Source organism: Vibrio hyugaensis (genome assembly GCF_002906655.1).
In the GTDB taxonomy this organism is placed as follows: Bacteria; Pseudomonadota; Gammaproteobacteria; order Enterobacterales; family Vibrionaceae; genus Vibrio; species Vibrio hyugaensis.
Genome location: NZ_CP025795.1, coordinates 1,786,344 through 1,844,014, shown reverse-complemented (window position 1 = coordinate 1,844,014; position 57,671 = coordinate 1,786,344). Strand labels below are relative to the sequence as shown.

Annotated in this window: 47 protein-coding genes (1 of these 47 only partly in view); 25 read left to right on the top strand and 22 right to left on the bottom strand. The window is 44.9% G+C overall.

All coding sequences use genetic code 11. From position 1 onward, the window contains the following. Positions 1-108: 108 nt before the first annotated feature. Both C1S74_RS25190 and C1S74_RS25185 read right to left on the bottom strand, forming a co-directional pair. Positions 109-1,740: an ABC transporter ATP-binding protein gene (locus tag C1S74_RS25190; RefSeq protein ID WP_045398711.1), complete on the bottom strand. Its 1,632-nt coding sequence runs from the start codon at positions 1,738-1,740 to the stop codon at positions 109-111. 80 nt (positions 1,741-1,820) lie between these two features. Next, complete coding sequence (locus C1S74_RS25185) at positions 1,821-2,318, bottom strand: hypothetical protein (protein WP_045398709.1); 498 nt, start codon at positions 2,316-2,318, stop codon at positions 1,821-1,823. A gap of 198 nt (positions 2,319-2,516) precedes the next feature. Here C1S74_RS25185 and C1S74_RS25180 point away from each other — a divergent pair, with 198 nt between their 5' ends. The 3 genes from C1S74_RS25180 (at position 2,517) to C1S74_RS25170 (ending at position 8,077) form a co-directional block, all read left to right on the top strand. Next, complete coding sequence (locus C1S74_RS25180) at positions 2,517-4,877, top strand: Lon protease family protein (protein ID WP_045398707.1); 2,361 nt, start codon at positions 2,517-2,519, stop codon at positions 4,875-4,877. A 226-nt stretch (positions 4,878-5,103) separates the two neighbouring features. After that, entirely contained in the window at positions 5,104-6,732 is a 1,629-nt protein-coding gene (locus C1S74_RS25175; protein ID WP_045398705.1) for a methyl-accepting chemotaxis protein, read from the top strand. Between the two features lie 397 nt (positions 6,733-7,129). After that, entirely contained in the window at positions 7,130-8,077 is a 948-nt protein-coding gene (locus C1S74_RS25170; RefSeq protein WP_045398704.1) for a porin, read from the top strand. 110 nt (positions 8,078-8,187) lie between these two features. Here the strand turns inward: C1S74_RS25170 and C1S74_RS25165 are convergent, their stop codons facing one another. Next, positions 8,188-8,925, bottom strand: a complete 738-nt coding sequence (locus C1S74_RS25165; RefSeq protein ID WP_231578799.1) for a flagellar brake protein — start codon at positions 8,923-8,925, stop codon at positions 8,188-8,190. 150 nt (positions 8,926-9,075) lie between these two features. On the opposite strand from C1S74_RS25165, the gene C1S74_RS25160 reads away from it, so the two are divergent. Continuing rightward, on the top strand, positions 9,076-9,351 hold the full coding sequence (locus C1S74_RS25160) for a GNAT family N-acetyltransferase (RefSeq protein ID WP_045398700.1): 276 nt from the start codon (positions 9,076-9,078) through the stop codon (positions 9,349-9,351). Between the two features lie 8 nt (positions 9,352-9,359). Then, on the top strand, positions 9,360-10,325 hold the full coding sequence (locus C1S74_RS25155; protein ID WP_103415393.1) for a phosphotransferase: 966 nt from the start codon (positions 9,360-9,362) through the stop codon (positions 10,323-10,325). Positions 10,326-10,425: 100 nt separating this feature from the next. Here C1S74_RS25155 and C1S74_RS25150 read toward each other — a convergent pair whose 3' ends face one another. Further along, the gene (locus C1S74_RS25150; protein WP_045398695.1) at positions 10,426-10,926 is read right to left on the bottom strand and encodes a GNAT family N-acetyltransferase; all 501 of its coding nucleotides are present in this window, start codon (positions 10,924-10,926) and stop codon (positions 10,426-10,428) included. A 405-nt stretch (positions 10,927-11,331) separates the two neighbouring features. On the opposite strand from C1S74_RS25150, the gene napG reads away from it, so the two are divergent. Then, positions 11,332-12,102 carry a ferredoxin-type protein NapG gene (gene napG / locus C1S74_RS25145; protein WP_045398693.1) on the top strand — a complete coding sequence of 257 codons (771 nt, stop codon included), beginning with the start codon at positions 11,332-11,334 and terminating at the stop codon, positions 12,100-12,102. Beyond that, positions 12,102-12,956: a quinol dehydrogenase ferredoxin subunit NapH gene (gene napH, locus C1S74_RS25140; protein ID WP_045398691.1), complete on the top strand. Its 855-nt coding sequence runs from the start codon at positions 12,102-12,104 to the stop codon at positions 12,954-12,956. Before napG ends, napH begins: the two co-directional genes overlap by 1 nt. Positions 12,957-13,044: 88 nt before the next feature. On the opposite strand, the gene C1S74_RS25135 is transcribed toward napH, so the two are convergent. Both C1S74_RS25135 and C1S74_RS25130 read right to left on the bottom strand, forming a co-directional pair. Further along, entirely contained in the window at positions 13,045-13,302 is a 258-nt protein-coding gene (locus C1S74_RS25135; RefSeq protein WP_045398689.1) for a hypothetical protein, read from the bottom strand. A gap of 832 nt (positions 13,303-14,134) precedes the next feature. After that, on the bottom strand, positions 14,135-14,881 hold the full coding sequence (locus tag C1S74_RS25130; RefSeq protein WP_045398688.1) for a metalloregulator ArsR/SmtB family transcription factor: 747 nt from the start codon (positions 14,879-14,881) through the stop codon (positions 14,135-14,137). A 335-nt stretch (positions 14,882-15,216) separates the two neighbouring features. Between C1S74_RS25130 and C1S74_RS25125 the strand changes: the two genes are divergently transcribed. Then, a complete protein-coding gene (locus C1S74_RS25125) occupies positions 15,217-16,398 on the top strand; it encodes an MFS transporter (RefSeq protein WP_045398686.1) in 1,182 nt (393 codons plus the stop codon). A 104-nt stretch (positions 16,399-16,502) separates the two neighbouring features. On the opposite strand, the gene C1S74_RS25120 is transcribed toward C1S74_RS25125, so the two are convergent. The 5 genes from C1S74_RS25120 to C1S74_RS25100 all read right to left on the bottom strand — a co-directional run bounded on the left by C1S74_RS25120 (position 16,503) and on the right by C1S74_RS25100 (position 21,489). Beyond that, entirely contained in the window at positions 16,503-17,342 is an 840-nt protein-coding gene (locus C1S74_RS25120) for an energy-coupling factor transporter transmembrane component T family protein (RefSeq protein WP_045398684.1), read from the bottom strand. Then, positions 17,339-19,105, bottom strand: coding sequence for an ABC transporter ATP-binding protein (locus tag C1S74_RS25115; protein ID WP_045398682.1), 1,767 nt, complete (start codon positions 19,103-19,105; stop codon positions 17,339-17,341). The genes C1S74_RS25120 and C1S74_RS25115 overlap by 4 nt, the downstream gene beginning before the upstream one ends. Before the next feature lie 6 nt (positions 19,106-19,111). Continuing rightward, positions 19,112-19,660 carry an ECF-type riboflavin transporter substrate-binding protein gene (locus C1S74_RS25110; RefSeq protein WP_045398941.1) on the bottom strand — a complete coding sequence of 183 codons (549 nt, stop codon included), beginning with the start codon at positions 19,658-19,660 and terminating at the stop codon, positions 19,112-19,114. Between the two features lie 312 nt (positions 19,661-19,972). Then, positions 19,973-21,103, bottom strand: coding sequence for an HlyD family secretion protein (locus C1S74_RS25105; RefSeq protein ID WP_045398680.1), 1,131 nt, complete (start codon positions 21,101-21,103; stop codon positions 19,973-19,975). Next, positions 21,103-21,489, bottom strand: a complete 387-nt coding sequence (locus tag C1S74_RS25100) for a DUF3302 domain-containing protein (protein ID WP_045398679.1) — start codon at positions 21,487-21,489, stop codon at positions 21,103-21,105. The genes C1S74_RS25105 and C1S74_RS25100 overlap by 1 nt, the downstream gene beginning before the upstream one ends. 146 nt (positions 21,490-21,635) lie before the next feature. On the opposite strand from C1S74_RS25100, the gene C1S74_RS25095 reads away from it, so the two are divergent. Then, positions 21,636-22,526, top strand: coding sequence for a DMT family transporter (locus C1S74_RS25095; RefSeq protein WP_045398678.1), 891 nt, complete (start codon positions 21,636-21,638; stop codon positions 22,524-22,526). A 63-nt stretch (positions 22,527-22,589) separates the two neighbouring features. On the opposite strand, the gene C1S74_RS25090 is transcribed toward C1S74_RS25095, so the two are convergent. The 4 genes from C1S74_RS25090 to deoD all read right to left on the bottom strand — a co-directional run bounded on the left by C1S74_RS25090 (position 22,590) and on the right by deoD (position 28,062). Beyond that, positions 22,590-24,173, bottom strand: a complete 1,584-nt coding sequence (locus C1S74_RS25090) for a GGDEF domain-containing protein (protein WP_045398676.1) — start codon at positions 24,171-24,173, stop codon at positions 22,590-22,592. Beyond that, positions 24,157-25,641 carry a hypothetical protein gene (locus C1S74_RS25085; protein WP_045398673.1) on the bottom strand — a complete coding sequence of 495 codons (1,485 nt, stop codon included), beginning with the start codon at positions 25,639-25,641 and terminating at the stop codon, positions 24,157-24,159. The genes C1S74_RS25090 and C1S74_RS25085 overlap by 17 nt, the downstream gene beginning before the upstream one ends. A 172-nt stretch (positions 25,642-25,813) precedes the next feature. Then, a complete protein-coding gene (locus C1S74_RS25080; protein ID WP_045398671.1) occupies positions 25,814-27,283 on the bottom strand; it encodes a lactate dehydrogenase in 1,470 nt (489 codons plus the stop codon). A 68-nt stretch (positions 27,284-27,351) separates the two neighbouring features. After that, entirely contained in the window at positions 27,352-28,062 is a 711-nt protein-coding gene (gene deoD, locus C1S74_RS25075; protein ID WP_005441106.1) for a purine-nucleoside phosphorylase, read from the bottom strand. Between the two features lie 397 nt (positions 28,063-28,459). Between deoD and C1S74_RS25065 the strand changes: the two genes are divergently transcribed. The 4 genes from C1S74_RS25065 to C1S74_RS25050 are packed head-to-tail and all read left to right on the top strand — an operon-like array spanning position 28,460 to position 32,575. Beyond that, positions 28,460-29,410: a YbgA family protein gene (locus C1S74_RS25065; RefSeq protein ID WP_045398669.1), complete on the top strand. Its 951-nt coding sequence runs from the start codon at positions 28,460-28,462 to the stop codon at positions 29,408-29,410. Further along, the gene (locus tag C1S74_RS25060; RefSeq protein WP_045398667.1) at positions 29,400-30,203 is read left to right on the top strand and encodes a MerR family transcriptional regulator; all 804 of its coding nucleotides are present in this window, start codon (positions 29,400-29,402) and stop codon (positions 30,201-30,203) included. Before C1S74_RS25065 ends, C1S74_RS25060 begins: the two co-directional genes overlap by 11 nt. Before the next feature lie 23 nt (positions 30,204-30,226). Continuing rightward, entirely contained in the window at positions 30,227-31,642 is a 1,416-nt protein-coding gene (gene phrB / locus C1S74_RS25055) for a deoxyribodipyrimidine photo-lyase (RefSeq protein ID WP_045398665.1), read from the top strand. 6 nt (positions 31,643-31,648) lie between these two features. Beyond that, entirely contained in the window at positions 31,649-32,575 is a 927-nt protein-coding gene (locus tag C1S74_RS25050) for a L,D-transpeptidase family protein (protein WP_082039029.1), read from the top strand. A 26-nt stretch (positions 32,576-32,601) separates the two neighbouring features. Here the strand turns inward: C1S74_RS25050 and C1S74_RS25045 are convergent, their stop codons facing one another. Continuing rightward, positions 32,602-32,850, bottom strand: coding sequence for an Lpp/OprI family alanine-zipper lipoprotein (locus C1S74_RS25045; RefSeq protein WP_038868479.1), 249 nt, complete (start codon positions 32,848-32,850; stop codon positions 32,602-32,604). Between the two features lie 422 nt (positions 32,851-33,272). Between C1S74_RS25045 and C1S74_RS25040 the strand changes: the two genes are divergently transcribed. The 7 genes from C1S74_RS25040 (at position 33,273) to C1S74_RS25015 (ending at position 43,831) form a co-directional block, all read left to right on the top strand. Continuing rightward, entirely contained in the window at positions 33,273-34,616 is a 1,344-nt protein-coding gene (locus C1S74_RS25040) for a DEAD/DEAH box helicase (RefSeq protein ID WP_005441090.1), read from the top strand. Positions 34,617-34,802: 186 nt separating this feature from the next. Beyond that, positions 34,803-34,976 (top strand): hypothetical protein, encoded by a 174-nt coding sequence (locus tag C1S74_RS26580; RefSeq protein ID WP_167391159.1) that lies wholly within the window; start codon positions 34,803-34,805, stop codon positions 34,974-34,976. A 384-nt stretch (positions 34,977-35,360) separates the two neighbouring features. Continuing rightward, the gene (locus C1S74_RS25035; protein WP_045398661.1) at positions 35,361-37,373 is read left to right on the top strand and encodes a prolyl oligopeptidase family serine peptidase; all 2,013 of its coding nucleotides are present in this window, start codon (positions 35,361-35,363) and stop codon (positions 37,371-37,373) included. After that, positions 37,374-39,515, top strand: a complete 2,142-nt coding sequence (locus C1S74_RS25030; RefSeq protein WP_045398660.1) for a TonB-dependent hemoglobin/transferrin/lactoferrin family receptor — start codon at positions 37,374-37,376, stop codon at positions 39,513-39,515. 9 nt (positions 39,516-39,524) lie between these two features. Next, positions 39,525-41,777, top strand: a complete 2,253-nt coding sequence (locus tag C1S74_RS25025; RefSeq protein ID WP_045398658.1) for a proprotein convertase P-domain-containing protein — start codon at positions 39,525-39,527, stop codon at positions 41,775-41,777. Between the two features lie 25 nt (positions 41,778-41,802). Continuing rightward, the gene (locus C1S74_RS25020) at positions 41,803-43,254 is read left to right on the top strand and encodes an Lcl domain-containing protein (RefSeq protein WP_045398656.1); all 1,452 of its coding nucleotides are present in this window, start codon (positions 41,803-41,805) and stop codon (positions 43,252-43,254) included. A gap of 1 nt (position 43,255) precedes the next feature. Next, a complete protein-coding gene (locus tag C1S74_RS25015) occupies positions 43,256-43,831 on the top strand; it encodes an Lcl C-terminal domain-containing protein (RefSeq protein WP_045398655.1) in 576 nt (191 codons plus the stop codon). Positions 43,832-43,940: 109 nt separating this feature from the next. Here C1S74_RS25015 and C1S74_RS25010 read toward each other — a convergent pair whose 3' ends face one another. Beyond that, positions 43,941-45,584, bottom strand: a complete 1,644-nt coding sequence (locus C1S74_RS25010; protein WP_045398653.1) for a methyl-accepting chemotaxis protein — start codon at positions 45,582-45,584, stop codon at positions 43,941-43,943. A gap of 333 nt (positions 45,585-45,917) precedes the next feature. Between C1S74_RS25010 and C1S74_RS25005 the strand changes: the two genes are divergently transcribed. From C1S74_RS25005 to C1S74_RS24985, 5 genes are all read left to right on the top strand, one after another. Then, positions 45,918-46,739 carry a phosphate ABC transporter substrate-binding protein gene (locus tag C1S74_RS25005; protein WP_045398652.1) on the top strand — a complete coding sequence of 274 codons (822 nt, stop codon included), beginning with the start codon at positions 45,918-45,920 and terminating at the stop codon, positions 46,737-46,739. A gap of 98 nt (positions 46,740-46,837) precedes the next feature. Further along, positions 46,838-47,770: a phosphate ABC transporter permease subunit PstC gene (pstC, locus tag C1S74_RS25000; RefSeq protein ID WP_038873310.1), complete on the top strand. Its 933-nt coding sequence runs from the start codon at positions 46,838-46,840 to the stop codon at positions 47,768-47,770. A gap of 22 nt (positions 47,771-47,792) precedes the next feature. Continuing rightward, positions 47,793-48,656 (top strand): phosphate ABC transporter permease PstA, encoded by an 864-nt coding sequence (gene pstA, locus C1S74_RS24995; protein ID WP_038873313.1) that lies wholly within the window; start codon positions 47,793-47,795, stop codon positions 48,654-48,656. A 60-nt stretch (positions 48,657-48,716) separates the two neighbouring features. Next, positions 48,717-49,466, top strand: a complete 750-nt coding sequence (pstB, locus tag C1S74_RS24990; RefSeq protein ID WP_038873314.1) for a phosphate ABC transporter ATP-binding protein PstB — start codon at positions 48,717-48,719, stop codon at positions 49,464-49,466. A 374-nt stretch (positions 49,467-49,840) separates the two neighbouring features. Then, positions 49,841-51,913 carry a sensor domain-containing diguanylate cyclase gene (locus C1S74_RS24985; RefSeq protein ID WP_045398650.1) on the top strand — a complete coding sequence of 691 codons (2,073 nt, stop codon included), beginning with the start codon at positions 49,841-49,843 and terminating at the stop codon, positions 51,911-51,913. A 64-nt stretch (positions 51,914-51,977) separates the two neighbouring features. Here the strand turns inward: C1S74_RS24985 and C1S74_RS24980 are convergent, their stop codons facing one another. The 5 genes in view from C1S74_RS24980 to C1S74_RS24960 are tightly spaced (at most 40 nt apart) and all read right to left on the bottom strand, a layout consistent with a single transcriptional unit that may run on beyond the window. Continuing rightward, complete coding sequence (locus tag C1S74_RS24980; protein WP_045398649.1) at positions 51,978-53,627, bottom strand: BatD family protein; 1,650 nt, start codon at positions 53,625-53,627, stop codon at positions 51,978-51,980. Between the two features lie 4 nt (positions 53,628-53,631). Then, positions 53,632-55,539 (bottom strand): vWA domain-containing protein, encoded by a 1,908-nt coding sequence (locus C1S74_RS24975; RefSeq protein ID WP_103415390.1) that lies wholly within the window; start codon positions 55,537-55,539, stop codon positions 53,632-53,634. Beyond that, complete coding sequence (locus tag C1S74_RS24970; RefSeq protein WP_042605882.1) at positions 55,532-56,536, bottom strand: vWA domain-containing protein; 1,005 nt, start codon at positions 56,534-56,536, stop codon at positions 55,532-55,534. Before C1S74_RS24970 ends, C1S74_RS24975 begins: the two co-directional genes overlap by 8 nt. Then, positions 56,529-57,005: a DUF4381 domain-containing protein gene (locus C1S74_RS24965; protein WP_038881008.1), complete on the bottom strand. Its 477-nt coding sequence runs from the start codon at positions 57,003-57,005 to the stop codon at positions 56,529-56,531. Before C1S74_RS24965 ends, C1S74_RS24970 begins: the two co-directional genes overlap by 8 nt. Positions 57,006-57,045: 40 nt before the next feature. Continuing rightward, positions 57,046-57,671, bottom strand: partial view of a DUF58 domain-containing protein gene (locus C1S74_RS24960; protein ID WP_039975745.1) — the 3' portion only. The gene runs 301 nt beyond the window's last position; the window shows 626 of its 927 coding nt (coding positions 302-927); the start codon falls outside the window, past its right edge; its stop codon occupies positions 57,046-57,048.

Sequence of the window (57,671 nt, the reverse complement as noted above, 5' to 3'; positions counted from 1 at the left end):
AACCAGTCTCGGCGGCCAAACCGAATGGCAGCTATACCATTTTCGTAGTTATGGCGAAAGATTCGCCATACTTTAATCCTAGTTTATGAATATGAAACTGTGATGAATCTAAGCAGCATCATTCTGATTTTCATTGTTTTCAAGATCAAATGAGGCATCAATCAGTTTTCTTGTGTAATCACTTTGTGGGTTGTGGAAAATATCTTCTGCTGTACCTTGCTCCATAACCTCACCCTTTTGCATGACCAAAACACGATCAGACAGTGCTTTAACCACAGAAAGGTCATGGCTGATAAACAGATAACCAATGTTGTGTTTTTTCTGTAGATCTTTCAGTAGGTCAATCACGGTCAATTGAACAGAACGGTCTAAGGCGGATGTTGGCTCATCAAGTAAAATGAAAGACGGCTCAAGAATTAACGCACGTGCAATCGCAATACGTTGACGCTGACCACCAGAGAACTCATGCGGGTAACGGTTGATAGATGCAGGATCTAAACGTACTTCTCGAAGTACATCACGTGCTTTCTGCGTGCGTTCCACTTTACTCATTTGAGGCTGGTGGACCGTCAAACCCTCGGTAATGATGTCACCGACGGTCATACGAGGAGAAAGTGAACCATATGGATCTTGGAACACCATTTGTACATCTTTTTTCAATTCAAAACGTTCTTTATCAGCTAATAGAGAAAGATCCTGACCTTTGAACTGAATCTTGCCAGTCGAAGGAAGCAAGCCAATGAGTGCGCGACCTAAGGTCGATTTACCCGAACCAGACTCACCAACGATACCCAGCGTTTCACCTTGTTTTAGGGACAGCGAAATGCCTTTGACGGCTTCGAAGTATTCGTTTTTGCTGGCGATAAAATGCGACTTAGTTAAGAACTTCACACGAATATCGTCGGCTTTTAGCAGTTCTCTTGCGCTGTCTTCAATTGGGTCTTTACTGCCTTTTGGAATCGAGTTGATCAGCATCTTGGTGTAATCATGTTGTGGATCAGAGAAGAGTGCTTCTGTGATGCCTTCTTCTACCACTTCACCTTTACACATGACTAAGACTCGGTCTGCAAAGTGTTTCACTACGCCTAAGTCGTGAGTGATGAATAAAATGGCCATGCCCATCTTGGATTGGATTTCTTTAATCAGATATAGAACTTCAGCTTGAACGGTAACGTCCAGCGCTGTTGTTGGTTCGTCAGCAATCAAGATATCTGGTTCGTTGATCAGAGCCATCGCAATCATAATGCGTTGTAACTGACCACCGGAAAATTCATGAGGGTATTTCTCATAGGCTTGTTGTGGATTTGGCAAGTGCACCAAATCAAACAACTCGAGAACTCTTTGCTTCGCTTGTTTTTTACTCACAGGGCGATGGCACATGATGGCTTCTGCCACTTGAATACCTACGCGCATGTATGGGTTCAGAGACGTCATTGGCTCTTGGAAAATCATACCAATGCGATCGCCTCGGATGCTTTGCATTTGGCGTTCTGTCTTATCGAGTATGGATTTGCCTTCAAAGACGATAGAAGCGTCATTATGCAAAATGGCATTATCTGGTAGCAATCTCATCAACGCATTGGTTGAGACAGATTTGCCTGAGCCTGATTCGCCAACGATAGACAGTGTTTCTCCTGCTTGTAAGTCGAAGCTCACATTCTTTACTGCATCGACGATACCATCGTTTGTCGTAAAGCTGACAGACAGGTTTTTCACCGAAAGAATGGTTTGTGCGGACATCACGTTTCCTTGTGTATCGAGTTGTTATGTATTGCCTTACTTGCTGTTCATGCAGTGCGGCTTTAATTATGCGGTACGGTTTAGTTATATAGCTGAGACGCTCCCGCTTCTGCTGAGGTCATCGCTTGTAAATATAAGAACTGCTCATGAGCTCGTGTGACATGGTCTAACTCAATCATCCATTGTGCATTGCGCTGTGCAGAGCAGAATGCGGCCATGTGCGCTAACAAGTCTTCGCTTTGTTTACTAAGCAATTGGCTGACACGGCCAATTAGCTCATGGCTTTCGAGCTGTAAGAACTGAAATAGAGCATAGGATTGATTGAGTGCAGCGAACGCTTCTTGATGCAAGCCCAGTTTGTTTAGAATCTCTGATTGCGCGACGCTTGCATCACGCAAACCGCTTATCAAACAAACGAACTGACACGGTTTGGTTTGTTCATTGTCGAGTGCGGATTGAATATGGTTAGGTAGATGATTGAGCACGTCTTCATATAGACGGTGAGCTTCAGGCCAATGTCCTTGCTCCATCAATTGCTCTGCTTTCAAATAACGCATCCAGCATTGCTCAATATTCATGTTCATCTCCGCAAAATTCGATTTGAAGAGATATTAAATGAAAATTATTATCAATTGCAAGTGCGACTTGTTTTCATTTTTATTGCTGCGTGACTGCTCGTAAAGTGTCCAAACGAACTGGTGTGGAAGATAAATCACTTAATTTTAAACAAATAATCTCTACACTGAGGTAACGACAATAAGAAAAAGGAGGCGAGTATGGCAGTACAAAGATTGGAACCTAAACAGCTGTATTCTGTAGCGGATCTAGAGAATATGCCATGTAAGTCGACCAAGGAATTGCCTCCGATTGATGAAATCGTTGGACAAGAGCGCGCTCAAAAGGCGGTCGAGTTCGCGATGTCAATCAAGGAGAAAGGGTACAACATCTACGCTATTGGTCAGAATGGTCTTGGCAAGCGCACCATGATTCTGCGCTATTTAAATCGTCATCAACATGATGAAGCGGCACTGTTTGATTGGTGCTACGTGGCGAACTTTGAAGACACACGTGTTCCCAAAGTCCTCAAGTTACCTTGCGGTATCGGTAACAAACTGAAAGCTGATATTGAAAAGTTGATGGGTAAGTTGCTGAACGCACTGCCTTTAGCATTCGATAACGAGATGTATTACAGCCGTGCTGATCGTCTGAAAAACCAATTAGCAAACAAGCAACAGCTTGAATTGGACAGCATCAGTAAAGAAGCAAAAGAAAAAGGCATTAGCTTAACGATAACGACTCAAGGTGATTACCAGTTCGTCGCAATGGATGGCGAAGAGCTGCATACCGAAGAGACGTTTGATGCGCTGAGTAAGAAAGAGCAAGAATACTTCTCCAGTAGCATTGATGAACTAGAAGTCAGTCTACGTAACATGATTCGTGAGCTGACCGAGTGGGAAGAGTCGTTCAGTGAAAAGATCAAAAAGCTCAATGATGATGTCACGCTGGATGTAATTACACACTTCATCAAACAGTTGAAAGTGGATTATGCTGAATACTCTGAGATCAAAACGTATCTCACTGATCTGCAAAAAGACATCGTTGAAAATGCTGATATTTTCTTGGAGCAGAGTGGAGAGCAAGGTGAGATTGCCACAGCTTCTTTAGATAAGAAGTTACCACGTCGCTACAAAGTGAATGTGTTGGTCAATCGCAGCAAGTGTGAATTTCCAATTGTGGTGGAAGAAAACCCGAACTATCACTCTCTGTTTGGCTCGATTGAAACCGCAACCTTCAAAGGCACAGTATTTACTGATTTCTCGTTAATTCGAGCGGGCAGTCTACATAAAGCCAACGGTGGCGTTCTTTTGATGGATGCACAAAAAGTACTAGAACAGCCTTATGTCTGGGATGGTCTCAAACGAGCGTTGCGTTCGCGTCAGTTAAGTTTTACCTCGTTAGAGAAAGAGGTAACGCTAACTGGTGCGGTGTCTCTCGATCCAGAACCGATCCCTCTTGATATAAAGATAATCCTGTTTGGTGATTACCGCACTTACCAGTTGCTCCAGCATTATGATCCGGAGTTTGGTGAGTTGTTTAGAGTAACAGCAGACTTTGAAGATGAGATGAAGCGTACACCTGACTCAGAGCTGCAGTACGCGCGTTTTATCTCAAGCGTCGTGAACGACAACAACATGTTGCATTGTGATAAGAAAGCCATTGCACGCATTATCGAATACAGTTCTCGCTTATCAGGTGACCAAACGAAACTGTCACTGCACTCTGCGAATATTGCCAACTTGCTGCGTGAATCTAATTACGTGGCTCGCCAAGCGAACTCGAACATGATTCGCATCGGACACGTGGAAGAGGCGCTGAGCAATCAGGAAATGCGTGTGAGTCGCTTACAAGATAGCGTGATGGAAACCTTCGTCAATGGTACTACCTTGATTCGCACCGAAGGCATGGCTGTGGGCCAAGTGAATGCGCTCTCTGTATTAAGTACCAGTGATCACATGTTTGGTGCGCCAAACCGAATTACGGCAACGACGTGTTTCGGTGACGGTGATGTGATTGATATCGAGCGCAGCGTTGATTTGGGTGGCAGTATCCACTCTAAAGGTGTGATGATTCTGTCGGCTTACTTATCTTCTGTATTTGGCAAAACCGCTCGTGTTCCACTAACAACCACCATCACCTTCGAACAATCGTATGGTGGTGTGGACGGAGACAGTGCGAGTATGGCTGAGTTCTGTGCTGTCGTTTCTGCGTTCTCGAAGCAACCAAACCGCCAGGATATTGCGATTACGGGGTCCATGAACCAGTTTGGTGAGTCGCAGCCTATCGGTGGTGTGAACGAAAAGATCGAAGGCTTCTACGATGTATGTGTCATCAAAGGTCGTCACGATGGGCAAGGAGTGATCATTCCGCGTTCTAATGTGCACAACCTTATGCTTCGTCCAGACATTGTAAAAGCAGTAGAGAAGGGGGATTTCCACATTTGGGCTATCGACCATGTAACGGAAGCAATAGAGCTATTCACAGGTAAAGCTGCTGGTGAAGCAACTGACGAAGGAACCTACCCAATCGACACCATCTTTGGTTTGGCTCAAGCTAAGCTGAATGCGCTTAGAAAATAAGCATCTTTTAACACAAAAACTGATAAAAAAGCGTACAAATTGTCATAACTTGTAATAACGACAATATCCCGTCACTCTTGACGGGATATTGTCGTTAACGTTATGAAATTGATGACTTTTTACTCTGGACAAAAGTGTGATCTACCTCTAGTATTTGCCCCCTTGTCTATTCGTCTGGGAATAATCCCATCGCAAGGAAGCCACACGCAAATACCTGAGGTCACTCATGCAGCTATCCCTGAAAAACTTGTCGGTACGAACGCAAGTTTTGGTTCCAGTTCTATTCACCGCGATCACTTTGTTCATTGCATTGTGGATCACGCAAAACAACCTAGAAGCAGAGCAAGAATTGGTTGCTTCTAACTCCGACTCGCTTGTGTTTTATAAAGACACACTTGCTCAAATTGATGACCAAGTTTACCCACTACGCATTAGCGCAGTTTACGCGATTTACGATGCTTCTCGTCGTGATGCGTTCCTTGCAGACCTTAAAGCGGGGGCAAAAGCGATTGATACTGATCTCGATAAGATCGATGCTCGTGGCACATTTGCAGCAGAAGCGGAAAAAGTGCGTCAAAGCATTGATACTTACATTGACTATTCAACACGTGCGGTTGAGTTCTTCGACCGTCATGATCGCGGTCTAGTTTCTGATAGCGAATACACAAACTTTATTTCTGGTTACCGTCGTGTTGGTAACGAGATGGTTGCGACGATCAATGCGCTGTCTCAACGCGTAAATGAGATTGCGACTGAAGCGACAGCGACAAGTGCTCGTGAGCATGTTCGCGTTCAAAACAATGCGATGATGACCGTAATCGCGGTATTTGCGTTTTCATTGCTCGGTGCTTGGTTCCTGTCTGGCATGATTGTTACACCAATTCAAAAACTACAAGAAGTCATGCGTAAGCTTGCTGGTGGTGACCTTTCTGTGCGTGCAGACGTTGAAGGTGACAATGAAATTGCCCGCCTGAGCAAAGACGTAAACCAAACCGCGACGCAACTTCACAATACCGTTGATCAACTAATGCGAATTAGCGAAGAAGTGGCATCAGCTTCAACTGAACTTGCTGCTGTAATGACACAAGCAGAAGCAAACGCTCAGCAAGAACTCGCTGAAATCGAGCAAGTAGCATCGGCAGTTAACGAGCTAGCGAGCACGGCAAACAACGTCAGTGTCAATGCGACATCGGCAGATGCGACCGCGCGTGAAGCAGACGGTCTAGCGCAGTCTGGCTTGGCAATCTTCCAAGAGAGTGCACAAGCGAGTGAGCAAATGTCTCAAGCGCTTAACGATGCTGCGCAAGTCGTGCTTCGTCTAAAAGAGCAGTCGGTTCAAATCAACGATGTAATCGAAGTGATTCGTGGCGTTTCTGAACAAACTAACCTTTTAGCACTTAACGCAGCGATTGAAGCAGCACGTGCAGGTGAATCTGGTCGAGGCTTTGCAGTGGTAGCAGACGAAGTTCGTATGCTGGCAGCGCGCACTCAAGATTCAACGCAAGAAATCTCATCAATCATTGAAGAGCTTCAAGCACAGTCTGGTCTAGCAAACGACAGCATGCAGGTGAGCCTAGAGATGCTTAACCGCAACAACGAACTGACTCAGCAAGCAAACGATGCGCTAATTGGTATTACGGAATCGGTAGCGAACATTAACGATTCAAACACGCAAGTGGCGACAGCAGCAGAAGAGCAGTCTCAGGTTACTCAAGACATCAACCGCAACGTGGTAAACATGTCCGAGCTTGTGAACCAAAACGTAGCAGGTATCAGCCAAAGTGCGAGCGCAAGTACTGAGCTTTCTCACCTTGCAGAGAAGCAGAAAGAGCAGTTGAGCTTCTTCAAACTGTAACGCTGCTTTCAAAGTAAACTCTCCCCCTATCCCTGAGCTTCGGCTTGGGGATTTTTTTATGGAAAAACCGAGTAATAACCAAAATAACGGCATTTAAAACAGCGAATCACCAAAAATAGAGTGTGACTTATGTCTCATTTATAAATGTTGAATCTACCTTTTTTGCGTCAATATTTTTTTGACGCGCACACTTTTTTTAATCCAACCGATAACTTGATGGTTTTGGGTATATTCATATCGTCAGCTTTCCTGGTGTTTTGTTCTATCAAGACTGTCTATTCAACTTGTTGCGCTAAAAGTGACAACTGCTAACATGCCGCTCGTTTTCTCGTTGGCACAGAAATGTCCTGTTTTCTGGTGAGAAAATGACTAAAAAACAAATATATGGAAAATGAAAATGAAATTGAAAACATTAGCTGTAGCAGTGGCGCTGTTAGCATCTGGATCTCAAGTTGTCGCTTCAGAACTTTACAACCAAGATGGTACTTCACTAGAAATGGGCGGTCGTGCTGAAGCTCGTCTTTCTATGATGGATGGCAAAGCAGAAGACCGTTCTCGTATCCGTCTTAACTTCCTAGGCAAACAGGAAATCAGCGATAGCTTATACGGTGTTGGTTTTTGGGAAGGTGAGTTCGAAACATTTGAAAACGGCGGTGTAGATGGTAATAGTGACCTTGAAACTCGTTACGCTTACGCTGGTCTAGGTGGCAAATACGGTGAAATCACTTACGGTAAAAACGACGGTGCGCTAGGCGTTATCACTGACTTTACTGATATCATGGCTTACCACGGCAACACTGCAGCTCTAAAACTACCAGTAGCTGATCGTACTGACAACATGGTTTCTTACTCAGGTCAATTTGAGCAACTAGCGCTACGTGCAAGCTACCGTTTTGCAGATCGTACAACAGACGCGAACGGTTTTGATGACAACGAGCAAGATGGCTTCTCTCTATCTGGTATCTACGCATTTGCTGACACTGGCCTTGAGCTAGGTGCTGGCTTTGCAAACCAAGATGACGTTGATCAGTATATGCTGGCTGCTTCTTACACAGTGGGTAACTTCTACGTTGCTGGTAACTACACAGGTATCGATCAAGATTCTGACGATTACAAAGGCTACGAACTAGCGGCTGCATACACTATGGGTCAAACAGTGTTCACTTCTACTTACAACAAAGGTGAAGCAGAAGACACGGATACTGTAGAAAACCTAGCAGTTGACGTAACGTACTACTTCAAGCCTAACTTCCGTGGCTACGCGTCATACAACTTCGATCTAATGGACAGCGAAGGTTCTGACGAGCAAGACGAGCTAGCACTAGGTCTACGTTACGACTTCTAAGTCGAAAATGGCTGAAAATATACTGCCTTATTCTTAGTCATCTAAAACCCCTTACCATTATGGTAAGGGGTTTTTCCGTTTGTTATTTTTTGAAATTTAAGGATGAAGGGTTAGCCTTTCAGCTTTAGCTTAGTGCCATCAAATTTGAGATGACTCAACAGGTTCTTAGCGTTTGCTTTTCCGAAATCATCAAACTCCACACCGTAACGAGCGTAATGAACGGATTTTTGCAGATTACAGATTTTCCCTTTCAATGGTGCGAGCATACGTCCATTGCCTGGCATGGTGATATCTAATGTAATCTGATCACCGACTTGAAGTGTTCGGCTCATTGGGGAGGTAACGAAGCGGCAACCACTCTTTGATAGGTCGCGTATCTCACATTCTGCACGGTACTGTTCAAACTGAAGACGAGAACGTAAATTCACTTCGTATCGCACCTCTTTTCTAAGCTGATAAACCTGCATGGTGTTAGGCAAGCGCAAGACCAGTAACGGGTATGGGTCACCTAAACGATGTTGTAATTGTGCTCGGAAAGGAATCACAGCACCTTCGCCACGATGTGAGTACGCTTTTACGTTGATCCAAAAACCTTCTTGGAAATAGAACTTCAAATCTTCATCTGAAATATTTGGGATTTCTATCAGCGCGGTATTATTGGAATGACAACCCATGAAGGTGCTGGTGGTTATAAACTTGGTGCCAACAGGTGTCGTCACGTTCAATGTGACTTCACTGCCGTGTTCCACCATTGCCATTGCATCGGTGCTATTGAGTGTGCTTGCCTGACGTTCTGGAGCGTTTTTGTTTTGCAGAGACGTCCGATTATCTCTGGCGATCGCCATCATATTTCTCATTCTTATTGTCGTACCTGATTTGAGAAGGTGTTACGCGCTATGATTATTAGTACGAATTGACTAGATTTTTGCGTTGATATCATTCTATGCAGTCATATAGCCGGATTCAATAAACCAAAGGCCAAAAGTGGGAGATGGATAATGCATAAAGTGATACATGACACAGTAAATCAGATTTTTTGGGTCGATTTAGACCAAAATCATAAAGCGAAAGTGGTTTACAAAATCGAAAATGAAGAGATGCACATTACCTCAACGCTTATTCCAGAAGAGGCCCGTGGAAAAGGTTATGGGAAAGTTATGATGGAAGCGGTGTTACCAGAAATTGAAGCTCTAGGTTACAGCATTGTGCCAGTTTGCCCATACGTGATTAAATACATGGCGACAAACCCTGAATGGACGTATTTACTTGCTTAACGGAACCCATGAATAATCCACTATATCAAAGTATCGGAGACGAACTGAATCTAGGTCGCCTTTATCGCATAGATGTGATCCAATCTTTATGGGGCGGCTATGGGGAGTTGGTCCGACTGACTTTTCCAAGCCGTTCTATCATTGTTAAACACGTCCAATTACCTAAGCCGTTACAACATCCTAGAGGTTGGAATACTGACCGCTCGCATCAACGTAAGCTGCATTCTTATCAAGTTGAGGTGAGTTGGTATAAATACTTCAGTCAAATGGTTGATGAGCGTTGTCGAATTCCTCAAGGGCTTAAATGCTTTCAGAATGAAACGGAATGGTTGATCGTGATGGAAGATCTTGCTCTGGCGGGGTATCCAAATGTAATGAAAAATGCAAGCAAAGCCCAAATGAAAGCGTGTTTAGAATGGCTTGCTAACTTTCATGCGCGATACATTGGAGTTCGTCATGATGCTTTGTGGAAAACGGGAACGTATTGGCACTTAGATACTCGACCTGATGAATTGGCAGCCCTTCAAGATGCTCGGTTGAAAAAGAGGGCAGGGTTAATTGACCAAACTCTGCAACAAGCGCGATTTCAAACCTTGATTCATGGCGATGCCAAGCTTGCTAACTTCTGCTTTAATCAACAAAACTCGTCAGTTGCGGCGGTGGATTTTCAATACGTTGGCCATGGTTGCGCGATGAAAGATGTCGCGTTGTTTATGAGTAGCGCCGTCGATCCAAATGATTGTGCTGAGATGGAATCTTGGGTGCTCGATACCTATTTTGATGCGTTAAATGTGGCACTGAAACATTATCAAACCGAGTTAGAACCATCTGAGGTCGAACAAGAGTGGCGACCTTTATTTGCAGTGGCTTGGGCGGATTTTCAACGCTTTGTAAAAGGATGGAGTCCAGATCATTGGAAGATTAACCCTTATACCGAAGCGCTCACCAAACGTGCCCTGGACTCTTTGGGGTAGAAAACAGCGAAGAAAGAAAAACCTGCCTTTAAGGTAATTATACCCAAGCATCTCGAGGTTACTTGGGTATATATAAAGGCAGTTTTTAGTTCAATAAACGTTAGTTTTTCGGTTTATTGATACGAGCCAGGCTGTAAGTATTAATAAACTCACCGTCTCTAAAAGAGGCATCGACCAATTCACCTTCTATTTCAAAACCGTGTTTCTTGTATAAGCCAATGGCAGCTTCGTTATCGGTGTTCACTTCGATTTGAATACGTCGAACATTAAGCCAGTTGTCGGCGAGCTCTGTTACGGTGCTGATCAACGCGCTGCCGACCCCTAAACCGTGAAACTCATCGTGCACACCGATTCCAAACGAGGCCGTGTGCGATGTTCTTGGACGTTGGGAATGATGAAAGCCAATGTTTCCGACCACCTTACCATCGACTTCTGCGACATAACTGTAAACGCCTGTAGGCATGTTGGATAGTCGGTTGACCCACATCGCGAGTGATGGCTTAGGGAGTTGCAAGGTTTCACGTTGTGCTTTTGGTTGTGAATAAATTTCGACTAGCGCAGTGGCGTCTTCAACAGTGGTTGGACGTACGATGATTTCCATGCTTCTCTCCTTTGGTTTGTTGGAATTAATTTCAATCTAACCAGAGAAACTTAATTTGAATAGTATTTTTTTATCTTTAGTCACCAAATTACTTTTAATTGAGTATGTTACGTATGTTTAAATTGAAGTTTTCATAGTGGATTATTATTGGAAATACCAATGAGAGTCATTTTGTGTTGAATTTTTATACTGAGTAACACTCACTTTATGGAGAATAATGGTGAACTTTGAAATAACGAAATAAAGCCATTTTCACTAAAGTGTGAAGTCGGTATCTGAAACGAGTTGATTTTAATCAAGAGAGGTTTGAGTTACCTCTTATGGGGTATGGGGAACCCACCTTTTTAACGCTATTTATGCTTAACTTATTTAAGAGTAATCTGAGCGTAGTTGAGGAATACAATAATGAAATCCTCTCAGTCAAAAGTCTCGCAAAGTCGACGTCGATTCTTGCGTGATACTGCCCGGACGGCGGCAGGTGTCGGTGCCGCTGCTTGCGTTCTTGGCTTACAGTCATTACAAAGCCAAGCACGGGAAACAAAAGGTGTGCCTATTCGCCCGCCAGGTGCATTACCGGAAGGGGATTTCGAATCAGCATGTATTCGATGTGGGTTGTGTGTTCAGGCGTGCCCTTATGACACCTTAAAATTGGCGAGCTTATTGTCCCCAGTAGCCACCGGCTCACCTTACTTTACAGCCCGAGATATTCCCTGCGAAATGTGCGAAGACATTCCTTGTGTCGTCGCTTGTCCAAGTGGCGCTCTCGATCACGATCTAACGGATATTGACGATGCGCGTATGGGGACTGCCGTGCTCATCGATCATGAGACCTGTCTGAACTGGCAAGGTTTGCGTTGCGATGTTTGTTACCGCGTCTGCCCGCTAATTGATGAAGCGATAACGCTGGAGAACATTCGTAATGATAGAACAGGTTACCATGCAAAGCTGATTCCTACGGTTCATTCCGATGTCTGTACGGGTTGTGGCAAATGCGAGCAAGCTTGTGTGCTTGATGTGGCTGCGATCAAAGTGGTGCCAACGGATCTAGCGAAAGGTAAATTGGGCAGTCACTATAACTTTGGCTGGCAAGAGATCGATAAACCGCTTGAAAACGTGTTACCAGAAGAAAACCCAGTGCCTAGTGGTGCGCTTGAATCGCTTAAAGGAGGTCAATAATGACCAAGAGCTTAGCGAAAGATGCAGGGAAAGAAGCCATTGAAAAATTGGGTTGGTGGCACGCCCATCGTTTTTTGATTCTTCGTCGAATTTGCCAAGTCAGCATCATAGGTTTGTTTATGGCGGGGCCGACCTGGGGTATTCTGCAAGGTAACTTGTCTTCCAGTATGTTACTCAATACCGTGCCATTGAGTGATCCTTTGATCGTATTGCAATCCCTTGCGACAGGTCATATCCCAGAGCTCAATGTTTTCCTTGGTGTTGCCATTGTCGTGGTGTTCTACGCTATTTTAGCGCCGCGCGCCTTTTGTGCTTGGGTGTGCCCATTAAATGTGGTCACCGATTTGGCGGCGTGGCTACGAAGAAAGCTGAACCTCAAAGCCAGCTACCGTTGGTCGCCTAAGATCCGTTATTGGCTTATCCCTGTCTTAATGATTGGCAGTGCGATTTCTGGCTCTGTACTTTGGATTTGGTTAGATCCAGTCGCCGCGCTACATCGAGGCTTAGTGTTTGGCATGGGGGCTGGGTGGGTACTTACCCTGCTTGTGTTTGTGCTTGATTTATTACTTGTGGAACACGGCTGGTGTGGGCACTTGTGCCCTTTGGGTGCGACCTACGGAGTGATTGGTAGCAAAAGTTTGTTCCGAGTTACGGCTGTACATCGAGAGGATTGCACAAAATGTATGGATTGTTTCTATGTCTGCCCAGAGCCTGAGATCTTGCGTCAGCCATTAAAAGAAGGCGACAGAAGAGTCATGGACCAAACTTGTATCAGCTGTGGTCGTTGCATAGACGTTTGCCCGGAGAAGGTGTTCGAGTTCCACAATCGTTTAACCGTCAAAAATATTGATTGAAGGGAGTAAAGGTACTTTCAAAGTCACTATTCCAAACGGCCAGTATTAAGTGACATGGCCGTATTTGGAATATGGAGAGGCGTTAAGATCAGTCGTCTGATTTTTTGTCATCCTTGTCTTGAATAATGCCTTTTTTTTCTAACCGTTTCTTATAGTCCACACGATGATCGACACCCAATGCTTCCTTGGTGGTGTCGGCGATTGTTTCATCAAGCGTGCATCGGTTACCTACCACTTTTGTTACGCCATTTGTCAGTTTCTTTGGGTTGCATTTAGGGTCGATAATGCCAGCATTCGAGGCCATAGGAAGTAGTGATAGTAACACCAAGGAGAGAGTGTATTTCATGTCGTGATCCTAATGTCTAAATTTCGCTGGTAAATGTAGCATTTACATGGCGTTCAATTTAGGCATCAAGCATATTGCTTATCTTGAATATGACTAGCAGACAGAGCGAGGGTGAAAGGCCTCCCTCATACGTGAAGGTAAGGCTTTCTTTGCGGATAGACCTCAGTATTTGAGAGGTTGTAATCATTGTCAGTGGATAAGGTATTCCATGTTAATCAACTGCATCCATAACCAGGAGCTACTGACAGCGACCCACAAAAAGATGACCGCTTTTCTATGTCTTAGCATGACCTTTCCTAAAATCTTCTCTATTCAGCAGAGACACTGAATGCGGTTTGAACCAATGACGACTATTGGGTAGATCATATCCAAATGAGTCAGAAAGTAGTTATCACCCAATAAAATCATTTCGATGGAATGCCTACACATGACGGTATAGAAAAAAGCCCACCCTTGGAGTGGGTGGGAAAGGCTTATGTGGAGTCACAAACTGCTACTAGTTAAAGTCGGGACATGAGTAGCAAATCGACTTCAACAATATCGTCTTGGTTTCGGTTAAAAAAGGCATCTTGAATAAAGGTTATTTTCTCGATGCTCATCATCAAGCGAGTTCGACTGTTCATGGAAAATTGAAGATGGTGGGTTGCACCCAAACTCAATATAGATGAGTAAAATTGAAGCGTACTTTCAGATGCTTACTGATTTACAGTGATTGGGTTAGCACTTAATTGTGACGCTGACTTGTACCTAACAAAGTGATGCCGATCCAAATAATTTTATCCAGCGGTTCCCCAATGAATAAAGAGGCATTTAGCTAAGTAGAGCAATGGGGTTATTGCTCGGTTTGTTGTGCGGTTTTCAAGCGGTTCTTTTCAACGTTAATGATGCCCGGGTTACCGACACGCACAATTTGTAGAAGGTGCTTGATCCACATCGGTAACGAAGGAGAAAGCCGATAGTGAATCCACAAACCATGACGTGTATCCTTCAAGAAAGTAGTGTCGCGCAGCAGTGCTAGGTGACGAGACACTTTTGGTTGGCTTTCATCTAAGGCATTTTTGAGGTCAGTAACCGTAAGATCTTGTTCATCTTTAAGAAGCATCAAAATTTTCAAACGCAGTGGATCGCTCATCAACTTGAAAAAACTGCTAGGATCAACGTGTGTGCCGTTTTCTTCACTGTTTAGAAGTAAAAATAAGCTAATGCGTTCAATCAGATCTTTTGCAGTGTCTTGGAAAGGTTTAATGCCTTCGAGAGGTTTAGGATCGGTTAGATTCCAGTGAAGTTGGTTAACCTGTTGCTCGAAGATCACACATTCATCTTTCGCGTTATCGCACAAGGTAATGACGAAGTCATAAGGTTTGTTAGCAACGTCGGCATAGTCTTTCGAATGCAGCGCTTCCCCTTTTATCGAATGCGCATCTAGTATCTCAAACACTCTTGAATCTACTTCGCTAGGATGAAAGCCCGCGCTGTCGGCATGAAAAAGATCCCCGGCCATTTGGTTAAATATCGCTTCAGCAAGTTGAGAGCGTGCAGAATTACCAGTGCAAAGAAACAGGACTTGTTTTTTCATAATATCGAGACAAAAAAGTGTATTGGCTGACGCCGAAAAGAAAGACTAATGACAACAGTATAACTCTGCTCGCCTTCAACAAGAAGCACGCAAACTTTCGTCTAAGCACATAAGCTTCTTTTATCATCAATTCGCAGAATATTTTTCCATGATATAAATTGTAAAATATTCTTTAAAAATAATAAGCTAGCAATGTTGCGAGCAAGAGTCTCTTGATGTTTTTGAGTCCTAACTTAAGGAAATTACTATAAAAATCACAATATAAATAAATTATAATGACATTGCGATTTTGTTACATTTGGCGGTATCATGGCGACTTCATATCCAAAGGACATATCATGGACTCGTCATCTAAGAGTTGGAGAACTCCGCAAAATTTCCTCCTGCTTATTTCTATTATTGTACCGATAGCTTTCTCTACTTGGATGGCGTTGTTGAACAACTTCGTGATCGAAAAAGCCAATTTTGATGGCGCAGACATCGGTCTGCTGCAAAGTGTACGTGAGATCCCCGGCTTTCTGGCGTTTACTGTTGTGTTTGTTTTACTGTTTATTCGAGAGCAGCGCTTTATGTTGGTTTCTCTCGCTATGCTCACATTGGGTACAGCATTAACAGGTTACTTCCCATCTTTATTTGGTCTTCTTTTTACCACCTTGTTGATGTCGACTGGTTTTCATTACTTTGAAACGTTAAAGCAATCCCTTTCTTTGCAATGGCTAACCAAAGAAGAAGCACCAGAAATGTTAGGCAAATTTATATCGGTTGGTGCACTAGCGTCTTTGATTACTTATGGTGCGATTTGGATTCTGCTTGAGCAGCTCAAATTAGAATTCAAAACGGTTTACTTGCTGGCGGGCGGTATCGGTTTTGTATTGATTCTGGTGATGGCGTTTGCGTTCCCTGAATTCAAAACCGAAGTTCCACAAAACAAAAAGTTGGTGCTGCGTAAGCGTTACTGGCTTTATTATGCATTGACCTTTATGAGCGGTGCTCGCCGTCAGATATTTACGGTGTTTGCTGGCTTCCTGATGGTAGAGAAGTTTGGTTACTCAGCGGCGGATATTACCTTGCTGTTCCTTATCAACTACGTGTTTAACTTCCTATTTGCTAAACGTATTGGTCGTTTCATTGGTGCGGTAGGTGAGCGTAAAGCATTAATGTTTGAATACGTAGGACTCATCTTTGTGTTTGTTGGCTATGGCTTAGTTCAAACGGCGGAGTGGGCGGCAGCGTTGTATGTTGTGGATCATTTGTTCTTTGCGCTGGCACTCGCAATCAAAACTTACTTCCAGAAAATAGCCGATCCGGCGGACATGGCTTCAACGGCTGGTGTGGCGTTTACCATTAACCATATTGCAGCGGTTGTGATTCCGGTAACCTTTGGTGTGATTTGGTTGGTTTCTCCTTCTAGCGTGTTCTATATTGGTGCGGGTATGGCTGCGGTTAGCCTACTATTGTCTTTGAATATTCCTGCGAAACCAGAAGAGGGTAACGAGACACGAGTGCTCAAATGGAGCTAAGTTAGTACTTACTACTCAATGAGTTAGTCTATTGATTAGATATAAAAATGGGATGCAGAGGCATCCCATTTTTATATTCGGTTTTCAACGTGATACTCGCTTGTTTAGAACGGATACCAGAACAGTTGAGTGTCTAGAACGCGTTTGCTAATCGCCGCGGCAACAATCACGGCGATGCCTGCCATACACACCATATCGGCTTTGGTCAGCGGCTTTAGGCTGTACCAAGTACGAGAAGAATGACGACCAAAACCACGCAATGTCATCGCGTTAGAGATTTGGTCGGCGCGATCTAGGCTAGAGAAAATCAGCGGGCCTAAGATCTTAGAAACGTTCTTCATACGGGTAAACAACGGCGCTTTCTTGCTCAGTTCAACACCACGAGCTTGTTGAGCGTGCATGATGTTCACGAAGTCCTTTTTTACTTCCGGCAAGTAACGTAAGGTCAAACTGACGGCATAAGCGATTTTGTAAGGTACCCCCATGCGGTTCAAACTTGCCGCAAATTCAGTAGGATGCGTGGTAAATACAAACACCAAAGCAATTGGGAACATGCTGAAATATTTCAGTGTCACGGTGACCAGATAGAACAAAGTCTCTTGAGTAAGTGAGTAATTACCTGGCAACGACAACAATACTGTTGTTGACCCCATGTATTCACTGCCTTGCTGCGGCGCTAATGCAAACATAAACAGTGCATTAACCAATAATACGCTGCCTGTACCAATCAACAACGGCTTGTAAACATGAAAAGGCACTTTGGTCATTTTTAACAAGCCAAGGCCAGCCATAATAAGTAACGCGATGATGCGTAGATCAAAGGTCGTTAATACAACCGTTACCCACGCAATGAACAATAGAAACTTAGTAATACCGTTGAGTTTGTGTAATGGCGATTGGGTATCGATGTAATTGATACCAAACTTCATCTTATTATCTTTCATGCCACTACACTCTCAAGGCTTTCATTTCCAGAGCTGTCATTTGATGTCAACGTTTGGGCTGCAAGGTTTGAGCGATGTGTTTTTTCCACATCAATAAAATGCTGCATAAAACCGTTGGTATTCTCGATGTTTAATTGAGTCGCCAGTTCATACAAACTGGTTGTGGTTAGGTTCGCTTGATCTAACAAAACAGGGTTACTGAACACTTCTGTCATTGGCGCGTCGGCAATCAGTTTGCTGTCGGCAATCACGATTGAACGAGTGGTGTATTCCAATACCAAGTGCATGTCGTGAGAGATGATCATCACCGTAATGCCAAGTTCACGGTTAAGCTTCTCAATAAAGCTCAACATAGAAGTGTAGTTACGGTAATCCTGACCAGCCGTTGGCTCATCAAGAATCAGTAGTTCAGGTTCTAATGCAAGAATCGAAGCAATGGTTACGCGCTTTTTCTGACCGTAGCTCAGCGCTTCAATAGGCCAGTGGCGGTACTTACTCAAACCACACAGCGCAAGGACTGCTAATACCTTCGCTTCGATTTGTTTCTCTTCAACGCCACGGTTGCGTAGACCAAAAGCCACTTCGTCAAAAATCATGTGATGGGAAATCATATGATTTGGGTTTTGCATCACCACGCCAACCTTTTGGCTGCGCTCAAAAATGCTCAGTTCATTGAGGTCCTGACCATTCAAGATCATCGCGCCGTTATCAGGTTCAATAACACCCATCACCAGTTTTGTGATGGTTGATTTTCCTGAGCCATTCTTACCCAATACCGATAAAAACTCACCGCGTTTGACATCAAAGCTGACCCCTTCAAGCGCGTTCTTTTCGCCGTCGTATGAGTAAGTAAGATCACGAACTTCTAAAAGCGTATCGGTTGGGGTTGCAACCTCTGCTACTTGTGATGTTTCGAACCAAGTATTTACAGCGGATTGGTATTGCAACAGTGGTAATGTGTTTAAGCTTGATGGTTTTGCTTCGCCTTCGATGGCGCAACCCGCTTCTTTCAACGCAGAAAGATACAACGGTTCGCGAATACCATATTCTTCGAGAAGAGGCGATGCTAAGATTTCATCAGGAGTACTATCAGCAATGATTTCGCCACTTTCCATCAAGATTACACGGTCTACCGAGCGATGCAGTACATCCTCAAGGCGATGCTCGATGATGACGATGGTTTTGCCAGTTTTTTGGTGAAGGTCATCAATGATCTCGATGGTCTTTTTACCCGTCTTTGGGTCAAGTGCGGCAAGTGGTTCGTCAAACAATAAGATGTCAACGTCGTCCACCAAAATACCGGCCAAAGAAACACGCTGTTTTTGACCACCGGATAAATCATGAGGGGAGCGATCTAGCATCTGTTCTAAATCGACCATTCTTGCGGTCGCTTTGACCAACGGGTACATGTCGATATTAGAGAGTAGCTGGTTTTCCAACGCAAACGCGATATCTTCGCCAATACTCAAACCAACAAATTGACTATCTGTGTCTTGTAATACGGTGCCAACTTGTTCGGTGAATTGGTGCATGTCAAAAGGGGCGGTGTCTTGACCATTAATGGTCAGCTTGCCACTGGTTTCCCCTTTAATCGCATGTGGGATTAGTCCGTTAAGACATTGGCCAAGGGTTGATTTACCACTACCACTTGGACCGATAATGACGATTTTCTCTCCTTTCTCTATCCTTAGATTGATATTTTTTAGCGTCGGTTTGTCCAGCGACTCATATCTAAAAGAGAAGTTAGAAAATTCGATTGTCATTCGACATTAAGCCTCTGTTAAGTTGCGGCTCTGCTTGTTACGTTTTGCGACAGATTTAAGAATGAAGAAGCCCACAATAGCAATAAGAAGGGTGTTACCCAACGCGATGATCGACAGTTGAGTGAAGACCTTAGTGAACGGTTCTGCGTACAAAATGGTGTCAAGGAAGGCTGAGCAACCGTAACCAAATACGTTGCCCAATAGAGCAAGCACCACGAACAACGCGAAATCTTTCATATTGAAGTCACCTGTCTCTAAGCGATTACGTGTTAGAGAAGGGAAAAGACCGATAATCAAACCGACTATACCTGAACCGAGTACCCAAGTTAGCCATACGCCCCAGCCTGCAAATAAGTCTGTTACCCAGTGGCCGATAAAGCCAACAAGAAAACCAACAAGCGGACCAAATAATACAGAGAACAGTGCCAATACCGCCATTGCTGGTTTTAGCGTCGTGTTTGCAAATACAGGGATGCCAAACATTGGCAAACCACCAATACCGTAAAGTGCAGCACCGATTGCAATAACCACTACGGTTTTAGCAGAAAGATTCATAGATAACCTCAGTTCAATTGTCGATTTTAAAGAACGTTCACTTGCTTTGTTTTTATAGCGCTGATTGTGTAACAAAGTTTGGAAACAACCAAGCTGCTTATTGTTTGCTCTATCTTTCTTCAAGAAATGTGTGATTGGATTCACGCATCCTTTTGACTGGCTTAGTTTTACAGCAAGCATCAAAAATAAGGCGCGCATTATACAGAATATTGATAAAAGTGGGAATGCTATCTGTCTGGATGGCTAGAACGCAATCAGGGGCCAACTGTCAGCCCCTGATTACACTTTTTAGTACGATTTTTGTTCGTTAAATTAATGATCTAGGTATAGGTAGTTTTGCCAGCTCTTCATACGAATAAGAACCTTACGCATGATAGACACATGGGTGAAACTGTCCGAGTAAACCGCCACCTCTACTGCCGTACCCATAGGTAGGTGGTACTCTTCTAGGTCATCGGTGATTTTTAAGGTAACAAATACGCGACCGCTAGTGCGCAGTGCTTCTGTGCCCAGCAGTGAACCACGGGCTTGGAATTGACTCTCACCAATCGCTGGTAGCACTTCAACAACTTCGCCTTTAAACACGTTGCCCGGTAGAGCTCGGAACATAAACTCGGCTTCAAATCCTGGCTCAAGGCGCTGTAATGAGTTTTGACGAAAGGCTGCCGTATAGAGCTTTTCTTCGGTATGCACAAATGTCATTACCGGTGCTAGCGGTAAAGGTACCGCCATAACACCTGGTCGCAGAGCTAACTGTGTAACGTAACCATCGGTTGGTGCGGTAACCACGGTTTGCTCTAGATTGAACTCAGCTTTTCTTAGCTCTGCCAATAGTGAGGCGACTTGCGTATTCTCTCCACCAACTTCTGAGTCCAAGGCGATTTGTGCTTGTTCTTGTTTAGATTGCGCGACTTCTAAAGCGGCTTGTGCGGCTTTAAATGCTTGGCGACGAGTATCCAATTGTTGTTCTGTGAATGCACCACGGTCGAAGCCACGCTGGTAACGGTCGAATTCGCGTTGTGCTTTATCACGTTCTGCAAGCGCTTTTAGCACGGCTGCTTCAGCTTCTTGCACGCTAGATTCTAAACCAAGTGCACCTTGGCTTGCTTCTTTCACTTTTGCACGTAGTCTATCGACTTCGGCTTGGAAAGGTACTGGGTCAATACGGAAAAGTACATCGCCTTTTTGCAGAGGTTGGTTTGGTTGTACAGGTACTTCAATCACTCGGCCACGAACGCCAGATACGACAGGTGTGGTTGAGAACACTTGGTTACCAATTTGCGTGAACGGGTGGTTGTAGTTCATCAATAAGATCAATGTACCGACAAGCACAACACCACCTAATACGGCAGTTGGTACGGTCCATTTATTGAGTGGTATATTAAAAATTTTAAAAATCGCGATACACAGCGCGGCGTAAGTCAGAACCAGTAGTAAATCCATTATTGTTCCTCCTTACCTTGTTCTTTTTGTACTGGAGTGTTTTGTACAGGCTTTTCACCTTTTAACGTTGACACTTCTTTTTTCAGTTCATTGACTTCATCAATTAGCTCTTCAAGACGATGATGGATATCATGCGTTTCTTGTTCGAGTTGTTTGAAGCCCCAGCCTCGCTCTTTGCGCCACAACGTTGCCCAAATCCAAAGGAATGGCCAAAGTGCATGAAGAGTGAAAAGGCTGACCCAGCCTGCGTAATGAATCGCATCTTGGTGAGGGTGCTCGCGCTCTTTTGCTATTTCATAAGGAATATCGTGAATCACAATGATTCCGTAGAAGATAACTAAAGCAACGAAAATGAGTAACCCAAGTGCAAAATAGTCTAAAAACATCTTACTTCCCTGTGCTTGTTGCCAAATGGAAAAACTTACGTAAATTAACTGTTTAAGTATTTGATAGAACAATGATTGAATCAAGCTATTTATAATTTGATTCGTTGTTAATGAGATATACGGCATGCAATACGAAGGAGTAAGCAGTGCAATATTCTGGTGAGATCGCCGCAATCAGTGCCGCGGCTGTTTGGGCTGTGGCTACGTGGATATACAGTCAGTTCAGCCATCGTTTTTCAGCGATGCAGTTGAACATTGTTAAAGGGATCATTGCGTCAATGATGATGTTGGTGGTCATGCCATTTTTGCCACAAAGCTTGCCGACACACATTGAACCGATACACCTTGCCGTATTGGCGGTTTCCGGTGTGATCGGTATTGCCATTGGGGATTCCGCCTACTTTGCCGCATTGAAGCGCATTGGACCGAACAAAACCTTACTGTTGGAATCTTTAGCTCCGCCGTTGTCTGGTGTGCTTGCTTTGGTCTTTCTAGGTTCTGAGTTAACTTTGCAAAGTTGGTTGGGTGTGGTGGTAACAACCGCAGCGGTGACTTTTGTCGTTTTCCAACCATCATCATCGGGCGAAGCGATTAATTGGAGTGGTATTGGTTTCGGTTTACTGGCCAGTGTCTGTCAAGCATCAGGTGTGGTGATCTCTCACTATGCTCTTGTCGCTGGTGACTTGCCCCCTTTGCTAGGTGCTTTGATTCGATTGAGTATTGGTGTATTGGCAGTGTGTATGGTGATTAAGTTTGTGGAACCTACGCCGTTTAAAAGTATTAAACAGCACATGACTTCGATGGGGAATAAAGCCATGGGGTGGCTATTGCTTGCTATTTTTGTTGGGACATTTTTAGCGCTCTGGCTACAACAAATTGCGTTGAAATATGCTAACCCAGCGATAGCACAAACCCTTATTGCGACTAGTCCGCTGTTCATCCTAGTGATTTATGTTTTGCGCGGCGAGAAGGTTGGGGTGAGGAGCGTTATCGGAACCTTGGTGGCGCTAGGCGGTATTTCGCTTTTCTTCCTGTAATATTGTTGATTGAATCCAAAGAAAACGCCCCAGTTGATGCTGGGGCGTTTTTTATTGATTGCTTTAAAGCTCCGTACACACTTGGTTCCGGCCGTTGGCCTTGGCTCGGTAGAGGGCTTTATCAGCGCGATAGAAGGTACGTTGTGTGTTCTCGCCTTCACGATGAAGTGTGATACCGATGGAAACGGTCAAGCCACGCTCACCTAATATCTCATGCCATCCAAATTGATAAATCCGCTCACGGTAGTTTTCTGCGTGCATTTCTGCGCGAGCAAGCTCGGTATTTTCTAGAATCACCAAGAACTCTTCACCGCCAAAGCGAACGCAAGATGACCCTCGGAATTTAAAGTAGCCAGACAGCTCTTTTGATACGTTCTGAATTGCTTTATCACCGACTAAATGACTCAGTTCATCGTTAATTGATTTGAAGTGGTCAATATCAATCACCATCAGTGCAAATGACGTGTCATGCAACAACAAGTCTTTCAGCTTCACTTCTAACCAACGGCGGTTGTGCAGCGAAGTGAGTGGATCGGTAAATACATCTTGTTGTAGCTGCGCTACGGTATTTTTGTGCTGTTTAGTGGTTTCTTTCAGCTCTTTGTTTTCAATCTCAGAAAGAATCAATTTAAGCTGTAACTCAAAGCGAGTGAGGCGACGTAATTGGGCAGCACCTAGCTCACCGATTGGGATGTGTTTGATGAGATCGGATTCAACACGGAATGCTTTTTTCTCGTAGTTGAGCGCTTCTTTAAATTGGCCTTGAGAAGAGCACACTCGGCTCATTGCATTGTAAAAGCGATTGGCGATCAGTGGCGAGGAATACTCATTAATGCGCTTGCCTGTCGAGGATAAAAGCAGATTTGCCAGAGATTGGTGACCGATTTCGTTTAAGCAGTAAGCGGTTTCAATCTTTACCATGGTTGAAAGCCACTGAGTATGCTGTTTGCCGGTTGCATACTGGATATGTGAAATGGCAATCAGGGCTTGGTCGCACTCTTTTTGCAAACGCAATAGCTTGGCACGATATAAATGAATTTGACTGGTGAGGTTTTTATCACTGACCAAGATACTCAATTCTTCGCACTCACTCAGCAGATCCGTTGCCGCCCCAATACGCTGCAAATTGATGTAACAAGCCAACATATACAGTTTGTAACGCAATCTAAGTGAACGGCTGCCAATGGCATGGTCGATCGCGTCGATCTTTTGGTAGTAGCGCAGCGCTTTGTTATGGTCGCCATAAGCATCACACAAGTTGCCCATGCCAATAATGGCAAGTACGTATTCGTCGATATAACCGTATTCCACCGCAATGTTGGTGGAAGCGATGTATTCCGTTAATGCGGCGTTGTAATCGCCTTTTTCGACCAAACGATCGCTCAGGCTTGCTTTGACTGAAAGAATGTCTTCTACATCTTCAGGTAATTTGAGTAAGTCTAAAGCTTGTCTAAGCTCTTCAATGCTGGTACTCAGCTGCTTGATTTTGCTGCGATATTCCGCGCTGATGATGTGGCAATGAGCTTTTTCACGATTTGTTGATGCGATATGAACGCGGATATGTTCCCATAGGATCAGTGCTTCTTCACCTGTAACAGAAGAAGGGTCCATGCCAGCATCGGTTACTTTACTAAGCAGTTGTTCCATTCTTCATTACCTCAATGTGGCTTTCTTCCAATTGCTCCAACGTGAACGGGAAGGTCAGGATATCTTGCAGATAGAGGGTCGGTTTAGCGCCGGCTAAGCTACGTCGCTCCCAAGGGTAAATGTCTAACATTGCGCAAACCGTGCGGTACAAGTCTTCTGCTGCTTGATCTTTTTCGGCGATAAGCATGGCTAAGCGATCACTGCTTAAACGAGAGATTAAATCGCTGGACGTCGTTAATGAATGGACGAGCTCAGTACACACGTCAAGGAAAGTGGGATCCGTATGGCGAATCATAATGATCGCGTGGTTCGATTGCTTAAGCTCTGTTTTGAACAGGACCAATTGCTCCCACCAGTACGTTTCCGAAACCACGTTGGAGAATTGTTTTTCTGGATTGTATTCATGCTGCGCTCGAATACGGTTGATGAGTTTTCTTGCGCGCTGTTCTAATTGGCGTTTGGAACCGCGAGCTTTATCCATGCTCACTCGATGAGTTTGCTCCTTGAGCATCTTGAGGGCATATCTGCGGTATTTTTGGAAAGCTTGGAAAGCGCCTTCATAATCACCTTGTTCTTCTGCTACACGAGATTGTTGAAAGCAGATTTGGCTAAGTAGTTCACCATTATCAAAGCTCATGGCAGATTGCTCTGCAGATTGCAGCAGAGTTGCTGCACTTTCGGTGTTTTTTCGCAGCAATTCGAGCCGAGCTCGGCTGATGAAAGAGTGTGCTTTCATCCAAGTTAAGTCTTGTTCAATCGCGAGTTGATGCGCTTTTTGAGTGGCTTCTTCTGCTGCATCGAGGCGTTCTAACCCTAGTAGTGCAAGCCCCTTGAAATCCCATATTTCTGCTTGCCATGTATTGTCATCATGGTCGCGGAGTACCTCGGTAGCACCTTCTAACACCGTTAACATTTCAACGAAGTTATTCAGCAAGTAATAATCCCATGCGAGTAGGATTCGAGCTTTGCCTTCTAGCCACGCAATACGGACGCTGTTTGCCACTTGCACCGCTAATTCGTGAGTGGAAGCGGCAAGCTTATGCTCGTTTGTGATACGCCATACGTTACCAAGACCAATAAGGGCTTCGATTTGGATTTCAATGTCATCAACTAAAGCGGATTGTTCTAACGCATTTATCCAGTATTGTTGGGCTGAGTAGTATTTGGCTTGTCCCCAGTATTGTAGAGCGAAGAGATGAAGAATTTCGGGTAAATGATCGTCGGTATCGAGTTGAATTTGAAGGCTGTAGGCATCTTTGACCAGCTTGAGCCCGTGGCGGTAATCCATGCTACACCAACAAGCGTGAGCCATAATGATCAACGCACGGATTTCGCCATCCACAAACAGGATTTGCTCCGCACGAATTCTGCATTGTTCGGCGATTCGAAATGCGCGTTCCGGATCAGATTTTATCTGGCCATCGAGGGCGTTTAGCTCTGCTTCTAGCTGAATTTGGCTTTTATCCAACGTTCACATCCATGACTATCGAACTGGAATTTACACCTAAATATTATGTGGTTAGATGCGACTATCATCTCAGGTGTAGAAAGAATGCTACACCAATAAAGTATTGGGTACCGTAATATATACCGTTGCCAGCATCTATTTTCCACATTTAAATGAGCAAAGTGTTAAATAGTTACGACAGCAGTTGTTTGATCGTCAGAGGTGCGTCCGTTACTTTCAGTCTCTGAGCGGCGGTAAGCCCTTGCTTATCTTGATAGCACAAATTATGCCAAGCTCTGAATATATCTAAAAGAGGTAATATCCCAGCAGGTCTTAATTTGCGACGTGGCTCGTTGATGAAGCTCTCAAACAGAAGCTGAAAACGGTTTTGATAGAATTGAATGTGACGTGTAGTGGCTACATTGAACCAAGATTCAGGTTCGTTATTGTCGCCAGCTAAGTAACAAATGCCCTTGTTCGCTTCGTATTGATGTGAAATCGCCCAGCGATCGCGCCACCAACTCATGTAAGCAATATCCACTTTGCCAAAGGGTGCGGCCATATCCCAGCTAGCGTCTTCTTCAACATACATCAAGTCTACGTTTTTCTCTTGAATGCGAGATAAACACACGCTCAACGCGGCAGAGCGGAGCAGGGGATCTTGAGGCATGTAAATCGAGACACGTTTTTCTGGGCAACACATATCTAATACGTGTAGATAGTGGGCATAAGACGTGTAAGGTGGACGAATTAACGCACCTTTTGACGGATAATGGAATATCGAAAGGTTGCCCAGTGGGTCCTCTACGTTGCCGCGCGCCAGAATGGTTTGATATTTCTGATCGATGCGCTCACGAAGTTTCTTCGAAGGCTCACCGGGTGCTTCACTTGCCTCGGCAGTGTATTCCTGAGACACAAAACGTGACACTTCATCATAAGGATTATGATCGAGTGTTGCGACGGCATCATCGTTAGAAGAGTAGTTCACATGTTGACACAGAATATAGCCAGAGTGCGCTTCACCTGATGCGATCCAATATACACCATTGTTACTGTGTGGTTGCAAGGCAACATAGTTCGATGCTAATTCATAGTGCTCGGCATGGTTTACCCAGCGCGCATCAATGGTCGCCAGTTTACGGCGGCAACGGCTAGCAATATGATCAACATGATCGTAAAAAGTTTTTGGATTGATGCTGAGCTTACGGCAGATCTCGCGTACCGAGTAACCGGTAAACAACAGGCCCATCAAGTTCTCTTGGAACTGAAGTTTTTTATTGGCACCAGACCATTTATCGACAAAGGTACTTTGACACACTTTGCAGCGGTAACGTTGGCGATCGCCACTGTACCCGAAAGCGTGGTAGAGGTGTTTGTGAGTGTGGACGGAAAGTCCAAAGTTGTCGCAATCATCGTTACGACAAGCAGGCAACCCGTCACTGTGAACGTGTCGCAGGCGATGAAGCTCGTTCACTACATCGCGATTGTTAAGTAAGGGGGGGAAAGCTCCACATTCACGGCATACCATCGCCGGACGTTTAGGGTTAGCATGTTGCAATACGTAACGTTTCGCATCACTCAATCCAAAGTTGTCACACGCCAATGTTTTACAAAAGTTGAGTTGTAACCCATCTGCGTCTTTTGGCAGTTCGCCGTTAGACACAATCGCCCCCTCGGGATAAATCAGGCAGCCAGTCAGGCACTGGCTGCAAATTACTACTTATTTGTTTCTTAGATGTTGATTGCAGTTTCTAGTGCAACTTTCATCATGTCGTTGAATGACTTTTGACGCTCTTCTGAGCTTAGTTTTTCACCACGGATGATGTGATCAGAAACCGTCAGAATAGTCAGTGCTTTAGCGCCTAGGTCAGCGGCTACGCCGTAGATACCCGCCGCTTCCATGTCTACACCTAGGATGCCTAGTTTTTCCATTTTCTCGAACAGGTCTGCTTCTGGTGTGTAGAACAGATCCGCAGAGAATACGTTACCCACTTTCACTGGAACTTCTTGAGCACGCGCTTGGTTAACTGCTTCTTCTAGAAGACCGTAGTCAGCGATTGCTGCGAAATCGTGGTTGTTGAAACGGATACGGTTAACTTTTGAGTCTGTAGATGCACCCATGCCGATAACTACGTCCATTAGTTTAACGTCGTCACGTACCGCACCACAGCTGCCTACGCGGATAACGTTTTTCACGCCGTATTCCGCGATCAGCTCGTGTACGTAGATACAGCAAGATGGGATACCCATACCGTGGCCCATTACAGAAACCTTCTTGCCTTTGTAAGTGCCAGTGAAGCCGAACATGTTGCGAACGTCACAAACCTGTTTCACATCTTCTAGAAACGTTTCTGCGATGTATTTAGCGCGCAACGGGTCGCCTGGCATTAGTACTGTTTCAGCGAAATCACCTGGTTGTGCGTTGATGTGTGGGGTTGCCATAAGTGCTCTCCAAAGTTTTGTTCTGGTAAAACGCCTCTATTATAGAATGCTATTACCAATTCTGTTGAACTTGTTCGTTTTCGTTGAGGCAATAATATCGGGACGAACAAAGGGGGCTTGAGAGTTAAGTCACAAAACGGTCGGTTTTAGTGTTTAAATATTCTGTTGATAACTAAATCTGTTGAAAGCAAAAAGGCAATCGATTTGCTTTTGAGCGAATTGTCGATTGTGTGCACAAAAAAACGTTTCGAAGCACAATATTTTTCTGAGTTCTTATTGATCGAATCTCTGAATCTCTGGGTAAAACGATCAGGTTGTACAATTTATTTTCTTGTACAATTCAACTTGAATTGCTATAAGTTATACAACAAAACATTTTGTATAGGGATGCGTCATCATGGAATCTTCAATCAAAGTAGGTATCAGTTCTTGTGTGCTAGGAGAGCGTGTACGTTTCGACTCAGGGCATAAAATCAGCAACTTTGTAACCAAAGAACTGGATGGATATTTTAGCTTCGTACCGGTTTGTCCGGAGGTTGGAGTGGGTATGTCAGTACCACGTCCTACCATTCGCCTAGTCAGTAACGAAGAGCGCATTGCATTGGTCGAAACCAAAAATCCTGAAAACGATCATACCGATGAAATGCTGACGTACTCGCAAAACAAAGTGAACGAGCTTCAAGGTGAGCAACTGTGCGGTTACATCGTATGCGCGAAGTCTCCGACTTGCGGCATGGAGCGTGTGAAGGTTTACAGTAAGAACAGTGCTGCGAAAGAAGGCATTGGCTTGTACACCAAAACCTTGATGGAAAAAATGCCGTGGTTGCCAGTAGAAGAAGATGGTCGTTTGAATGACCCAGTATTGAAAGAGAACTTCATTACTCGAGTTTACTGCCTCAATGATTTTTATGAGTCGATGGAGGGAGAACCAACGCGTGGCAAGATCATCGACTTTCACTCACGTTACAAGTTAACGCTGATGGCGCACCACCCAGAGTCTTATCGCTCTCTAGGCCGACTGGTTGCGGAGGTCGCGAACTATGAAATCGACGATTTCTACAATGAATATCGTTTGGGTTTAATGAAAGCACTACAAAATCGTGCGAGCCGCAAGAACAACACGAACGTACTGATGCATTTACAAGGCTACTTCAAGCGCTCATTAACCAGTGATGAGAAAGCGGAACTTGCCACAGTGATTAGTGACTATCGCACAGGGTTGTTACCATTGCTTGCCCCGTTAACTCTTATTAAGCACTATCTCAATACGTACCCAGATGCGTACTTGCAGAAACAAAAATTTTTAGAACCGTATCCACAGGAGATGAGATTGCGTTATGGATTGTAGCCAAGAAGAAAAACTCTACGCCATTCGAGATATATCTGAGCTAACGGGTGTTAAGCCCGTTACGCTTCGCGCTTGGCAAAGGCGTTATAACCTAATCCAACCGCAAAGAACGGAGAAAGGGCATCGATTATTCAGGCAGCAAGATTTGGATACGATACGAGAAATACAAGGCTGGCTATCTAAAGGTGTCGCGATTGGTAAAGTCAAAGGTTTGCTGGGACAAGAAGCGGACATCGACTTTTCTCAAGAAGCACAGCGTTTAGAAGAAGTCGGAGCCATGTTAGAGGCGTTATCGCAGCTTAATCGAGGCAAAGCAGAAACCATTCTCGCCAGCGTACTAAAGGAATATCCGCTAGATATTGTTATCGACCAACTGACGAACCCCGTATTTGAAGCTATCGACTTGGTGAAGACTTCATTGCGAACACTGCAACTGGGGTTGTTTCAAACTTGTCTGATTGCACGCCTTGCTTTGGTCATCGATTCAGAGAACAAGGCTTCTTCAAAAGGTAAGTGCTTGTTGATCAGTTTTGAACAAGCTCGCGACGCGGAAAGCTGGATTCAAGCGGCTAAATTATGCGAACAGGGCTATCACATTACCTTGATTGATAAAGTAGAAGATGTATCTGGGCTTATCGAGCACGAGGTTGTAACTCGATACCAGCAGATTCACTTCTTCTCAAACAAAGCATTGCCAATGAAACAAGTGGAAGCGTTAACTGCACTTAAAACGCAATTCCCAGAGCAAGTTCAGTTCTCTGAAGTTATCGAGAAAGTGCACTTCGCTGGCTAACATCCCCCTCGTAAGGAGACGACATGATCCTGGTTTGGTTTCGACGAGACCTAAGAACGTTAGATCACACAGCACTCAAGGCTGCGCTAGATTCAGGGCAACCAGTTGTTGCCTGTTTTGTTTCAACTCCGGAACAATGGCAAGAACATCATATGGCTCCGATGCAGGCGGATTTAATCGCACGACGCTTGGCGCATCTTGATGAAGAACTTGCTGAACTCAACATCCCGTTTTTATATAAAGAAGTACCCAAGTTTGCTGACGTGACTGAGGTGATTGAGGGATGGTCGACGTCTTTGGGTGCGACGAGAGTTATGGCGAATATCCATTATGAGGTGAACGAGCAAGCGTTGGATCGAGAAGTTGCTAGTGCTCTGTCTGAAAGAGAAGTCATCTTTGAAGCCTTCCACGACAAGTGCGTCCATGCACCAACGACCGTGTTGAACAAGCAGGGTGAGTACTTCAAAGTATTCACGCCATTCAAACGCGCTTGGTTGCTCAAATTCCAGATGCCAATGGTGTCGAAACCAGAGCCTCAAGCTGAGGTGTCTGAAGATTTGCTCAAATCGGTTCAAGCCGATCGTTACCATGCCGAGGTTACTTTCTCTTATTCGCGTGAGTCTAGTGAGCACTGGCATGTGTCAACCAGCGACATTGTTCAACAGTTGAGAGAGTTTGCGCGGGAGCGCAGCGACGCTTATCAAGCAGAAAGGGATCTCCCTGCGGTAGATGGTACTAGCCAACTGTCTCCTTACTTAGCTATTGGTGCGTTATCACCACGACAATGTATCGCAAGACTTTATGCGGAGAACCCTCTACCTGACCTAACTGAAGGTAAAGCAACGTGGTTGAGTGAAATCATCTGGCGAGAGTTTTACCAACACTTATTGGTGTTTGAGCCAAAGCTTGTTAGAGGAAAGGGCTTCATTCCATGGGAAGAGAAGATCCAATGGTCTTACGATGAGCAAGCTTTCGAGCGCTGGAAAACAGGCACAACAGGGTACCCTATTGTTGATGCTGCTATGCGCCAACTTAACACGATTGGCTGGATGCACAATCGTCTGCGCATGATTGTCGCGAGCTTTCTGACCAAGGATTTGCATATCGACTGGCGCTGGGGGGAAGCGTACTTCACGAGTAAGCTGGTGGATGGTGATTTCGCGGCAAACAATGGTGGCTGGCAATGGTCAGCGTCAACGGGGTGTGACGGCCAACCTTATTTCCGTATATTTAACCCGATAAGCCAAGGCGAAAAGTTTGATTCAGATGGGATCTTTGTTCGCCATTGGATACCGGAAATAAAAGAGGTACCGAATAAATTCATTCATAGCCCTTGGTTATGGAGCGGCTTTAATTTACTGGATTATCACAAGCCGATGGTTGATCACAAGGTAGAAAGAGAGATAACCTTACGGCTCTTTAAAAACGCCAAGGAATAGAGAGAGATGCCAAGCAAGAAGCGTCCTATGAGTATCGCAAAGCGCACCCTGCTGTCGATATCGCTGTCTTTAGTGAGTGGATTATCATTCGCCAAAGTGTATCAACTACCGGAAGATGGGGCTCGCGTGATCGGCCGCATGGAAAATCATGTAGTGGTGCAGGGCGAGACCATGGCTAATATTGCGAAGCAGTATGATGTGGGCATGCTTGCGTTAATGGCGGCCAACAAAGGTGTAGACCCATTTCTTCCAAAAGAAGGGCACGTCCTCACTATTCCAACTCAACTTATTCTTCCTGAGGTCGCACACAAAGGCATTGTGATTAACTTAGCCGAACTGCGTCTTTACTACTTCCCACCGAAAGAAGACATTGTTTATGTGTTCCCTGTTGGGATTGGCCGAATTGGTCGCGATACACCCGTTATGACAACGAGCATCAGCCAGAAACGACCAAACCCAACTTGGACGCCGCCATCTTCTATACGTGCTGAGTACAAAGCGAAAGGTATTGATTTGCCGGCTGTTGTCCCCGCTGGTCCAGATAACCCACTTGGTATGTTCGCCCTTCGCCTAGCTTATGGCCATGGTGAATATTTAATCCACGGTACCAATAAAGACTTTGGCATTGGCATGCGTGTTAGCGCGGGTTGTATTCGCATGGACCCAAACGACATCGAATGGTTGTTTGATAAAGTGCGTCGTGGCGAAAAAGTTCAAATTATCAATCAGCCAGTCAAAGTAGCTTTAGAACCAGACCGCAGTGTGTTTGTTGAAGCGCACGAGCCGCTAACTCGCAGCAATGGCGAGAAAGATCACTTAGTTGTGCCAAAAGAATTGGACTGGTGGTTAGATGAATTTGGTATGACGAATGCGAAAGCAAAAGCAGCGATTGCTGCGCAAAATGGTGTTCCTGTAGAAATTACCGCGCCTTAACGGGTGTTAAAGCGCGGAATCAAATCTTACTTAGTGTAAGACTGAGCGATGTTGTCGATACGCTCGTTAGCACGTGCAGCTTCTTCTTGAGCTGCCATAGCCGCGTCGCTAGACTTTTGAACGTCAGACTGTAGAGACTGTACGTCTTGGCTTAGTTGGCTAACTTGGTTGCTTAGTTCGTCTAGTTTAGTAGCTGTTGCTGCTTCGTCAGAAGAAGCACAACCTGCTAGTAGAAGTACTGAAGTTGCTGCAGCTGCGATCAACGTTTTGTTCATATTAGAACTCCTTGCCTATAGTTAAATTCCTACGCTATACGTTTTGTGTCATATAGTCATAGTGGTAAATGTGAATACATTCTATCAGTACATGATGTAGCAAAAGTCAAAAAAATCCAAGGATTTCATAGAGTACCTGATACGGACGCTAACCTTTAGTTTACATAAGTGAGTGTTTACTCACCTTTAACGCCAGTATCGGGTAGTACAGCAGCTCTTTTACCACGTCCCTGATATCAATAATTTAGACGAAATTTACACAAATGAAAGTTTCTTAGATGAATCTTTATTTTTTCTAATGGAATTAGTTTGTGTGATCTCTATCTATACTCCTATGATTTGCGGTATTATACCGAGCTTTTATTTTTTGCTGCGTTAGAGCGGAAACGACACTGAAAAAGCGCTCAAACGATGACTATTTATTGGAGAATACTTTGCAATTTAAAGATCTAGGCCTAGACAACCGATTGTTGAAGAACCTAAAACACTACGATTTCAAGAAAGCGACTGACATTCAGAAGCAGGCGATTCCTGTTGCGATTGCAGGCAAGGATCTATTGGCATCTTCGAAAACGGGTTCGGGTAAGACTTTGGCGTTTGTATTACCAATGCTTCACAAGTCACTAAAGACGAAGTCGTTTTCTGCAAAAGACCCTCGTGCAGTCATCCTTGCTCCTACGCGTGAGCTAGCAAAACAAGTATATGGCGAGCTTCGTTCAATGCTTGGTGGTCTGAGTTATGACGCAGCATTGATTCTTGGTGGTGAGAACTTTAATGATCAGGTAAAAGCGCTACGCCGCTACCCGAAGTTCATCGTGGCAACACCAGGACGTTTAGCTGACCACCTAGAGCATCGCTCTCTGTTTCTTGATGGTTTGGAAACGCTGATTCTAGATGAAGCTGACCGTATGCTCGATCTAGGTTTTGCACCAGAGCTTCGTCGTATCCACAAAGCGGCGAAACACCGTCGTCGTCAAACTCTGATGTTCTCAGCAACGCTTGATCACGCAGAAGTGAATGACATTGCATCAGAGATGCTGAATGCGCCAAAACGTATTGCTATCGGCGTATCAAACGAAGAGCACAAAGACATCACTCAAAAATTCTACTTGTGTGATCACCTAGATCACAAAGAAGCGATCCTTGAGCGTGTTCTTGAAGAGGCCGAATACCGTCAGGTGATCATCTTTACTGCAACTCGTGATGACACTGAGCGTCTAACGAACAAGTTGAATGAGAAGAAGCTTAAAGCGGTCGCGCTGAGCGGTAACTTGAACCAGACTCAACGTAACACCATCATGAGTCAGTTTGAGCGTGCTGTATTTAAGATTCTAGTAACGACAGACGTTGCATCTCGTGGTCTTGATATCGCAACAGTAACGCACGTTATCAACTTCGATATGCCGAAGCACACAGAAGAATACGTGCACCGTGTTGGTCGTACTGGTCGTGCGGGTAACAAAGGTGACGCAGTGTCTCTTGTTGGCCCTAAAGACTGGGATAGCTTTAAGCGTGTTGAAACTTACCTACAGCAAGATTTGAACTTCTCTGTATTTGAAGATTTAAAAGGTAAATTCAAGGGCTTGAAACCACGTAAACCTGATTTCCGTGGTAAGAAGACAGAAACCAAAAAAGCACGCCCACAAGCGAAAAAAGTCGCGAAGAAACCTGCTAAGCGCGATAAAGGTTTCTACCAAAACGTGGCAGTGGGTGAAAACGTGTTTATTCCTAAGAAAAAGCCAGCGGAACCAAAAGCTGAAGATTAATCTTCAGCTCAGCGCCAGAGGTTAACTGAATTCAAATCCGAGCTTACGAGCTCGGATTTTTTATATCTGAAATTTGCCTTCTCACGGGCTATTGTTTAGCAGTTCTAAACAAGGGTTAAATAGTCTTTGATTTTTCTGAACGCCATCTTTGCTTAGCATAGGTATACAGAAACAGGAGACAAGAACATGTATCAAGAAGAGCAATGGTTAGAAGAAATCGACATGAGCCTAACAGACCAACAATGCGAGGCTTTAGGTTGGAAAAAGAAGGGTGTTTGGGTTGAGATGCTCTCGTTTCTTTGTATAGCCTTAGTAAGCTGTACGCTGATGATCACGCGCGGAGGCTCTCATGATTACTGAAGACTCACAAATGGGAGAACTGCTTAAATCTGTTGTTGTATCCTCACTGTATTTTATCGGTTCTGTTGCCTTGATTTGGGTCGTGATTAACCACATTTTCTAACGTCATACTTGCATAAATATGCCATTAATTGGTTGCGTAAACGACACTCGTCACCTTTTTAGGTGGCGCTATCATTTCAATAAGTCCTCATTTCATAGCAACAGATGACTCACCTACTCAATGATCAATATGCCAGTGTATTCATCGGCTATTTAAACGTTTGCCATAATAAAAACCGATATAAACATCACGAAAATGTGTAAATGATAATTGATCTCATTTTTATTTAAGGGCAAAATACGCGAAATAATATTAATCCTATAAATAGTTGTGCCATTTATATGAAATTTACTCATGTTTTTTTGGGGCTTTTAGTCACTGCTTCCCCCAGTTTTGCCGCGGATAATTTTGATTGGTTGAGAGACGATTCTCGCCAAGATCAGCGTGTGCTTTCTTACCTCAAACAGCAAAACCAAAAAACAGAAAAATTTCAGAACGGATACGACAGCCTCACACAGAGTTTACTCACTCAATGGGATTCGATGGCCGCGGAGAAAGGTAAGACGCCGTGGATCATTAAAGATGGTGAGGAATGGAACCTTGTTCGACGAGAGGAGCGTTACGTTTTAGTGTCTCGCTCGGATAGCAATGCAGAAGAGAAGATTGTTTACGATTTCTCACCTCGACAGTCTAAGCACCAATACTATCAAATCGGTCAGTGGCGCATCCATGATAATTCTTTGTTGTTTACGGAAGACATCGATGGCAGCGAACAATACCGTGCCGTTTTCGTCGAGCTTGGAAAAGGGGCAACAAAAGAGCTGGTAAATAATGTTGATAATGGTGCTTTGTTATCCTCTAACGGTAAATTTGGCTACTTCGTTGCGAAAGAAGCACGCACACAGCGACCATATCAAATCTTACGAATCGACATTCAAACGCTCGAGAAACGAGTAATTTGGCAAGAGGACAAAACCGATTGGTTGATGTCCTTCTATCCCGCAGCAGATTCACATTACGCTCTAGTTCAAAGCAACAACGAGTCGACCACCGAGCAGAAGTTACTTGAGTTAGATTCAGGAGTGTTGACTTCGTCATTGCGCAAACCTGAAACCGGTATTGAATATTACGCGGATGTGGCTCGAGGAAAGGTATTCATCAACAGCAATCTGGATGGAAAATTTGGCTTGTTTGAATTGAAGCTCTCAGAAGCCATTAAACATGGCAAGAGCATCAAATGGACCTCGTTTACCTCTTCTGAGAATAACGTTGAACAGTTCTATCTGTATGATGCGGGACTTGTGGCATTAACCAGGCAAGACAATCAAACGACAATCTCGGTTTACTCTTACGATGGCAAGGCGAAGAAATCTCTTCCGTTAGAGTCGGAAGGGCGCGTTGCTTGGTTGAGCACACTTGGTGACTACCGCTCTAACAAAATCCGCATTCGTAGTATGTCGATGACGACACCGCCGTTGTGGGAAGAGTTTGATGTTAAGACGCTGAAAAAAAGTGACTTCTCACAAGATGCTTATCGTGACTTCTCTAGTCAAGACTACGTTTCTCAACGTATTACAGTAAAAGCAAACGGTGTTGAAGTACCTGTATCGCTCGCTTATCGTAAAGACAAGCTGAATGAAAATGCCCCAGTGGTACTCTATGGTTACGGTGCATACGGCTTTACCATGAAACCTTACTTCATGCCTCAGACGGTGAGTTTACTTGACCAAGGTGTGATCTATGCAATTGCCCACGTTCGTGGTGGTGGCTACTTTGGTAACGATTGGCATGAACAAGGCCGTGGGATTCTAAAAGTCAATTCCATCAATGATTTTACGGCAGCTGCGCAAGCACTGAAGCACTTTAAGCACGGTGAGCGTGATGTTTACGCATTGGGCTCTAGTGCGGGCGGCACCTTAGTGGCAGGTGCCATTAACCAAGAGCCTGATTTGTTTGCTGGAGCGGTATTAAAAGTGCCGTTCGTTGATGTGGTTGCAAGCATGTCTGACACTTCTTTGCCTTTGACGGCACAGCAATATGGTGAGTGGGGGAATCCGACACTCCCAGAGCAGCTAAAAGCAATGCAAGCTTATGATCCTATTCTTAATATCCGCAAAGACGCTTACCCACCCATGTTGGTTCAAGTCGGATTAAACGACCAACGTGTGCCTTACTGGGAAGGCGCGAAGTATCTCGCCACCATTTCGTCGACCAGTGAATCGACAGGACCTTATTTGTTGCAAACGGATTTTAACTCTGGCCATCGCATGGATCCAAGGCAGGCAAGAGAACAACAAGCAAAAGAATATGCGTTTCTACTATCACTAATTAAAACATCTAAAGCGGAGCAGTAAATGAAGCTTACCCCAGTCTCAGCGGCAGTACTTTCGGTACTTGCTGCCAGTCAAGTGCACGCCGAATCTGACGTTTACTCTATGGAAGAGGTGGTCGTTACCGCCAATAAAATAGATCAACCTCTATCAAAAGTTGCGGGCAGCGTAGCGGTAATTACGGAAGAAGAAATCGAAGCGAGAGGTGAAACGGAGCTTTACGATGCACTGCGTAATGAGCCGGGTGTAAGCGTTACAGGTGGTGCTGGACGCCCTCAAAATATCACGATCCGTGGTATGACGGGCAACCGAATCATGATTGTCCGTGATGGCATTCGTTCCGCAGACGGCTTTGGTGCGAATGATATTAACGATGCGGTTGGTCGAGATACTTTTGATTTATCCAATTTTCAATCTCTTCAAATCATCAAAGGTGCAAGTTCTTCTGTCCACGGCTCTGGCGCGATTGGCGGTGTGGTGATTTTGGAATCCAAACAGCCGGGTGACTTCCTTAAAGATAAGGATTTCTATAGTGATGTTTCTGGTACTTACACCGATATCAGTAACAAGTACAAAGGTACGAGTAACCTAGCTTTCCGCTCCGGTGATACAGAGAGTTTGTTTAATGTTTCATACTGGCAAGGGCAAGAGACACGTAACTTTGATGAAGATTTGTATAACCGCGACCTAGATGGTTACAGCGGTGCTTATACGATCAACCACTTTTTCAATGAAGAGGTGATGTTGAAAGCCAAAGCGGAACTCTACACCCAGAATCAAGAGCGTTTGGAGGGTTCACCGTCCATTCAACCTGATGGAATCTGGCATATTGAAGGCTTTGCTGAAGATGAAACCTCCGAAGAGTACAGCGCTTACATTGGTGCAGAGGTGACACCGATTAATCCAACTTGGTTCGAAGAGTTGGATACCAAAGTTTACTGGCGTCACACTGAAGTCGTGGAAGATACCAACCGTTTAATGCGCCAAGTGGATCACAATGGTTTGATTACCAAACGTCGCGAACTGGAACACAAAACCTTCATTGACGAGACAATTGGCTTCCGTGGTGACTTCACCAATACGATTTATGCTGCAAATGCAGAGCACCAATTGGCTTACGGTGTCGAGCTTTCTACTGACTATTACGAACGCACAGATAGTGATTCCAAGATTGATTGGAACGGAGTAACACCTTCGACCAAACAACCTTTCGCTCCTGCTCGTGCTTATAACATTGGTTTGTATGTTCGAGACATGGTGGAACTGGATAAATGGACCATCACAGGCGGCCTACGCTTTGATGCGCACCGTTTAACGCCGGATGGTGAGGGAGAAGTGGGCGGTTTCCCATTAAAGGACATGGATAGCTCGGAGGTGTCTCCAAGCCTGTCGGTTTCTCGTGAAATGTTTGCCAACAACATCGTTTATGTATCGTACAACCACGGTTACCGTGCTCCGGAATATGACAAAGCATATGGCTTCGTGAACCATGATTTCGTACCGCTAACGCCTTTTGTTATCGCACCTAACTTAGACCTAGAAGCCGAGACTTCGGACTCATTTGAAATTGGTAACAAGTTCGATAACGGTCGTGCGCATGTCTATGCGTCCGTGTTCTACAACAAGTTTGAAAACTTTATCGATGTTGTGACCACAGGCTTTGATTCAAGCACTGGTAATTACATCAAACAGTACCAAAACCTTGATGGCGTAGAGACTTATGGCGCAGAGCTTTCTGCGGGTTACGCGCTCACCAAACAATGGGACATCAGCACTAAGTTTGGCTACGTAGATGGCAAAGACGCGGAAGGCGAATACGTTCGAAGCATTACGCCATTCGAAGGTAACGCTCAACTGAAATACGCCAACCAAGACTTCAATGCTTACGTGGCTTGGAACTGGGCCGCTGCTATGGATCGCGTTCCTAAATGCCAGACCACGCTTGGCCTAGCGACAGAGTGTGCGCAGACAAGCGCGTGGAATACGTTTGATCTTGGCGCAACTTACTACGTTTCCAAAGACCTTCGTGTTAGCGCAAACATCGTCAACTTGTTCGACAAAGAGTACATCCGATACCAAGACGTAGCGGGTATCGCTGAGGAAAGTAAGCGTTACTCAACTGAGCCTGGGCGCTACTTCACGCTAAATGCAAAATACGAATTCTAGGACGAAATCATGAAGCTAAAACCATTGGCGTTTTCGCTGCTTATTGCTTGTACCCCTGCGGCGCAGGCTGCAGAGTGGGATTATCCCGCAACGGACTCTGTGGTAACGAATGAAGCGCAAGCGAAAACTTATCTAGACAGCCACTACTCAGAAGCGGGCGAGTTTAAGTTCCGTTACAAAACCCAGTCTCAGCTTGGTGAGCATTACAATTTTGATGTTTGGGTAAACGGTGAATATCAAGCACAGCGTGCCCTAGTAGTAACAACCGATAAAAATCATCACGTTGTGCGAGTGTTTAAGAGCCTTGAAGATACGATAATTCGCAACGGTAAACCAACGGTTGCAATGGAATTGGAATCGCCTCGCCAACTGCAAGCACAAGAGCCACCGGCTTTGAGCTCTGGAAGTCTGGTTGATGTTGAGGTTTCTTTATTCAACCCAGATCTTCGTACCATGCAACAGCAAGCGGCACCAGAATCGACGTGGTCAGCACTGTCCGATTACCCTCAGCCGATCGAGTACGTAACCAAGTCGATTGAGGTTTTACAGTCGGGCGGCAAGTTCTATCTCTCTAACCCCAGATTAAAGCAAGTGGATGCGACGGGTTTATTTGCAGCCCCAGCACCTGGTGAAGCACCTGTACTTGATACGTTGGACTTTCTCAGCGCAGAAGGGGTTCAAGCATTTGACAGTGTTGATGAGATGCAAAGCACCGAGTTTGGTGACAATGCGTTCCCACAGTTGATGGCTTTTTATCATCTTGATAGCTCGATCCAATATCTGACAAGCCTAACTTACGACTTGTTTGACGAACCGCTTCGTTTTGATGCTCGCGGTTTATCAAAAGATAACTCTACTTACTATTACGGCACGAAAGCACTCATGCTGGGTGTCGGTGGTGTTTCTCCGGATGCAGTCGATGCTGATGTAGTGATACACGAGCTTGGGCATGGCATTCATTACCAAATCGTACCGGATTGGGCGTACGGTCACACTGGTGCTATCGCAGAAGGTTTTGCTGATTATTGGGCGGGCAGCGCGAGCTACCGCACTCAATATTTGGATGCTTCGCGTCGTGGTCAAGAATTCGAGTTAGATACGGTGTTCAATTGGGACGGTGTGTTCGGAACACGCAAAACAACTCGTAGCTTATGGAACCAAAGAGCGCGTTACTTCGAGAGCTCAGAGTATCCAGCGCATGTTAGTGTGGGCGGTGAACTAGGTGACGAGCTATGGTCAACGCCACTGTTCCAAGCGCTTAAAGCATCGGTTGAACGATACGGTGATGATACCGATAGCGTGTTCCGCGAGTTTGACGCCATTGTACTTGAAGGCATGTACGGCATTGGTCGTGGCGTGAAAATGCATGATCTTGCAGAATCGACCGTGTTTGCCGCAAACACCTTGTTCCCAAATAAAGATTACGCCCAATTCCTGACAGACAGCTTCAACAAACACAACTTACTTAAAGCGCCTCTTCGCGTTCGCTATGACGCTCGATACATCGCACAAGGTCAAGACGTTGGGGTGAGCCTGAGCCAAACTGGCCGTGAAGCGAGCATCAAAGGGCAATGGCTGCTAAACAACGCATCCGTGTTCGACTTTGATGAAACGCTTTCTGACTCGACCTCAATGAAGGTGGCGTTACCAAGCGGTCTGACATGTGGCACGCAATTCGATTCCTCTATTTCATTGGATTACCAATTTGCAGAAGGCTTAAAGACTCATCAGTGGAGTGAAAAGGTGATGCTGGTTAATGGTACGCCAGGGCTCGATATCCAGCCTCAATCAGTGAATTCCGCTTTGCCAGAGCAGGGCGACAGGCTGTTCTCTCAGACGCTATCGGACAAGTCACGCACGATTGATGATTCGTTTGCGGTTTACCTGAACATCGAACATGACTCACTGCAGGATCTGCAAGTGACGCTTGTGTCTCCACAAGGCAAATCGGTCGTGCTACTTAGCCATCGAGCAAGCAATACCAATGGATTTAAAGGTTACTTCACAGCTCAGTATGACGAGGAGTTACAAGCACTTGTCGCTCAACCGAGTTGGGGTACTTGGCGTCTCGAAGTGTCTGACCGCGTGTCAGGGAACTCTGGGGTGTTGAAAGAGTGGGGTGTGAGTCACTTTGCTCAGTATCAGTGCAGTGCTGATACCACTAAAGAAAGCAGTGGTGGTGGTTCAGGTGGCAGTGGCTCGCCTTGGACCTTGTTAGGACTTTTCCTGCTTTCAATGGTGAGAGTGATTCGCTCTCGTTAATTACAATCAAAAGAAGATAAAATCTATGAAGTTTCAATATTCTTTCGTTGCTATGTCACTAGCCCTAGTTGGCTGTGGCGGTGGTTCTGGTGGTGACACGTCGGCACCGACCTATGATGTAGCTGGCACCATCGTTTCTGCAGGTACACTTCTTGATACGCCAGTGTGCATCGATTTAAACCAAAACTACGTTTGTGATACTACTGAACCGAGTGCTAAAACGGATAATGCCGGTAAATTTAGCCTGACTTCAAGCGACAAAAACGTACTAACCAGCACCATTCTTGCTCAAGTTGATCAAGGTTCAAACCAAACGTTGCGTCTTGCGGCTCCGGGCCAAAATTTAGCAACGGGTAACACGGTCAATGGTGTAACAACGTTGTTCGCAGGCCTTGTGGTTGATGGTAAAACCGTTGCTCAAGCTGAAGAGATTGTGAAAGCGCAACTCACCGATGCCGGCGTTTCTCTGTCTGGTACGGTAATGTCTAACGCAGAAGCCAGCGATCTAGATAAGCTAGAGCAAAACACGGTTGCGCTATTAGCTGCGATGCAACCACAACAAATGACTAAAGGCGTAGCGTTGCTTGCTCAAAGCCTTAGCTTCCAAGGTAAACCGTTGGCCTCTGATCTTCTGTCTGAAGCGGAAGTGAGTGCATTTGCTGAAGAAATTGCAGCGGTTGCTGAACAAACGCTTGGTAGTAACGATACGGGGGCCGTTCTTCATTTTGCTGATGGCGCAGCAGACGTTGCTGAGGTCCAAGCTTCTTACCCTGGTCAAGATGCGGAATACGGCTTCGACAAAGAGGACAAGCAAACGTCGACAGGCGCAGGCTTTAAGTTCGTTAAGCTAGATGCACAAGGTGCTGCTTTAGCTGCAGATGCCACTGAGTGGGCATGTACTATGGATGAGCGTACTGGGCTTGTCTGGGAAAACAAAAGTGCGGATGCGAGCTCGGTTCAATTCAAAGATCGCCTATTTGCGTTTGAGTCTGAAACATTTAAGCCATTTAGTAAAGATGTAGAACTTGCAGGTTGTAAAGACGCTGGTGATGAAGTTTGTACCACTAGCCAATATGTGGAGCATATCAATAAGCAATCTTTGTGTGGCATCGCTGGTTGGCGCTTACCTACTTACCGCGAGACTTATGACTTATTAGACTTTGGTGAACAAACACTGTTCGCTCCTAACGATGAATATACACCATACAACGTGTATGGTTTTAATGTTAAATACTTCCCACAGCAAACGATAGGCAGTCCTTATTTAGAGTATGGCGCGTTTTGGCATAGCGACTTTACGTTTGTGAATACATCATCACAGCTCGTTGATGCTGAAGTTTATTTCCCCGCAATTATCTCTCGGGGCGTAGATAGAGGCACTATTTCACTCGTCGATATTCGCTCAAGCAACACAAGTGCAGACGCCGATGACTCATACCAATTCCCAATCCGTCTAGTAGCAGTAAAGGGCCAATAAGATGAAGAAACTAATCACCGCGCTATCTCTTGTGTTGGCTTCTCAAGTAGCCATGGCGGCACAAGAGTGTTCCACTGATTTTGGAAAGACAGCACCTAACTCTCGTTACACCTACTCTGATGCTGGGACAGTAACTGACTTAAAAACGGGCCTAACGTGGATGCGTTGCCCTGTTGGTATGACATGGAATGCAGCAAACGAAGAATGCACCGGGACGCGAGCTACAATGTCATGGCAACTCGCTCTCTTCACTGCCAAACAAATTCGTAATAAGGATGGTAATCATCTTCTTCACAATTTTGCTGACAAAAAAAATTGGCGACTAGCTAATATCAAAGAGCTGGTATCTTTAACTGAGCGAGCTTGCCACAGTCCAGCCATGAATAGTACAGGGTTTGCTAGCGGCTATAGTTTGAAAGATGGAGATGATGTTCTAGGGCGTTATGTCTGGAGCAACACGCCTAATGGCGACGGTAAGCATGTTGCAACTTTTGATACGACTAATGGTGAGGTTTTCAATAGAGATCCGTTAGACTCAAGTTTCAAAAGCACTCTCTTGTTAGTGACAGATGAATAATAAGTATTACGTCAATAAGGGTTGATAGCTTTGCTTTTATAAAAAGCTCCGCCAGTGCGGAGCTTTTCTCTTTTCTAACCTTTGAAACTTATCGTCTTGAGCTGAGTGTTTAAACTTGGAACTGCTTAAGCTGATGCTTTTGGTTTTCTGCTAAACCAGACAGTTCTTGCGCTGCCGCGGCTGATTGAGTGATACCAGTAACGTTCTGACTCACCAATTCATAGATGGTGCTCAAGTTATTGTTGATATCTGAGGTTACTTGTTTTTGTTCCTCTGAAGCGGTCGCTACTTGTGTGTTGATAGCATTCAAATCAGAAATCGCATTATTGATGTCGCTCAGAGAGCGGCTCACTTCTGAGGCAAGTGCTTGGTTGTCTTCCAGCATGGCTAAGCTTGAATGCATGCTTTCATTAGCATGACCAGACTGCTGCTGAAGTTCTTCAATAATGGTTTGGATTTCTTTGGTCGATTCTTGAGTTCTTGCTGCCAGCATACGCACCTCATCAGCAACCACAGCAAAGCCTCGACCACTTTCCCCCGCTCGTGCCGCTTCAATCGCCGCATTCAATGCAAGTAGGTTGGTTTGCTCAGAGATGCTCTCAATAACTTCAATCACTTTACCAATCTGTTCGGACTGATCTTTTAGTGACGTGACCACGTTTGCCGCTTCATTAAGTTGGTCGGCCATCTTCGCACTGGCACGTGTGCTTTCTTCAAACATGCTTAAGCTTTGTGAGGTTAACTTGCTTGCTTCGTTTGAGGCGCTATCGGCTTGTTGTGCATTGGTTGAAACTTCCGCAGCGGTAGATTCAAGCTGGTTAATTGCAGAAGCTACTTGTTCTACTTCTTGTTTCTCTTGGTCTGAGTTGGCACTGCTTTGCGTCATTACTGTTGCCAGTTCAGTCGAAGCCGAGGCGACGTCTTCACTGATTCGAACCAGTGAGTCGACGGTACCGCGGAGTTGGTGGATGGTTTGGTTTACGTCTTGTGCCAGTTGCGACACCTCATTTTTGCCCGTTTCTTCCGCTTCTACTAATAAGTTGCCTTTTGCTACTTCGCGCATGGTTTCTTGTAGGTTACGAATAGGCGCCACGATGTAGCTTGCTAGCAACCAGCTGATCAAAGAGGCGATAGACAAAATAATGACAAGAGAAATGGTGCTGTAAGTGATGGTATCTGAGTGCAATGCACCATTTTCTGTGACTTCGTCTGTTACGATTTGATTGAGCTTCTTAGACAAGTTGTCAATGGCGCCAATCATTGCTTCACCTGCTAAGCGGTATTGACCCATTGCTGTCTCATATTCTCTCTCGAAATCTGAGGACACGTTGTTGGATGAATGTTTAGTGTTCAGTAGCGGCGTCATGGTGATTCGAGTGAAATCCACATAGTGGTTCATCGCATCGCGCATGGCGTTGACTTCTGCTTGGATGCCTTCAATTTGGTCGATGGAGCTTAAAAACTCACGGTTGGTTGCCTGACGATGTTGTAACTCTTGGTTCAGTGTTTGGACATCTTCTGCTCTGAATAGGCTGTAGATTGCCTTAATGCGCATGGCATAAGTGTTGTCGACGATAGAGCTGAGTTCTTCTTTATGCACGATAAGGTTATTGGTTGAGACCGTGACCTTGCCGAATGCTTGCTCTAACTTTCCGATGCCGATACTCAACCCAATGACGAGAAGTATGACAGTGAATAATACGGGTACGAAAACCTGTGACTTAATAGACAGCGTACTCAGTAATTGACGCATGATTGACCCTCTAAAGATTGGAACTATTATCATTTTTGTAAATAAAGCGCCCCGATTTTAATTATTAGTTTCGATATATCAATTATTTAACGATGTTTAATTGTTATGAAATATACCAAAAGCGATGCAGTTGGCATTTTGTTGTAGCCAAAGGTATGCAACGTAATTTGAGCTCGAAAGGAAATAAAGTTTGATTGCTGATTTATTAAGCAGAAATGACAACGTGTCATAGAGGCTTCAACTAAGTGAAACACAACTGTCATATTTGGATTCTAAAGTGAGCACCGTTCAAGTGAAACACAACGGCAATAAAGCCACTTAAAGGAAATTGTGATGAAAAAGACAGTAATCGGTGCAATCGCACTTCTAGGCGCAATGGCAGTGACTCCTGTTTCTGCTAAAGAAACTATCTCTGCAGTGGGTTCTAGCAGCGTAACTCCACTGATGGAAGTTTTCTCTGAAACATACATGAAGACAAACCCGAACGTATTTGTTGAAGTTCAAGGCCCTGGTTCATCTGCGGGTGTTAAAGCTGCGAAGAACGGTTCTGCTGACCTAGGTATGTCTTCTCGTAACCTAAAAGATTCTGAGAAAGAGCCGACTCTAAAAGAAGAGGCCGTTGCTCTTGACGGTATCGCAGTTGTTGTAAACCCACAAAACAAACTATCGGGTCTTACTGCGGACCAAGTTACTGCAATCTACAAAGGTGAAGTAACAAACTGGAAAGACGTTGGCGGTGCAGATAAGCCAATCGTAGCTATCACTCGTGATACGGCTTCTGGTACTCGCGGTGCTTTCGAAGACATCATGTCTCTTAAAATGAAGATTTCTGACAAAACAGTTTCTGCGATTTCTCAACGCGCTCAAGTTGCTAACGGCAACGGTGCATTGAAGACAATGGTTGCTTCTAACCCATACGCAATTGGCTATATCTCTCTAGGTACAGTTGATGGCTCTGTAAACGCACTTCCAATTGATGGTATCGAAGCTTCTGTAGATAACGTGAAAAACGGTTCTTACAAAGTTGCTCGTCCATTCCTTGTTCTTTACAAAGAAGGCAAGCCATCAGCTGAAACTCAAAAATTCCTAGACTGGATGCTAACTGACGAAGCGCAAGCGCTAGTTGACCAAAAAGGTTACATCTCAGTTAACTAATCCCATCGGGGCTCTAAAGTTTGCTCAGCCCACCATTTTGGGCTGAGCCTTTTCTATCCATTGTGTTCAAGGGCATTGCCTAGAACCGTGAGATTTTTATGACCATCGCAACAAATAGTGAAAAGCTTATGACTACTGACGCTAAAGCGATCAGCAAGCCAGGCCTACGCGAGAAACGCCGCGTTGACTGGAGAGAGCGTATCTTCCACGGCTTGTTTTTAACGAGTGCTGTTATCGGCATCGTTTCATTAGCAGTAATCGCATACTTCATCGTTCGAGAAAGTATTCCAGCCTTCCAAGAAGTTGGCGTATCAGGCATCGTACTTGGCCAAAACTGGCTGCCACCAGCACTTTACGGTGTTGCAACTATGATTGTTGCTTCCATCGTGTCGACAGCTGGCGCAGTATTAGTTGGTGTGCCAATAGGCGTGTTGACTGCGGTCTTTATCGCAGAAATTGCACCGAAACGTTTGGCTGATGTTATCCGTCCAGCGGTTGAGCTCCTTGCCGGTATTCCTTCGGTGGTTTACGGCTTCTTTGGCTTGGTTATCATCGTACCGCTTATCCAAAACGTATTTGATGTACCAGCGGGTAACACTATTTTGGCAGGTATCATCGTACTGGGTGTGATGATTCTTCCTACTGTCATCACGGTTTCTGAAACGTCTATTCGTGCAGTACCTCGGACTTACAAAGAAGGTTCTTTGGCTCTTGGCGCTTCTAAAATCTACACCATCTTTAAATTGCTCGTTCCAGCGGCTCGCTCAGGCATCATGACAGGTGTGATTCTGGGTATTGGTCGTGCGTTGGGTGAGACCATGGCGATCATCATGGTAATGGGTAACGCGCCGGCAATGCCAGAAGGCATCCTTGATTCGGCTCGTACGCTAACCGCAAACATCGCTATTGAAATGTCTTACGCAAGTGGTGTTCACGCGAACGCTCTATACGCTACAGGTGTGGTACTACTGGTCTTCATCATGTCGTTGAACGCTGTACTACTTTACCTAAACCGAGAAAAAGCGAAGTAATCGCTCGTTAAAGGTGACTATTATGGATCGCGCAAAATTAAAACAGGCACGCCAGTTCAAAGATAATGTATTAAGCGCATTTGTCTGGGTCTCGGCAGCATTAACGGTAGGCTTTTTGTTCTGGATTATCTGGTACATCCTATCTAACGGTCTACAACACGTAGATTGGAACTTCATTACTGATGACTATACGCGCACAGGGGACGAGCACGGCATCTTCCCGATGATTGTGTCGACTATCTACATGGTTATCGCTTCTATCGCAGTGGCAGCACCACTCGGTATCATGACGGCAATCTACTTGACCGAATACGCGAAAGTAGGCAGCCGTTTAGTGAAAATCATCCGATTCTGTACCGAGTCATTGGCGGGTATTCCGTCGATAATCTTCGGTCTATTTGGTATGACTTTCTTCGTAGCGATTCTTGGCCTTGGCTTCTCGATTCTATCGGGCGCTCTAACGCTAAGTATTCTTATCTTGCCAGTGATCATCCGTACCACGGAAGAAGCATTGATGGCAGTACCGCAAACGTACCGCGAAGGCTCTTATGGTCTTGGCGCATCGAAAATTTACACTATCTGGCGCTTGATTCTTCCGAGCGCAATGCCAGGTATCTTAACCTCGGTCATTCTAAGTATTGGTCGTGTCATTGGTGAATCTGCTCCAGTTTTCCTGACAGCAGGTATGGTTGCTCGTATTCCGGATTCTTTATTGGATTCAGGCCGTACACTAACCGTTCACCTATACAAACTGACTACCGAACTGTTTACCATTGAGGAATGGAATCAGGCTTACGGTACCGCGACAGTTCTGATTGTTGTTGTTCTACTGATCAACATGGTTACAAAACTGATTGCACGACGTTTTAACACAGCAACTTACTAACAACACAAATTAAGAACGCACGTTAAAAGACACGAATTCAAGATTTAAGAGATTAAGAAAATGAACAAGTTTGATATTGAAAACCTAGACCTGTTTTACGGTGATAACCAAGCACTGAAATCAATCAACCTGCCTATTCCAGTACGTCAAGTAACCGCACTAATCGGTCCTTCTGGTTGTGGTAAATCTACACTATTACGTTGTTTGAACCGCATGAACGATCTTATCGAAGGCGTTAAGATCACTGGCAAACTGTCCATGGATGGTGAAGACATTTACGGCAACATCGATGTCGCTGATCTTCGCATCAAAGTGGGGATGGTATTCCAAAAGCCAAACCCATTCCCAATGAGCATTTACGAGAACGTGGCATACGGTCTTCGTGCTCAAGGCATTAAAGATAAAAAACACATTGATGAAGTGGTTGAGAGCTCACTTCGTGGTGCAGCACTTTGGGACGAAGTGAAAGACCGTCTTAAGTCACATGCATTTGGACTATCTGGTGGTCAGCAGCAACGTCTATGTATCGCTCGTACAATCGCGATGGAGCCTGATGTGATCCTAATGGATGAACCAACATCAGCACTTGACCCAATTGCAACACATAAAATCGAAGAATTGATGGAAGAGCTTAAGAAGAACTACACCATCGTTATCGTGACTCACTCAATGCAACAGGCGCGTCGTATTTCTGACCGCACTGCGTTTTTTCTAATGGGTGAGTTGGTCGAGCACGATGACACACAAGTGATCTTCAGTGACCCGAAAGACGACCGTACTCAAGGCTATGTAAACGGCGACTTTGGTTAATTAACGTATTTATCAGCATATACATGAATAACTATAAGCGATGGTACTCTTGCCCCTCTTTGTGAGGGGCCTTTTTCGTTTAGGGTATGCGGAATTTTCTCAATACCAATAATGTTCATGTTGATTCACTTTTGCGCCTAATTTTGCAGTATGTAATTCGGATGAAACACCTGTCTAAAAATGTTGAAAGGTTCTCGATTGTGAAATTAAGTACAAAATTTTTGCGAAAGACTTAACAGCTCAACTTGGATTCCATTGATTGCATATCATGGCCTAAGTAGTTTTTTATCGAGAATAAAAAAGTAGATTAGGTTGGCCAGGTGAGTTTAAAAAGTTTTACAAGAACGGTCTCTTCTACCAGAGACCATAGATTATTGGCGGAAGCCATATTCGAGCATCTAGAACAACGCTTTTCCCCCAGTGCGATAGCGATCTTTGACGATCCGCTCACCAATCCATCAGGGGCGGTGAGGTTTTCTCGTGGTGATTTGACTCCAATCCGTCAGTACCCTGAAGCCTTCTGGGATTGGGCGAGCCAATTTGATACTTCAGAAAGTATTATTCCGTTGGCCATCAATACCTGTAATTGGAACCACACCCAAGATCTTGGCGGCGAAAGTTACATCATGATGCTCGATAACACGCCGATCAAACGTACCTACCTACTGATTCAAAACGTCCAAGCTCGCTCCGCCCACAATATCTACGAAGAAAGCTACGATGCAATGCAACTTGCCGCGGCTCGCTGGCAGTGTATTCGCGCAGAAAAAAGCGCATCGCAAGAAATGAAGCATCGTGATGTCCGAGAGGCCCAATACGTCGATGAACTTAGCCAGCGAGAACGCTTCATTGAAAACATGAAGCTCGTACAGCAAGTGGCGTTGGACATCTCTAATCCTGACTCTCTTAAAGATCTCTATTTAAAAGCGGTTGAAGCCTTGCGTGAACGTTTAGGTTTTGACCGTTCTACTTTAATGCTGTTGGACATGAAAAAGCGTAGTTTCAGTGGGACCTATGGCACTAATGAGGATGGCATCACGATTGATGAGTTTCACACTCAATATGATCTTCACCAGTTGAGTGAAGAGTACATCGCAGCACTGTCGAGTACAGAGCGTAATCTCGTCATTGTCGAAGATGCGCCGATTTATACCGCCGGTAAAGTCGTAGGGCAGGGCTGGAATGCGATGTTAATCCTACGAGATGGTAATGAGCCTTTTGGTTGGTTCGCACTGGATAACTTTATTCATCGTAAGCCCGTGACGGCTTATCAAAAGCAGATGCTGGAATCTTTTGGCTCACTTTTCTCGCAAATCTATATCCGTAAGCGTCAAGAACAAAATGTGCGCATGTTGCACTCAAGTATGGTGGAGCTTTCTCGATGTACTACGGTCAGTGATGTGTGCAAATCCGCAGTGACCTTTGCCATTAAAAACTTGGGCATCGACCGTATGGCGGTGTTCTTGACCGATGAAAATTGCTCTTATATGCAAGGTACGTGGGGGACCGACATCCAAGGCAATGTGGTGGATGAATCTTATTTTTTTGGGGAGACACAGGACTTCTCTTTGATTAATTTAGCCCGATCTATGCTGAATGAGGTTGCGTTTGAAGAGTCGGTTCCCATCTATCACGATTGCAATATTGTTGGTTTCGGCTGGGCGGCCATGACAGTGCTGACTTCCAATAGCAGTGGGCCTATTGCTTTTATCGCCGTTGATAATCTATTAACTCGTGCGCCGCTTACCTCCCAGCTTCGTGAAGTGATTCGGATGTTTGCATCAAGCCTTGCTGAAGTGCTGCAACGTACACAAGCACAAGAGGCGATTCGCGAACTTAATGAAAACCTAGAGCTAGAAGTACAAAATCGGACTAAAGAGCTGGAAGAAGCCAATCGACAATTGGAAGTATTGTCTAAACTCGATCCTTTGACTCGCCTTGGTAATCGACGAATGTTAGAGCACGTCATGCAGAAGTACTGCTCGGTAGAGCATGATGAAGTCATGTCATTTGGATTGATCTTAATTGATATTGACCACTTCGGCTTGTTCAACAACCACTATGGACATCTAGAAGGTGATATCGCGTTAATGCGAATTGGTAACATCCTTGAACACCATACTAAAGATGAAGATGAAGATGAAGTATTTTGCCGGATTGGCGGTGAAGAATTTGTGCTGTTGATGATAGGGCCAAGTCAAGACGAAGTCCGATTAAGAGCAGAATGCATCCGTCGTTGTATTGAGGAGGAGGGGATTAAGCATTGTCATAATCCAGAAGGTGAGTTACTTACTGTTTCTATTGGTTATTCTTGTTACTTGACACAAGGTAAAGACTTTAACTTCGATCATTTGTATCAACTCTCCGATAAGGCTTTATACCGAGCTAAAAACAGTGGTCGCAACTGTGTTCGGGCGGTTGAAATAGAGAAGCAGAGTGTTGCTTAGCACTAAAAACAAAAATGGCAGCTTGAAGATAAGCTGCCATTTTTATCTAACACTTAATTGTTCGTTAAAGCTTCTCAAGCTGGTGGCTGGTTTTGGTTGTTTTGTCTTTGCTGAGTTGTTTGAGTATTGCCAGCAAAGTATCACTTTTCCATGGTTGCTGAGTGGAGCTAAATCGAGATTGATTCATCACATTCAATTCAGTTCTTACTGCTTGCACCGCCTCTGATTCGATATCAGCGTAGTGAGTGTTTAAGTAGTCGTTAACTGCTTTTTCAATCTTGATACTGTCACCTTGCTTTATGACATCCTCTATATCTCGAATGGAGGCGTTATGAGTACTCATCATCACTTCTGTTGATTGTGGCGCTTTGCGTTTTCTCCATAAGCCAATGGCAATAGCGGAAGAAACCAACCAAAGTACCGCAAAGACGAATGTTAATGTTTGCCAAATCGTATCAACGCCACCTTGTGGAACGGTTGGAGATGCCGTTTGTGTTGGTTGTGTTGGCAGTACACTTTCTGGCAGGGTTATCAGTCCAGTATCACTTTTCTCGACTTTAAGATTTAACTCAGCGATTTCTGATTCTCTTGCTTGATCACGATTGCTATCCCACCAATTTAGCTTGTAACCGGGTAAGGTAAGGTCACCAGCTTCCGTTGGGATCAGCACTTGCTTCATTGTCATGGTGACGGTGCCATCTCGCGCTGTTTCGAACTGAGGTTGCTCTGGGTAAACACGCAGTGTACTTGGGTAAATTATGCCAATACGTGGCAAGTATTCTGCTTGTGTGCCTCGCGCTCTCACACGAATCGTACGGGTAATAGATGAACCTTGTTTAACGCTATTCACCGCGTTTGCAGACAGAGGATTACCTTGCTCATCTTCCCAGCTTTGAGTCATTTCTAATGCTGAAGCTGGTAGCCAGTTGCCTTCAAAGTCTTTCGGGATCGGTTTGACTGTGATAGGCATTTGCTGAACGTTGGTTTTGATCGGCATGATCTTTGTCGAACCCGTTAAACTGTCACCATAAATGTAAGAGCCAGTTAATTGAGGGCCGTTTAACGAAAAGCTTCCTGGTTTTTCTGCGGTAATACGGAATGCTTGTTCAACGACAGTAACTTCTAAGCCATCAATGATTCGCTGACCTTGTTTCATGTCACTAGCAGGTTCAATCTTCATTCCATCAATGCTAGGCGGAACGATTTGTGGGTTATCCAAACGACGTGGATCTACTTTGATGGCCAACTGCATACGTAACGTTGCTGACTGTTGTGGGTACAAAGTGTGGTTATCCACGCTCATGTCAAAACTGAATAAATCATCCAGGTTTGGCTCTGCTTGGCTTTCTGTGACGCGCAGCTTAATTGGCTCAGTCTTCATCCCTTCAGCTGTGAAGCTTGGTATGGTCACAACGCCTTGTTTCATCGGCGCGATCGAAATGCTCCATTCCGTTCGGACTGTTTTATGGCCGTTAATGTTATTGCTTGAACGGCCGTAACGAGGCTGCCCCAAGAAAAAATCTTTCTTTAGCGTATCAAAATCTATGGCATCAGAACTTAACTCAGTGTCTGCCATAATGCGGAGATTGATGACTTCATTCTTTGCGACTTGGGTTTTATTCACACTGGCTTGAAGGCTTTGGGCAAAAACCGAAAAGCATGTTAATAGGCTGGCCACCAGAACAAAGACCAGTTTTGCGCCTTTTTTCATCATGGAGTTACCATTCCTTATTTGTTTGTTGTGGAGGTCGTTTTTGTTGAGCTTGCAACTGCATTTGTGCTCGAATCAAAAAGCTTGGGTCACGCGCACTTTCTACCGCTTCTAAACGGCGGAACTCAGGATCGTCCTGATGCGTTTTTTCTGCCTGAGCTTGAGCTTGCATTGGTTCCCCTTGTTGCTCGCCTTGTGTCTTTTCTTTTTGCTTTACTTTTTGTTGTTCAGCTTTCTCTTTTTCTTTTTTATTTTCATTGTCTTGCTTGTTTTGTGACTGTTGTCCTTGCTCTTGTTTAGCATCATTCTGAGACTTTTGTTGCTGCTGTTGCTGCTGTTGCTGCTGTTGCTGCTGTTGCTGCTGTTGCTGCTGTTGCTGCTGTTGCTGCTGTTGCTGCTGTTGCTGCTGTTGCTGCTGTTGCTGCTGTTGCTGCTGTTGCTGCTGTTGCTGCTGTTGCTGCTGTTGCTGCTGTTGCTGCTGTTGCTGCTGTTGCTGCTGTTGCTGTTGCTGCTGTTGCTGCTGTTGCTGCTGTTGCTGCTGTTGCTGCTGTTGCTGCTGTTGCTGCTGTTGCTGCTGTTGCTTCAGTTTCTCCTCTACAACCGACAGGTTCTTTTTCGCCGCCTCAAAATCGGGCTTCTCCTCTACCAATTGTTTGTAGAGGTTTGCTGCATCATCAAGTTGACCGTTTTGAGCAAGTGCATTGGCGAGGTTATAACGTCCATCTAAAGTCGAGTTGTTTGAGAAAGCCTCAATGGCACTTTCATAATCACCGGCTTGATAGCTGGCAGCACCTTTCCAGTTTGGGTCGGTAAAGGTGTTTTGTGCCTTTTCGTACTCACCTTGTTGATAAAGCTGCTCGCCTTGCTGGTTTTGATTTAGGAACGCGCTCGCTTCTGCTTTTGGTGTCCAAGCCATTGGTAGTACGGTCGCAACCAGCACCCAAACCATACCTCTACGAAAAAGAAGGACAGCAGGAATCAACAGCAGTGGAAGCAACCAGAAACCGCTATTTAAGCGCGAATCTGTTTTTACATCCTCGCTTTGTTTCGCGGCAAGGTTGTTACCAGCATTATTGGTAAACGCGGCAATGTTCTCTACATCACGGTTATTATGTTGAATCGGAACGAATAATCCGCCAGTTTGCTTCGCCAGCGTCTGTAAATTTTTCAGATTCGTTTTCGCCACAACCGTATTGCCTTGTCGGTTCTTCATCAAAGAACCATCCGGAAGAGCAATTGGTGCACCATTTGATGTTCCGATAGCAAGCACTGACACTCTGATATCTTTACCATTTAACAACGCTAGTGAACGTGATAGTTCGGAGTCATCCAAATCATCTGCCAACACAACGATGTCACCTTGATTGACACCGGCTTGTGTAAATTGACCAAGAGCGGTTTCTATCGCGGATGGTAAATTCGAACCTTGGTAAGGCATCAGTTCTGGCGATAGATTCTCAATAATGCCAGCAAGTGTACTCGAATCGGTTGTGAGTGGGCTTAAGGTATAGGCGTCACCTGCGTAAGCGACTAAACCTGTCGAACCTTCTCTCCACTTCGGCAATAAATCTAACGCTTTATAGCGTGTTTGCGATAGTCGATTTGGCTTCACGTCCGTTGCGTACATAGAGCGTGACATATCCAAGACTAATACTCGGTTCTGGCTCAGTTCGAAACTTGGGCGAGTATTCGATTGCCAGCTCGGCCCTGCCAAAGCGATGCAGGCGGTCGCCCAAGCGAGTCCCCAGATAGCAAAGTAATGTTTGGTCTTGATGGAATGACCGAGCATTTTTGCCAAGTGCGGCGCTATCAAGGACGACTTCTTGGTTTTGTACTGGCTATTTAGGGCTAAGACGATAGGAATGACGAGCAAACCCAACAGCCAATATGGATATAAGAATATAAACTCAGCCATGTTTTCTCCTTAGAACAAACAGAAACACGGAAAGAACGAGTGCTGCGCTCAGTGGGTAAGGGAACCATTCAGATTGAGGTCGCCAAGTCTGAGTGTCGCTAGAGACGGGTTCTAACTGGTTAATTGTGTCGTAGATTTTTTCAAGTTCTTGCGCATCACGAGCACGGAAATACTGGCCACCTGTCATTTCGGCAATCTTAGTAAGTGTCTGCTCATCGAGGTCAGAAGCGGTGTTCACTTTACGAGACATGAAGAAGTCTTTCACCATCATCTCGCCCGCGCCGACCCCAACAGTGTAAATAGTGGCATTGTATTTTTTCGCAATGTCTGCAGCTTCAAGTGGATCTAATACGCCTGCTGTATTGCTGCCATCACTAAGTAAAATCATCACACGTTGTGGTGCGTCGCTATCAACAAAGGTTTTGGTACCTAAGCCGATTCCGTCACCAATCGCTGTGCGTTGTCCAACCAAGCCAATCACAGTTTGATTGATTTGTTGCATCACGGTTTTACGGTCCGCCGTTAGCGGTGTTTGTAGGTAAGCATGATCGCCAAACAGAACGACGCCCAAACGGTCCCCGTCGCGCTTTTGAACAAATTCAGACAGGACTTTCTTCACTGCTGTGAGACGGTCAATGTACTCGCCATTGTCGTTCATGTCTTCTTTTTGCATTGAGCCTGACAAGTCAACGACTAGCATCATGTCACGGTACTTCGGTTGGAACTCAACCGGGTCGCCATACCAAACCGGACGAGCACAAGCGATAACCAATAAAGCCCAGATAGCAATAGACAGTGCCTTCTGGGCTAACTGTTTTGGCTTGGTGCTGTGTTTGTTGTCAGGCAGGTAGGCCAGTTTGATTTCAGCTTGCTGAGTCTCTTCAGGGAAGAACTTATAAATCAGCCAAGGTAGGGGCAGCAAAAGAAGAGCCCACCACCAGACCAACTCAATGTTAAACCATTGAGAGAGGCTCGATACGAGATTTGCCTCAGTCACGAGTTTTTGCCTTTTTCTTCGGAGGCAAAGCGCTGTCAATCCAGAAAGCACAATCATCAATCAAATCTTGATGCTGTTCTTGACCAGATTTTTGGTAAAGCGCGGCTTGCCACTGTTGTTGTTTGTCTACGAATCGAGTTTCTTTGGTGTAGCTATCAAGAAACTCATACCAAGCAGAGCCTGTTAATGGTGCGATCTCTTCCCGAGGGAAGTAACTCAAAGCCGCTTGGCGGAGAACCTCTAATGCAGAAGACGGAGTATGTGGTGTGAGCGGGTTGGTCAACAATTTCAAAGCGGTCTTTTTAGCGACAAGACGTTTTGAACGCCATCTTAAGTACAACACGACAATTACGATGGAAAGAATTATCCCGCCCAGAACAGCCCACCATCCCCAAGCAAGTGGGAACCAATCTGGTGCATTCGGTAGGATTAAAGGTTCAAGGTTTAGGCTTTGGTTATTCGTTGTCATTATTACTACTGCTTGAATGTTTTATATGTTGTTACTGTGGTTAGCTTAATTGCTGAATCAGGGGAAACCCACTGGACAGACTATTAAATGGAATCGCCATCGAGTGGCATTGTTGTTTGATGGCTTGCTGATGCTTATCGAAGTATGATTCCAATGCCTTTCGTTGTCCTTTTGAACCAAAGTTGAACCATTGGCTTCGATGACCGTCAGACGCTTTCGCTTGACCTCGAAATTTGGTTTCACCTCGCTCCAAAGGGTCATAGAACTGGACTGCGCGAACGCTGTTGTGTTGCTTTAGTCGACGCAGTTGAAGCAGCTCTTTCTCTCCCACTTGAGCAAAGTCGCTCAATAGAATGAGCTCACTGCCTTTCGGCGTAAGGTTGTGTAGCGTTTCAATGGCGCTCATGTATGGCAGCGTACGTGTGCTGTCAGCGTGTTGATTCGTAAGCAATTGATTGTGAGTATTCACTATCGCGTCAAGAATTCTTAGCCCTTGCTTTTGAAGAGAAGAAGGGCGGAACTCAATACATTGGGAACCATCATCTATCACCGCGCCGATGCGGTCTTTCTTGGCTAACGTCAGCCAAATCAAGACGCTAGCGAAGTGCGCCAGTTGAACCGACTTCAATACATATTGCGAACCAAAGTGCATGCTTGGGCTCAAGT

Bases quoted from the DNA above. Each gene is read 5' to 3' on its own strand.
- C1S74_RS25115 (WP_045398682.1), bottom strand. From the start codon at position 19,105: ATGACAATCGAATTTTCTAACTTCTCTTTTAGATATGAGTCGCTGGAC.
- C1S74_RS25190 (WP_045398711.1), bottom strand. From the start codon at position 1,740: ATGTCCGCACAAACCATTCTTTCGGTGAAAAACCTGTCTGTCAGCTTT.
- C1S74_RS25010 (WP_045398653.1), bottom strand. From the start codon at position 45,584: ATGCGTCAATTACTGAGTACGCTGTCTATTAAGTCACAGGTTTTCGTA.
- C1S74_RS25020 (WP_045398656.1), top strand. From the start codon at position 41,803: ATGAAGTTTCAATATTCTTTCGTTGCTATGTCACTAGCCCTAGTTGGC.
- C1S74_RS25105 (WP_045398680.1), bottom strand. From the start codon at position 21,103: ATGGATTTACTACTGGTTCTGACTTACGCCGCGCTGTGTATCGCGATT.
- pstC (WP_038873310.1), top strand. From the start codon at position 46,838: ATGACCATCGCAACAAATAGTGAAAAGCTTATGACTACTGACGCTAAA.
- C1S74_RS25175 (WP_045398705.1), top strand. From the start codon at position 5,104: ATGCAGCTATCCCTGAAAAACTTGTCGGTACGAACGCAAGTTTTGGTT.
- C1S74_RS25050 (WP_082039029.1), top strand. From the start codon at position 31,649: ATGCCAAGCAAGAAGCGTCCTATGAGTATCGCAAAGCGCACCCTGCTG.
- C1S74_RS25035 (WP_045398661.1), top strand. From the start codon at position 35,361: ATGAAATTTACTCATGTTTTTTTGGGGCTTTTAGTCACTGCTTCCCCC.
- napG (WP_045398693.1), top strand. From the start codon at position 11,332: ATGAAATCCTCTCAGTCAAAAGTCTCGCAAAGTCGACGTCGATTCTTG.
- deoD (WP_005441106.1), bottom strand. From the start codon at position 28,062: ATGGCAACCCCACACATCAACGCACAACCAGGTGATTTCGCTGAAACA.
- C1S74_RS26580 (WP_167391159.1), top strand. From the start codon at position 34,803: ATGTATCAAGAAGAGCAATGGTTAGAAGAAATCGACATGAGCCTAACA.
- C1S74_RS25045 (WP_038868479.1), bottom strand. From the start codon at position 32,850: ATGAACAAAACGTTGATCGCAGCTGCAGCAACTTCAGTACTTCTACTA.
- C1S74_RS25030 (WP_045398660.1), top strand. From the start codon at position 37,374: ATGAAGCTTACCCCAGTCTCAGCGGCAGTACTTTCGGTACTTGCTGCC.
- C1S74_RS25160 (WP_045398700.1), top strand. From the start codon at position 9,076: ATGCATAAAGTGATACATGACACAGTAAATCAGATTTTTTGGGTCGAT.
- C1S74_RS25065 (WP_045398669.1), top strand. From the start codon at position 28,460: ATGGAATCTTCAATCAAAGTAGGTATCAGTTCTTGTGTGCTAGGAGAG.
- pstB (WP_038873314.1), top strand. From the start codon at position 48,717: ATGAACAAGTTTGATATTGAAAACCTAGACCTGTTTTACGGTGATAAC.
- napH (WP_045398691.1), top strand. From the start codon at position 12,102: ATGACCAAGAGCTTAGCGAAAGATGCAGGGAAAGAAGCCATTGAAAAA.
- C1S74_RS25090 (WP_045398676.1), bottom strand. From the start codon at position 24,173: ATGGAACAACTGCTTAGTAAAGTAACCGATGCTGGCATGGACCCTTCT.
- C1S74_RS25150 (WP_045398695.1), bottom strand. From the start codon at position 10,926: ATGGAAATCATCGTACGTCCAACCACTGTTGAAGACGCCACTGCGCTA.
- C1S74_RS25015 (WP_045398655.1), top strand. From the start codon at position 43,256: ATGAAGAAACTAATCACCGCGCTATCTCTTGTGTTGGCTTCTCAAGTA.
- C1S74_RS25110 (WP_045398941.1), bottom strand. From the start codon at position 19,660: ATGAATCTTTCTGCTAAAACCGTAGTGGTTATTGCAATCGGTGCTGCA.
- C1S74_RS25165 (WP_231578799.1), bottom strand. From the start codon at position 8,925: ATGATGGCGATCGCCAGAGATAATCGGACGTCTCTGCAAAACAAAAAC.
- pstA (WP_038873313.1), top strand. From the start codon at position 47,793: ATGGATCGCGCAAAATTAAAACAGGCACGCCAGTTCAAAGATAATGTA.
- C1S74_RS25185 (WP_045398709.1), bottom strand. From the start codon at position 2,318: ATGAATATTGAGCAATGCTGGATGCGTTATTTGAAAGCAGAGCAATTG.
- C1S74_RS25120 (WP_045398684.1), bottom strand. From the start codon at position 17,342: ATGAAAGATAATAAGATGAAGTTTGGTATCAATTACATCGATACCCAA.
- C1S74_RS24965 (WP_038881008.1), bottom strand. From the start codon at position 57,005: ATGACAACGAATAACCAAAGCCTAAACCTTGAACCTTTAATCCTACCG.
- C1S74_RS25060 (WP_045398667.1), top strand. From the start codon at position 29,400: ATGGATTGTAGCCAAGAAGAAAAACTCTACGCCATTCGAGATATATCT.
- phrB (WP_045398665.1), top strand. From the start codon at position 30,227: ATGATCCTGGTTTGGTTTCGACGAGACCTAAGAACGTTAGATCACACA.
- C1S74_RS25155 (WP_103415393.1), top strand. From the start codon at position 9,360: ATGAATAATCCACTATATCAAAGTATCGGAGACGAACTGAATCTAGGT.
- C1S74_RS25180 (WP_045398707.1), top strand. From the start codon at position 2,517: ATGGCAGTACAAAGATTGGAACCTAAACAGCTGTATTCTGTAGCGGAT.
- C1S74_RS25100 (WP_045398679.1), bottom strand. From the start codon at position 21,489: ATGTTTTTAGACTATTTTGCACTTGGGTTACTCATTTTCGTTGCTTTA.
- C1S74_RS24980 (WP_045398649.1), bottom strand. From the start codon at position 53,627: ATGATGAAAAAAGGCGCAAAACTGGTCTTTGTTCTGGTGGCCAGCCTA.
- C1S74_RS25125 (WP_045398686.1), top strand. From the start codon at position 15,217: ATGGACTCGTCATCTAAGAGTTGGAGAACTCCGCAAAATTTCCTCCTG.
- C1S74_RS25005 (WP_045398652.1), top strand. From the start codon at position 45,918: ATGAAAAAGACAGTAATCGGTGCAATCGCACTTCTAGGCGCAATGGCA.
- C1S74_RS24975 (WP_103415390.1), bottom strand. From the start codon at position 55,539: ATGGCTGAGTTTATATTCTTATATCCATATTGGCTGTTGGGTTTGCTC.
- C1S74_RS25025 (WP_045398658.1), top strand. From the start codon at position 39,525: ATGAAGCTAAAACCATTGGCGTTTTCGCTGCTTATTGCTTGTACCCCT.
- C1S74_RS25170 (WP_045398704.1), top strand. From the start codon at position 7,130: ATGAAATTGAAAACATTAGCTGTAGCAGTGGCGCTGTTAGCATCTGGA.
- C1S74_RS25135 (WP_045398689.1), bottom strand. From the start codon at position 13,302: ATGAAATACACTCTCTCCTTGGTGTTACTATCACTACTTCCTATGGCC.